General features: G+C 73.4%; 45 protein-coding genes and 1 pseudogene. 14 read left to right on the top strand and 32 right to left on the bottom strand.

The annotated features are described in order from the left end of the window. Window positions 1–140 precede the first annotated feature (140 nt). Window positions 141–341, bottom strand: coding sequence for a hypothetical protein (locus ACZ6EM_RS35670; RefSeq protein WP_465774226.1), 201 nt, complete (start codon window positions 339–341; stop codon window positions 141–143). Between the two features lie 113 nt (window positions 342–454). Here ACZ6EM_RS35670 and ACZ6EM_RS35665 point away from each other — a divergent pair, with 113 nt between their 5' ends. The 3 genes from ACZ6EM_RS35665 (at window position 455) to ACZ6EM_RS35655 (ending at window position 2,516) form a co-directional block, all read left to right on the top strand. After that, entirely contained in the window at window positions 455–1,294 is an 840-nt protein-coding gene (locus ACZ6EM_RS35665; protein WP_452178975.1) for a helix-turn-helix domain-containing protein, read from the top strand. Next, the gene (locus tag ACZ6EM_RS35660; RefSeq protein WP_452178974.1) at window positions 1,284–1,490 is read left to right on the top strand and encodes a DUF397 domain-containing protein; all 207 of its coding nucleotides are present in this window, start codon (window positions 1,284–1,286) and stop codon (window positions 1,488–1,490) included. The genes ACZ6EM_RS35665 and ACZ6EM_RS35660 overlap by 11 nt, the downstream gene beginning before the upstream one ends. Window positions 1,491–1,997: 507 nt before the next feature. After that, window positions 1,998–2,516 carry a hypothetical protein gene (locus ACZ6EM_RS35655; protein WP_401055127.1) on the top strand — a complete coding sequence of 173 codons (519 nt, stop codon included), beginning with the start codon at window positions 1,998–2,000 and terminating at the stop codon, window positions 2,514–2,516. A 57-nt stretch (window positions 2,517–2,573) separates the two neighbouring features. Here the strand turns inward: ACZ6EM_RS35655 and ACZ6EM_RS35650 are convergent, their stop codons facing one another. The 15 genes from ACZ6EM_RS35650 to ACZ6EM_RS35580 all read right to left on the bottom strand — a co-directional run bounded on the left by ACZ6EM_RS35650 (window position 2,574) and on the right by ACZ6EM_RS35580 (window position 16,998). Then, window positions 2,574–4,046, bottom strand: a complete 1,473-nt coding sequence (locus ACZ6EM_RS35650; protein ID WP_401055128.1) for a hypothetical protein — start codon at window positions 4,044–4,046, stop codon at window positions 2,574–2,576. A 355-nt stretch (window positions 4,047–4,401) separates the two neighbouring features. After that, complete coding sequence (locus tag ACZ6EM_RS35645) at window positions 4,402–4,545, bottom strand: hypothetical protein (RefSeq protein WP_465774225.1); 144 nt, start codon at window positions 4,543–4,545, stop codon at window positions 4,402–4,404. 104 nt (window positions 4,546–4,649) lie between these two features. Further along, the gene (locus tag ACZ6EM_RS35640) at window positions 4,650–5,444 is read right to left on the bottom strand and encodes an MBL fold metallo-hydrolase (RefSeq protein ID WP_452178972.1); all 795 of its coding nucleotides are present in this window, start codon (window positions 5,442–5,444) and stop codon (window positions 4,650–4,652) included. 204 nt (window positions 5,445–5,648) lie between these two features. Next, a complete protein-coding gene (locus ACZ6EM_RS35635) occupies window positions 5,649–6,581 on the bottom strand; it encodes an alpha/beta hydrolase (RefSeq protein WP_452178970.1) in 933 nt (310 codons plus the stop codon). Continuing rightward, window positions 6,578–7,279, bottom strand: coding sequence for an indole-3-glycerol-phosphate synthase (locus tag ACZ6EM_RS35630; RefSeq protein WP_359911886.1), 702 nt, complete (start codon window positions 7,277–7,279; stop codon window positions 6,578–6,580). Before ACZ6EM_RS35630 ends, ACZ6EM_RS35635 begins: the two co-directional genes overlap by 4 nt. After that, the gene (locus ACZ6EM_RS35625) at window positions 7,276–7,995 is read right to left on the bottom strand and encodes a phosphoribosylanthranilate isomerase (protein WP_452178969.1); all 720 of its coding nucleotides are present in this window, start codon (window positions 7,993–7,995) and stop codon (window positions 7,276–7,278) included. The genes ACZ6EM_RS35630 and ACZ6EM_RS35625 overlap by 4 nt, the downstream gene beginning before the upstream one ends. Then, window positions 7,992–9,137 carry an acyl-CoA dehydrogenase family protein gene (locus ACZ6EM_RS35620; RefSeq protein ID WP_359911892.1) on the bottom strand — a complete coding sequence of 382 codons (1,146 nt, stop codon included), beginning with the start codon at window positions 9,135–9,137 and terminating at the stop codon, window positions 7,992–7,994. The genes ACZ6EM_RS35625 and ACZ6EM_RS35620 overlap by 4 nt, the downstream gene beginning before the upstream one ends. 173 nt (window positions 9,138–9,310) lie before the next feature. Next, the gene (locus ACZ6EM_RS35615) at window positions 9,311–9,685 is read right to left on the bottom strand and encodes an ectoine synthase (RefSeq protein ID WP_452178968.1); all 375 of its coding nucleotides are present in this window, start codon (window positions 9,683–9,685) and stop codon (window positions 9,311–9,313) included. Further along, window positions 9,679–10,563 (bottom strand): tryptophan synthase subunit alpha, encoded by an 885-nt coding sequence (gene trpA, locus ACZ6EM_RS35610; protein ID WP_401055925.1) that lies wholly within the window; start codon window positions 10,561–10,563, stop codon window positions 9,679–9,681. The genes ACZ6EM_RS35615 and trpA overlap by 7 nt, the downstream gene beginning before the upstream one ends. Beyond that, window positions 10,556–11,677: a hypothetical protein gene (locus tag ACZ6EM_RS35605; protein WP_465774224.1), complete on the bottom strand. Its 1,122-nt coding sequence runs from the start codon at window positions 11,675–11,677 to the stop codon at window positions 10,556–10,558. Before ACZ6EM_RS35605 ends, trpA begins: the two co-directional genes overlap by 8 nt. Before the next feature lie 5 nt (window positions 11,678–11,682). Continuing rightward, window positions 11,683–11,967 carry an acyl carrier protein gene (locus ACZ6EM_RS35600; protein WP_465774223.1) on the bottom strand — a complete coding sequence of 95 codons (285 nt, stop codon included), beginning with the start codon at window positions 11,965–11,967 and terminating at the stop codon, window positions 11,683–11,685. Between the two features lie 60 nt (window positions 11,968–12,027). Continuing rightward, entirely contained in the window at window positions 12,028–13,605 is a 1,578-nt protein-coding gene (locus ACZ6EM_RS35595; RefSeq protein WP_465774222.1) for an AMP-binding protein, read from the bottom strand. A gap of 5 nt (window positions 13,606–13,610) precedes the next feature. Beyond that, a complete protein-coding gene (locus ACZ6EM_RS35590) occupies window positions 13,611–14,477 on the bottom strand; it encodes a MaoC/PaaZ C-terminal domain-containing protein (protein WP_401055107.1) in 867 nt (288 codons plus the stop codon). Next, window positions 14,474–15,709, bottom strand: a complete 1,236-nt coding sequence (locus ACZ6EM_RS35585; protein WP_401055108.1) for a beta-ketoacyl-[acyl-carrier-protein] synthase family protein — start codon at window positions 15,707–15,709, stop codon at window positions 14,474–14,476. The genes ACZ6EM_RS35590 and ACZ6EM_RS35585 overlap by 4 nt, the downstream gene beginning before the upstream one ends. Before the next feature lie 77 nt (window positions 15,710–15,786). Then, window positions 15,787–16,998 (bottom strand): aminotransferase class I/II-fold pyridoxal phosphate-dependent enzyme, encoded by a 1,212-nt coding sequence (locus ACZ6EM_RS35580; RefSeq protein WP_380546389.1) that lies wholly within the window; start codon window positions 16,996–16,998, stop codon window positions 15,787–15,789. A 469-nt stretch (window positions 16,999–17,467) separates the two neighbouring features. Between ACZ6EM_RS35580 and ACZ6EM_RS35575 the strand changes: the two genes are divergently transcribed. From ACZ6EM_RS35575 to ACZ6EM_RS35565, 3 genes are all read left to right on the top strand, one after another. Continuing rightward, window positions 17,468–18,340: an AfsR/SARP family transcriptional regulator gene (locus tag ACZ6EM_RS35575; protein ID WP_359911919.1), complete on the top strand. Its 873-nt coding sequence runs from the start codon at window positions 17,468–17,470 to the stop codon at window positions 18,338–18,340. Window positions 18,341–18,783: 443 nt separating this feature from the next. Next, window positions 18,784–19,155, top strand: coding sequence for an ArsR/SmtB family transcription factor (locus ACZ6EM_RS35570; RefSeq protein WP_359911921.1), 372 nt, complete (start codon window positions 18,784–18,786; stop codon window positions 19,153–19,155). 102 nt (window positions 19,156–19,257) lie between these two features. Beyond that, window positions 19,258–20,226 carry a phosphotransferase family protein gene (locus tag ACZ6EM_RS35565; protein WP_465774221.1) on the top strand — a complete coding sequence of 323 codons (969 nt, stop codon included), beginning with the start codon at window positions 19,258–19,260 and terminating at the stop codon, window positions 20,224–20,226. A 138-nt stretch (window positions 20,227–20,364) separates the two neighbouring features. Here ACZ6EM_RS35565 and ACZ6EM_RS35560 read toward each other — a convergent pair whose 3' ends face one another. Then, the gene (locus ACZ6EM_RS35560; protein ID WP_465774220.1) at window positions 20,365–21,003 is read right to left on the bottom strand and encodes an NADPH-dependent F420 reductase; all 639 of its coding nucleotides are present in this window, start codon (window positions 21,001–21,003) and stop codon (window positions 20,365–20,367) included. A 78-nt stretch (window positions 21,004–21,081) separates the two neighbouring features. On the opposite strand from ACZ6EM_RS35560, the gene ACZ6EM_RS35555 reads away from it, so the two are divergent. Further along, entirely contained in the window at window positions 21,082–21,435 is a 354-nt protein-coding gene (locus ACZ6EM_RS35555) for a winged helix-turn-helix transcriptional regulator (protein ID WP_452178963.1), read from the top strand. Window positions 21,436–22,664: 1,229 nt separating this feature from the next. On the opposite strand, the gene ACZ6EM_RS35550 is transcribed toward ACZ6EM_RS35555, so the two are convergent. Then, the gene (locus ACZ6EM_RS35550) at window positions 22,665–23,912 is read right to left on the bottom strand and encodes an MFS transporter (protein WP_465774219.1); all 1,248 of its coding nucleotides are present in this window, start codon (window positions 23,910–23,912) and stop codon (window positions 22,665–22,667) included. 172 nt (window positions 23,913–24,084) lie between these two features. Next, the gene (locus ACZ6EM_RS35545) at window positions 24,085–24,402 is read right to left on the bottom strand and encodes an ArsR/SmtB family transcription factor (RefSeq protein ID WP_465774218.1); all 318 of its coding nucleotides are present in this window, start codon (window positions 24,400–24,402) and stop codon (window positions 24,085–24,087) included. Window positions 24,403–24,736: 334 nt separating this feature from the next. On the opposite strand from ACZ6EM_RS35545, the gene ACZ6EM_RS35540 reads away from it, so the two are divergent. After that, entirely contained in the window at window positions 24,737–25,099 is a 363-nt protein-coding gene (locus ACZ6EM_RS35540; protein ID WP_401054984.1) for a hypothetical protein, read from the top strand. A 210-nt stretch (window positions 25,100–25,309) separates the two neighbouring features. Here ACZ6EM_RS35540 and ACZ6EM_RS35535 read toward each other — a convergent pair whose 3' ends face one another. Then, entirely contained in the window at window positions 25,310–25,828 is a 519-nt protein-coding gene (locus ACZ6EM_RS35535) for a hypothetical protein (RefSeq protein ID WP_465774217.1), read from the bottom strand. A 116-nt stretch (window positions 25,829–25,944) separates the two neighbouring features. Further along, window positions 25,945–26,652: a TetR family transcriptional regulator gene (locus ACZ6EM_RS35530; RefSeq protein ID WP_452178961.1), complete on the bottom strand. Its 708-nt coding sequence runs from the start codon at window positions 26,650–26,652 to the stop codon at window positions 25,945–25,947. A gap of 82 nt (window positions 26,653–26,734) precedes the next feature. Here ACZ6EM_RS35530 and ACZ6EM_RS35525 point away from each other — a divergent pair, with 82 nt between their 5' ends. Next, window positions 26,735–27,673 (top strand): oxidoreductase, encoded by a 939-nt coding sequence (locus ACZ6EM_RS35525; protein WP_452178960.1) that lies wholly within the window; start codon window positions 26,735–26,737, stop codon window positions 27,671–27,673. 857 nt (window positions 27,674–28,530) lie between these two features. On the opposite strand, the gene ACZ6EM_RS35520 is transcribed toward ACZ6EM_RS35525, so the two are convergent. The 4 genes from ACZ6EM_RS35520 to ACZ6EM_RS35505 all read right to left on the bottom strand — a co-directional run bounded on the left by ACZ6EM_RS35520 (window position 28,531) and on the right by ACZ6EM_RS35505 (window position 37,508). Beyond that, window positions 28,531–28,902 (bottom strand): hypothetical protein, encoded by a 372-nt coding sequence (locus ACZ6EM_RS35520; RefSeq protein ID WP_465774216.1) that lies wholly within the window; start codon window positions 28,900–28,902, stop codon window positions 28,531–28,533. A 429-nt stretch (window positions 28,903–29,331) separates the two neighbouring features. Further along, window positions 29,332–36,588: an RHS repeat domain-containing protein gene (locus tag ACZ6EM_RS35515; RefSeq protein WP_465774215.1), complete on the bottom strand. Its 7,257-nt coding sequence runs from the start codon at window positions 36,586–36,588 to the stop codon at window positions 29,332–29,334. A 385-nt stretch (window positions 36,589–36,973) separates the two neighbouring features. Next, window positions 36,974–37,285: a hypothetical protein gene (locus tag ACZ6EM_RS35510; protein ID WP_465774214.1), complete on the bottom strand. Its 312-nt coding sequence runs from the start codon at window positions 37,283–37,285 to the stop codon at window positions 36,974–36,976. A 7-nt stretch (window positions 37,286–37,292) separates the two neighbouring features. After that, the gene (locus tag ACZ6EM_RS35505) at window positions 37,293–37,508 is read right to left on the bottom strand and encodes a hypothetical protein (RefSeq protein WP_465774213.1); all 216 of its coding nucleotides are present in this window, start codon (window positions 37,506–37,508) and stop codon (window positions 37,293–37,295) included. Between the two features lie 351 nt (window positions 37,509–37,859). Here ACZ6EM_RS35505 and ACZ6EM_RS35500 point away from each other — a divergent pair, with 351 nt between their 5' ends. Then, window positions 37,860–38,831, top strand: a complete 972-nt coding sequence (locus ACZ6EM_RS35500) for a helix-turn-helix transcriptional regulator (RefSeq protein ID WP_465774212.1) — start codon at window positions 37,860–37,862, stop codon at window positions 38,829–38,831. A gap of 241 nt (window positions 38,832–39,072) precedes the next feature. Here the strand turns inward: ACZ6EM_RS35500 and ACZ6EM_RS35495 are convergent, their stop codons facing one another. Next, window positions 39,073–43,203: an FG-GAP-like repeat-containing protein gene (locus tag ACZ6EM_RS35495; protein WP_465774211.1), complete on the bottom strand. Its 4,131-nt coding sequence runs from the start codon at window positions 43,201–43,203 to the stop codon at window positions 39,073–39,075. A 755-nt stretch (window positions 43,204–43,958) separates the two neighbouring features. Continuing rightward, window positions 43,959–44,750 carry an Imm7 family immunity protein gene (locus ACZ6EM_RS35490; protein ID WP_465774210.1) on the bottom strand — a complete coding sequence of 264 codons (792 nt, stop codon included), beginning with the start codon at window positions 44,748–44,750 and terminating at the stop codon, window positions 43,959–43,961. A gap of 30 nt (window positions 44,751–44,780) precedes the next feature. On the opposite strand from ACZ6EM_RS35490, the gene tpx reads away from it, so the two are divergent. Further along, window positions 44,781–45,281: a thiol peroxidase gene (gene tpx, locus ACZ6EM_RS35485; protein ID WP_452178958.1), complete on the top strand. Its 501-nt coding sequence runs from the start codon at window positions 44,781–44,783 to the stop codon at window positions 45,279–45,281. A gap of 574 nt (window positions 45,282–45,855) precedes the next feature. On the opposite strand, the gene ACZ6EM_RS35480 is transcribed toward tpx, so the two are convergent. The 5 genes from ACZ6EM_RS35480 to ACZ6EM_RS35460 all read right to left on the bottom strand — a co-directional run bounded on the left by ACZ6EM_RS35480 (window position 45,856) and on the right by ACZ6EM_RS35460 (window position 49,261). Next, window positions 45,856–46,062 carry a hypothetical protein gene (locus tag ACZ6EM_RS35480; RefSeq protein ID WP_452178957.1) on the bottom strand — a complete coding sequence of 69 codons (207 nt, stop codon included), beginning with the start codon at window positions 46,060–46,062 and terminating at the stop codon, window positions 45,856–45,858. Between the two features lie 365 nt (window positions 46,063–46,427). Further along, on the bottom strand, window positions 46,428–46,751 hold the full coding sequence (locus tag ACZ6EM_RS35475) for a DUF6191 domain-containing protein (protein ID WP_465774209.1): 324 nt from the start codon (window positions 46,749–46,751) through the stop codon (window positions 46,428–46,430). A 466-nt stretch (window positions 46,752–47,217) separates the two neighbouring features. Further along, window positions 47,218–47,949: an SDR family NAD(P)-dependent oxidoreductase gene (locus tag ACZ6EM_RS35470; RefSeq protein ID WP_401055347.1), complete on the bottom strand. Its 732-nt coding sequence runs from the start codon at window positions 47,947–47,949 to the stop codon at window positions 47,218–47,220. A gap of 20 nt (window positions 47,950–47,969) precedes the next feature. Continuing rightward, window positions 47,970–48,956: a 3-oxoacyl-ACP synthase III family protein gene (locus tag ACZ6EM_RS35465; protein ID WP_401055348.1), complete on the bottom strand. Its 987-nt coding sequence runs from the start codon at window positions 48,954–48,956 to the stop codon at window positions 47,970–47,972. 44 nt (window positions 48,957–49,000) lie between these two features. After that, the gene (locus tag ACZ6EM_RS35460) at window positions 49,001–49,261 is read right to left on the bottom strand and encodes a hypothetical protein (RefSeq protein WP_224279085.1); all 261 of its coding nucleotides are present in this window, start codon (window positions 49,259–49,261) and stop codon (window positions 49,001–49,003) included. 1,684 nt (window positions 49,262–50,945) lie between these two features. Between ACZ6EM_RS35460 and ACZ6EM_RS35455 the strand changes: the two genes are divergently transcribed. The 3 genes and pseudogenes from ACZ6EM_RS35455 to ACZ6EM_RS35445 all read left to right on the top strand — a co-directional run. Further along, the gene (locus ACZ6EM_RS35455) at window positions 50,946–51,839 is read left to right on the top strand and encodes a class I SAM-dependent methyltransferase (RefSeq protein ID WP_401055491.1); all 894 of its coding nucleotides are present in this window, start codon (window positions 50,946–50,948) and stop codon (window positions 51,837–51,839) included. Between the two features lie 44 nt (window positions 51,840–51,883). Beyond that, on the top strand, window positions 51,884–53,782 hold the full coding sequence (locus ACZ6EM_RS35450) for a flavin-containing monooxygenase (protein WP_465774208.1): 1,899 nt from the start codon (window positions 51,884–51,886) through the stop codon (window positions 53,780–53,782). 1,341 nt (window positions 53,783–55,123) lie between these two features. Further along, window positions 55,124–55,373, top strand: a pseudogene (locus ACZ6EM_RS35445) (FAD-binding protein); the annotation flags it as partial.

The raw sequence follows: 55,373 nt of genomic DNA, 5'->3' as shown, positions 1-55,373 counted from the left end.
TCAGGCGGCCGTCCGCCCAGTCGACTTCGAGCGTGGGGAGCTCGACGCCGCCGAGGGCGAGGACGGTGGCGAGGTCGTCCAGGACGTCGGCGGCCCGCCGGCGCTGCTCGGCGGTCGCGCGGGAGAGGGTGGAGGACATCTCACTTCTCCCCGGGCCGCTTGTGGACCTCGAAGGCGCGCCAGGCGCTGTACGCGTCCCCGAAGAAGACGAAGGCGGCCGGCTCACCGGTGGCGCCGCGGAGCCACTCCCCCGTCATCTCGTTGCGGACCCGGTAGCGGTCGGCCGTGGTGTCGAACCGGACGCCGTAGCCGTGGAGGCGGGTGGCTTGGTCGTGGGGCATGGGGAACCCTCTGCGATCGGAGTTTCACGTTCTGTGCATATGGTGGCCTGGATTCGCCTAGCATCGGAAGCGCAAACAACTTGACTTCGAGGCCACGTTGAGTCGGAGCCCCCATGGTGAACATCAAGGAAATCGACCCGTCATCCAGCCCCTGGGCCCCCTTCGGCATCCAACTCCGCAACTCACGCAAGGCGAAGGGCCTCCTGCAGCACCAGCTCGCGCGCAAGTGCGGAGTCAGCGCCTCGTACGTCTCGTTCGTTGAACTTGCGCACCGACCGCCGAGTGAAAAGTTTGCTACCAAGGCCGACGAAGTCCTGGAAACGGGCGGGACGTTGATGCTGATGTGGTGGCAGCACAAGCACACCGCGCTCGTGCCGGGCTTCCCGGAGTACGCCAACCACGAGAACCGCGCCGCAGAGGTGCGGCTGTTCTCGATCGACATCGTGTCCGGGCTGCTGCAGACCCATGCTTACGCCGGCGCTTGGGAAGCGGCCAACATCAGGCGCGGCACCGCGACTCCCGAACAGGCCGAGGAACGGGTCGCATTCCTCATGACGCGCCAACAACTCCTGGCCCGCACTCCGACCCCTCTACTTCATGCAGTTCTCGATGAAAGCTGCCTGCGCCGACCTGTCGGCGGAACGAAGGTGATGATCGAGCAGCTACAGCACCTTGAGCAGCTTGCCGCCTCCCCGAGCGTGATCATTCAGGTCGCCCCGTACTCCCTGGGCGAGGAACGGCCTTTCAGCTCCCATGTGACCCTGCTGACCATGCCCGACCGCAAGTTGCTCGGGTACGGCGAGACCGAAGTCCGCGGTTATCTTGATCGCGATATCGACACTGTCCTTCCACTGTTCAGGGGCTACGATCGGCTTCAGATCGAGGCACTGAATCAGGCCGCATCTATGGAGATGATCCGTGCGGTACGGAAGGGCTATGAGGATGGATGTTGACCTGACCCACGCCGGCTGGCGGAAGAGCACCTACAGCGGGGGCCAGAACGGCTGCGTGGAGGTCGCCGACGGCTTCAGCGGTGTCATGCCTGTGCGTGACTCCAAGGACCCCAACGGGCCGGCCCTCCTCTTCCCCTCCCCCGCCTGGCGAGCCTTCGTCGCCGCCGTCCGCACCGGCGAGTTCGACGCCAGCTGATCGCATGTCAGGCGCCGCCACCCCTCTCCCGGGGTGGCGGCGCCGAACCCTCGTTCGCGTCCGACGAGATGGGCGAGGTGCACGCTCGCCCGGACACCCGGCACAGGAAGTCGGCCCCGCCGACTTCCCGCTCCACCGCCCGGCCGTTCTCCGTCACCGCCGTCCGCGCGGGCGAATTCGGCACCCCCTGACGGAACTTGCGCGCCGCCGCCCGCCTCGGGGCGGCGGCCCGCGGACGAACCCCCTTCTCCCGCACCGCCGCACCGCGCGTCCCGTCGCGGGGCCGGCCACCGCGCGTGCCGTCGAGGACGGTCCGCAGCGGGCGGTCCCGAGGGGACGGCCCCGCCGCCGCGCGCGCACGCCTCCCGCGGGAAGCCGGCCCGGCCGACGGCAGGCGAGGATCCGTCAGCGGCGGGCCGGGGGCGGGAGTCGCGCCCCGGCCCGGCACGGTGTCGCAGGCGACTGGCATGCTGGGATCAAGAGTTGCCACCAGGACGAGGGGGTCGGATGCCGGACAAGGTCAGGCCGCTGCGCGCGGCACCACGGCTGGGCACGGTCAACGGATTCGGGCGCACGATGCTGGGCAAGACCCGCGTGGACGCCCGGGGCGCCTGCTTCGCCACCCGCTGGTTCACCGTCCTGATGCTGCCGATCCGGCCGCTGGGCCGCTACTACGTCCAGGAGGGCGAGACGGTCGACGTCCCCGGACGAGGCGGCGCCTCGACGACCACCACCGAGTACGTGTTCCTCGGCGAGGCCGAGCTGCGCGCGAGCGAGGCGATCCGCACCTACCTGTTCTGCTGGCTGGTGGTACCGCTGGTCGTCGCCGGCCCCGTGACGCTCTTCGGGCTCAACGCCGACGCGTTCAGCCACGAACACCCGATCCTCTTCCTCCTGCTGCTGCTCGGGCTCCCGATCGTCGGCATCATCGCGCTGGCGTGGCTACTGGTCCTCAACCAGAAGTTCCTCGCGCCGGTGCGCGTGCCGCAGTGGGTCGAGGGCGGGCCGGCGAACCGAAGGCCCTGAGGACGCGACGGCCCGAGGCCCTGGCGGCGGCATCGGCCCCGGGCGGGTCCGCGACGGCTACAGGCCCGCCCGGGTCAGCAGCCGCTCCATGTGCTCGACGGGGAGCACCGGCGAGGCGGCGGCGGCCCGCGCGACGTGTTCGGAAGGGTCGGCGAGCAGCCGCAGCAGGGACGGGAGCGGGAGGCTGCGGTGGGAGGCGACCGCCCGGCGGACACGCTCCTCAAAATCGTCGGCCAGCTGCTCGGCGACTTGCGGGGGCAGGTCCGGATCGCGGGGCGCCAGCGAGCGCAGCCGGGGCTGGGGGTCGGTGGCGAAGCGGCGCAGGGTCTCCGGCGGCAACGGCAGGACCCGCGCCCTGTCCCACCAGAACGTGAACTTGTCGCGTCCGCGGTAGCGGCGCTCGATGTCCTCGGCGGTCGCCGGGTCGACCAGGTGCGGGGCGGTGTGCGCCATGGTGAGGCGGACCATCTCCTCCTCGTCGCCGAGCAGTCGGGCCACCGCCTCGGCGGGAAGGTCCCTGCCGGCGGCCGCGGAGACCCGGAAGCAGATGTAGGGCGAGTCGAGGTGCGGCAGCGGATCGGCCGTCACCCAGTCCAGGCGCAGGATCCGTAGTTCCGTGGGCGCGAAGGAGTTCTCGTACCACTGCAGGAGGGCTTCGTCGTCGGCGTCGGGGTCCGGCTCGGCCGTCGACTGCGCGAGCTCGTGGACCGAGGTGTGGATCCGTGCCCGCTCGTGCTCCGGTGTGTCGGGCCGGGCGAAGACCTTCACCCGCACGCTCGGGGCCGGATCGACGGCCAGGGCCTCGCGCAGCGACGGCGGCAGGTCGGGATGCCGGGCGAGTTCGGCGCGCACGCCGCTGTCCGGGTCCTCGGCGAGCCGCCGGGCGGTGTCCGCGTCGAGGACGGCGTGGACCACCGCGCCCGCCCGGGTCACCGGGTCCGCCAGCAGTGTCGGCAGCAGATCCGCGGGCGGTACCGGATGCGGCAGGTGCGCGAAGCAGGTGGAGCAGGCGGCGGCGCGGACCTGCGGCTCGGGGTCGGTGAGCAGGATCCGGCGCACCGCTTCCGGGGCCCGCGTCCAGTGCTTCGCCAGCGCGGCGCGGACCGCGGGGTCGGGGTCGGCCGCGAGGCGGGCCCTCAGGTCGGGCGGGGTGCCGTCCTCCTGGGCCAGGTACTCGCGGACCTTCGGCGCCGGATCGTCGACGAGCTGCTCCAGCATCCGCCGCGGTGCGGTCGCGGCGCGGACGGCGAGCGCGGCCCGCACCCCCTCGTCCGGGTGGGCGGCCAGACGCAGGCGGAACCGGTGCGGCAGCCGGTCGTTGAGGGCCAGGCCGTGCAGGAGCCAGTGGTCGTCGGTCGCGATGATCTCGTCGATCATCTCCTCGGTGAGGTCCGCACGACCCGCCACCTTCCCGAGTCCGTGCCGCCGGGCGAACAGCCGCCGGACCATCGCGGCGGGCAGGGCGGGGTTCGTCGCCAACCCGTCCATCACGTGGTCGAGGTGGACCGGATTCGGGTCGTCGGCGTCCATGCGGCCAGGATGTCAGGCGCTCGGCGATGCGCCGCCGCCGGGCCCCGCCCGCACACCGGCCCGGCCTGTCGAGCTCGTTGAACCCGTCGAAGGCGGCCGCGGCCGGCCGCGCCGTCACCGCTTCCCCGTGCGGCCCCGGATGTGTACGGCTGCGCCCGGTGTGCCGCGCGCCGCCCGCATCCGCGGGTCCTCTCGCGGGTGCGGGCGGCGCCCCGGGACCTCCTCGGGGCCCCGGGGGCCCGGCCGGGAGCGGCGCCGGTCCGGGCTGCCCCCTCGGCTTCCCCGGTGGGCTGGGCGCATGCGCCGCTGTGCGGGCCGATGTCCACGACGTGCCGCCGACCGGGCCGCGCCCGGGCTAGAGCCCGCCGCCGCAGCCCCCTCCACAGCCTCCCCCGCAGGACGCGGCGCCGCAGCCCCCGCCCATGCCCACGCCGCCGCTGCCGTGGGTGGTGGTGCGCCGTGCGGCCATGCCGTGGCCGCCCGCGACGACTACCGACATGCGGGCACCTTATGGGCCCGGTGCCCGCCGGCGGGTCCCCGCCGCGCGGGGGCCGGGGCCGTCCGGGCGGTGGCGGGCCCCCGGGGCCCGCGGGGCCGGGGGGCTCAGGCGGCGACGAAGCGGCGGTGGCCGTCGGCGGCGAGGATGCGGCCGAAGCGCATGCCGGGGAAGTGGGCGGCGACGAGGAGGTCGTCGGTGTCGGCGGCCCGGTCGGCGATGCGGTTGCGCGCGGCGGAGGCGGCGGCGGGGTCGATGTCCCAGACGACCTGCCAGTCGCGTTCGGCGAGTTGGACGACGGAGTGGACGACGTCGCCGAGCAGCAGGGCGCGCCGGGTGCCGGAGGAGAGCACGTAGACGGTGGTGCCGGGGGTGTGGCCGGGGGTGTGGAGGGCGTCGATGCCGGGGGCGAGGGTGACGTCGGTGTCGAAGAGTTCGAGTTGTGCCTCGACGGGGGCGAGTTTGGCGACGGCCTCGGGGGTCGCGGCCTGGCCGGTGACGAAGTGCTGCCAGTCGGCGCGGTGGGCGCGGTAGGTGGCGTGGGGGAAGACGGGCCGGTCGTGGACGGAGGCCCAGCCGACGTGGTCGAAGTGGAGGTGGGTGAAGAGGACGTCGGTGATGTCGGCGGGGGTGACGCCGTGGGCGGCGAGGGAGTCGAGGAGCGCTCCGCCGCGGTAGCGGCCGTCGTCGTGGGGGCCGACTCCGGCGTCGACGAGGACGGTGCGCCGCCCGCTGCGTACGAGGAAGCCGCCCAGGGGCAGGGTGAGGGTGCCGTCGGGTTCGAGGTGGTGCCGGTGGCAGGCCCAGGGGTCGTCGGTGCCGGGGCGGGTGAGGATGTCGGCGGCCCTCTCGGTGCCCGTTCCGTCGGTGATCGCCAGGACTTCGATGTCGCCGATCCTCATGTGCGTGCCTTCCTGTGGCCGGCCGTCGGTGTGCCCGCGGCGGGACCGGGGGTCCGTTCGTGGGCTGTCGACGGCAACCTTCCGGGGCGGCGGGGGATTCCCGTGCTCGGCGCGCGCGGGGGGGGCGGGCCCCGCCGTCCCCTTGCCCGGGGGGACGGCGGGGCCTTCCCTGCCACCCTGCGCCAGGTGGTCGGTGGGCCCTCGTCAGACGGTGGCGAGGGCGGGGGCCGGCGCGGCGGCCGCGCCAGGGGCCGGTGCGGCGGGGGCGGTGGGGGCGGTGGCGGGCCGGGTGAGGCAGTCGTCGGTGAAGGCGAGGGCGCGCAGGTGGTAGGGGCGGGCGGCGTGGCCCAGGGAGAGGTTGTGGCCGGCGCCGTGGGCGGTGACCAGGTGGGCCAGGCCGGTGGGGAAGGCGGCGGTCAGGGCGGTGCGGGAGGCCTCGTCCAGGCGCCACCAGTGTTCGTGTTCGGCGAGGGTCAGGCGCACGGGGACGCGTACGCGGGCGGCGAGGGCGCTGTAGCGGGCGGGCCAGGTGGCCAGTTCGCGGGATTCGAGGGCGGGGACGGGGGTGAGCAGGGTGCGGGCGGCGTGGAAGGTGCCGGGCGGGTAGAGGTTGAGGGGGCCCCAGTTGAGGCGGCCGCCGCCGGCGAGGTCGTCGGGGCGGTCCCAGGCGCCGGGGGCGTAGTGCTGGGCGAGGCCGGAGATGTCGCAGCCGAGCAGGGGCAGGCGGGGGTTGTCGGGCCAGTGGGCGGCGAGTTGGAGGGCGATCTTGCCGCCGAAGGAGTGGGCGAGGAGTTGGACGCCGGCGCCGGTGTCGTGGGCGCGGGCGTAGTCGGTGAGGGCGGCGTGGAGGGTGGCGGCCTGGTCGGCGATGAGCTGGCCGGCCGGCAGGCGGTGGGCGGAGGCGCCGTGGCCGGGGCGGTCGACGGCGAGGACGGTGTAGCCGAGGTCGGCGGCGAGGGTGAGCAGGCTGGTGTCGGGGTGGGCGGGGCCGGCGAAGTAGGCGGCGCGCATGCCGCGGCCGTGGACGGCGAGGAGGACGGCTTTGGGGGCGCGGTCCTCGGGTTCGGCGACCAGGGCGGACAGCGGGATGCCGGCGGCGTCCAGGACCAGGGAGCGGGTGCGCAGGTCGTTCCTCACGCGGCGACTCCGGTGCGGGCGTTGTCGAGGTCGGCGAGCCAGCCGGTGAGGTCGGGGTTGCGCATGAGGGAGGTGCCGATGAGCAGTGCGGCGTAGCCGGCGTCCAGGAGGCGGGCGGCGTCGGCGGGGTCGGTGATGGCGGAGGCGGAGACGGGGGCGCGGCAGCCGGCCGCGCGCAGGGCGGGCAGCAGGCGCAGGCTGCGGCCGAGGTCGCCGCGGTCGCGTTCGCGGGTGCGGATGTCCTTGTTGTTGACGGCGACGACGCAGTCGGCGATGCGGGGCAGGGCGTCGAGTTCGCGCTCGTCGGTGATCTCGACGAAGGGGGTCAGGCCGAGGTCGAGGGCGCTGGTGACCAGGCGGGCGAGGGAGGTGGCGGGCAGCAGGGCGGCGGTGAGCAGGACGGCGGAGGCGCCGAGGGCGCGGGCGGCTTCGAGTTGGGCGGGGCGGGTGAGGAAGTCCTTCTGCAGGACGGGCAGTTCGGTGGCGGCGGTGACCTCGCGCAGCAGGCGGGGGGTGCCGCCGAACCAGCGGCCGGTGACGACGGACAGGCAGGGGGCGCCGGCCTGTTCGTAGCGGGTGACGAGGTCGGTGACGGTGCGCGGGCCCAGGAGGTCGGTGCCGTGGGGGTCGCGGAGTTTGACTTCCATGACCAGGGGGCGGGCGGCGGTGAGCAGCGCGTCGATGAAGCTCGGGCTCATGCGGTCGTCTCCTGGAGGCGCGGGTGCCAGGCGCGGGTGAGGGCGGTGACGTTCTCGTGGGTGAAGCGGCCGGTGCGGTCGCGGGCGGCGGAGTCGATGTCGGCGCCGGCGTAGAGGGGGTGGTCGGTGATGGTGCGGTAGGTGTCGCGGTTGGTGGTGTTGAGGCCGCCGGCGAGGAGGAAGGGGATGGTGAGGCGGGGCAGCAGGGCGTGGACGTGGGCGGGGTCCAGGGGTTGGCCGGTGGAGCCGACGCGGCCGTCGTCGGTGACGGTGTCGAGGAGGAACAGGTCGGTGCCGGCGCGGGCGAAGGCGCCGGTGAAGGCGCGTTCGAGGCAGCGTCCTCGGGAGAGGTGGAGGACTTTGACGAGGACGGCGTAGGGCAGGTGTTCGCGCAGTTCGGCGACGAGGGCGGGGCTCTGGTAGGCGTGGAGCTGGATCCAGCGGATGCCGGTGGCGCGGGCGAGGGCGGCGAGGGTGGGGGCGTGGTCGAGGAAGGTGACGAGGACGGGTTCCAGGCCCAGGCGGATGGCGGTGGCGGCGAGGTCGGCGAGGCGGTCGGCCTGGAGGTCGGCGGGGCCGCCGGGGATGCCGTGCCACAGGCCGACCAGGGTGGGGCCGGTGTCGGCGAGGAGGGTGAGGTCGGCGCGGGTGCGGGCGCCGCAGACTTTGAGGTGGCCGCTGCGGGTGGGGGCGTGCGGGGCGGCGGGGGCGGTCATTTGCCGAGTCCGAGCATGGCGGCGATGCGGTTGTACTGGATCTCGTTGCTGCCGGAGTAGATGGTGCCGGCGACGGCGTTGCGCACGTCCTTCTCCAGTCCGTATTCGGACATGTAGCCGTTGCCGCCGAAGACCTGGACGGCGGCCAGGGAGGTGGCGAGGTTGGATTCGCTGGTGAGGAGTTTGGCGATGGCCATGTCGACGGTGACGTTGTCGCCGGCTTCCAGTCGCTGGGCGGTGTCGTACAGCCACTTGCGGGCGGTTTCCAGGCGGATCTTGGTGTCGACGATCTTGTTGGCGACGGACTGGTAGGAGCCGATGGGTTTGCCGAAGGACATGCGGGTCTTGGCGTAGTCGAGGCAGCGGGCGAGGCGGTGCTGCATCTCGCCGGTGTTGACGATGAAGGTGTAGAGGATCTCGCGTTTCATGACGTGGTCGAGGACGAGGAAGCCGCCGCCGACGCGGCCCAGGACGCGGTCGGCGCCGACGCGGACGTCGTCGAGGTAGAGCTCGGAGAGGGGGGAGGTGCGCAGGCCCATCTTCTTGACGGGGTTTCCGGTGGTGAGGCCGGGGGTGTCGGCGTCGACGAGGAAGGCGGTGACGCCGAGGGCTCCGCCCTGGGGGTGGGTGCGGGCGTAGACGACGACGACGTCGGCGACGGGGCCGTTGGAGACGAAGGTCTTGGAGCCGTTGAGGACGAAGTGGTCGCCGTCGCGTACGGCGCGGGTGCGCATCTGCATGGCGTCGGAGCCGGATTCGGACTCGGTGATGGCGTGGGCGCCGATGGCGTCGCCGGAGGCGATGCGGGGCAGGTAGGCGTCCTTGAGGGCGGGTGAGCCGAAGGCCTGGAGGGGGACGCCGGTGGAGGCCATGGAGGTGGTGACGGAGAAGTTGAGGCCGCCGTCGCGGCAGGTCTGGCCGAGGCCTTCGAGGACGTACATGGTGGTGAGCAGGGACTGGCCCAGGCCGCCGTGGCGTTCGTCGAAGGGCAGGGAGAGGATGCCGGTCTTCTGGATCAGGCGCCACTTGTCGTGGGAGAAGGCGGCCTGTTCGTCGCCTTCGATGTGGCCGGCGCTGAGGTCGTCGCCGAAGCGGGCCAGGCCCTCGCGCAGGGCCGTCTGGTCGGCGTTCCAGCGGATCATCGGGGGTGCCGCCTTCCTCCCGGGCCGTTGGGGCCCGGGGTGGCAGGCCGGCGCCCGGTGGCGCCGGCTGACGTCGGTTCCAGGGCCCGTGCGGGGGCCCGGGCCCCCGGGCGGTGGGTGGGGGCGGCGGGCCCCGGTGGGGCGCGGGGTGCCTGGCGGGGGTGCCTTGGTTCTTAGTAGGCGGAGGAGGAGTGGGCGTCGAGCTGGTGGACCTCGTCGCCGCGCAGGGCCGGGGAGAAGACGCAGACCAGGCGCAGGTCCTCCTGGGGGCCGGCGACCAGGTAGTGGGCGTCGTGCTCGTCGAGGGCGTAGAGGCGTCCGGGGGTGATGGGGTGGGAGTTGCCGTCCATGTCGATGACCTCGCCGGAGCCGGCGATGCAGTAGCAGGCCTCCAGGTGGTTGCGGTACTCCAGGCGGGACTTGGTGCCGGCGTTGACGATGGTGTCGGTGAGGCTGTAGCCGAGGTTGTCGCTCTCGACGAGGAAGCGGCGGGACAGGCCGTTGCCCCACTCGACGGTCTTCACGTCGGCCAGGTCGCGGATCAGCATGCGGGTTGTTCCTCTCGGGTGGTGGTGCCGGGGGTGGTGGGGGTGTGCGCGGTGGCGCGGGGTCCGCCTCTTGCGTCCGGGTGAGGGGGGCGGGCGGGGCGGAGGTCGGTGAGGAAGGCGCGCAGTTCGGTGACGGCGTCCAGGCCGTGGGCGGCTGCGTGTTCCAGGCGGGCGACGGCGGCGGAGCCGACGATGGCGGCGTCGGCGCCGGCGGCGGTGACGGCGTCGAGGTCGGCGGCGGTCCTGACGCCGAAGCCGACGGCGACGGGGGTCGCGGGGGCGGTGGTGCGCAGGGTGGCGACGGTGGTGGCCAGGGCGCGGTGGCCGGTGGTGGGGGTGGTGCCGGAGCGGCCGTAGTGGGCGACGAGGTAGACGTAGGCGCCGGTGGCGTCGCGGGCGGCGGCGGCGAGGACGTCGGGGGTGGAGGCGGGGTAGCAGGTGGTGACCTGCGGGAGGCCTTCGTCGCGCAGGGCCTGCTGCCAGGCGGGGCGCAGGCGTGGGGGCAGGGCGTGGACGAGCAGGGCGCGGGCTCCGGCGGCGGTGGCGGCGCGCGCGGTGGCGGCGGGGTCGCGGTGGCGCAGGCTGTGGCTCCAGTCGGCGAGCAGGACGACCTTGAGGTGGCGCAGCCGGGGGGTGAGGTCGGTGAGGTCGGCGAGGACGGTGTCCCAGGTGGTGCCGGTTTGCAGGGCGCGGGCGGCGGAGCGGCGGATGACGGGGCCGTCGGTGGGCGAGTCGGGGAAGGGGACGGCGAGTTCGAGGACGTCGACGCGCTGCTCGTCGAGCATGAGGGCGAGGTCGGTGAGGCGGTCGGCGGGGTCGCCGGCGTTGAGGAACAGGGCGAGGCCGGGGCGGTCCTGGGGGAAGAGGGGTTCAGGCACGGGTGGCCTCCGGTCGGCGGGCCGCGGGGTCCGGGGCGGCGGTCTTGGCGGCCGGTGCCTCCGGTGCCGCCGGTGCCGCCGGTGCCGCGGGGCGGGCGGGGCGGCCGGGTGCGGTGGCGAGGCGTTCGGCCAGGGCGCGGGGGGTGCCGTCGGCGAGGGCGTCCAGGGCGGCGTTGTAGGCGGTGTTCCAGTGGGTGTGGCGGCCGGAGGCCAGGGCGAGGGCGGCGGCGTTGAGGGCGATGGTGCGGGTGGCGGTGGTGCCGGCCTGTCCGGCGAGGGCGCGCAGGAAGTGGCCGGTGAGGTCGCCGGGGTGGGGGGCGAGGTCGGCGAGGGTGCCGCTGTCGGGGGCGACGCAGCCGGCGGGCAGGTGGACGGTGCCGGTGGGGGTGTGCAGGGTGTTGTCGGCGAAGGGCAGGAGTTCGTCGGCGCCGGTGCGGTTGTGGGCCAGCCACACGGTGCGGGCGGGCAGGCGGGCGGCCAGGGGGCGCAGGGCGTCGAGGGCGGCGGGGGTGGAGACGCCGGTGAGCTGGGCGGTGACGGGGACGGTGGCGAGCAGGGGGCCGAGGGTGTTGAGGAAGGCGCCGAAGGGTTTGAGGGTGAGGGGGTAGAGGGTGCGGGCCAGGCGGGTCAGGGGCGGCGGGTAGACGTGGGGGCCGGCGAAGGCGATGTTGTGGCGGGCGAGGTGGTCGGCGGTGGCGGCGTGGCCGGAGGTGAGGGTGATGCCCAGGCGCTCCAGGAGGTCGACGGAGCCGGCGGCGCTGGTGTAGGCGCGGGAGCCGGTCTTGACGACGGGGATGCCGATGGCGGCGGCGGTGAGGGCGGCGGCGGTGGAGAGGTTGAAGGTGGCCGGTCCGCCGCCGGTGCCGACGATGTTGACGCTGTGGGGGTGGGCGGGGCCGGGGTGGGGGGTGCGTTCGGTGAGCGAGGTGACCAGGGCGGCGAGGGTGTCGGGGTCGGGCAGGCGGGTGGTGAGGCCGGCCAGCAGGGCCGCCGCCTGGGCCCGGTCGGTGTCGGCCGGGCCCAGGGTGCGGTGTTCGAGCTGGTCCCACCACGAGTGCCAGGCCTCGGCGTCGACGGGGCGGGCGGCGAGGAGCGCGGTGAGGGCCGGGTGCACGGGTGTCAGCCGCCCACGGTGGCCGTGGCCGCGGTGGCGGTGGCGGCGGTGCGGCGTTCGGTGATGAAGGCGTCGATGGCGGCGACCGAGCGGAAGTTGTTGGGGTCGAGGTCGGTGTCGTCGACGGGCAGGGTGAAGTGGTCCTCGACCCAGGCGATGAGCTTGAGGACGCCGAGGCTGTCGATGACGCCGTCGGAGAGCAGGTCGTGGTCGTCGGCGAGCTGGTCGGGGGTGATGTCGGGCAGGAACTCCTCGATGAGGAACCGCTTGATCCGGTCGATGTTGGTCATGGCGGGCAACTCCCTTGTGTGGGTCGGTGGTTGGTGTTCGGTGGTGCGGGGTGCGGGGTTTCAGGGGGTGGGCAGGACGGCTTTGCGGTCGACCTTGCCGGTGGCGGTCTTCGGCAGGGGGGTGTCGTGGATGGCGAGCTTCTCGGGGACGGCGGCGCGCGGCAGGTTGCGGGCCAGGTGCTCGCGCAGGACGAGGCTGTTGAGGGTGGAGCCGGGGGTGCGCTGGACGGCGGCGTGCAGGCGTTTGCCGGTGAGCGGGTCGCTCGCGGCGGCGACGGCGGCCTCCCGCACGTCGGGGTGGGCGAGCAGGACGCGTTCGATCTCGGCGGTGTTGACGGCGACGCCGCGGACCTTGACCTGGAAGTCGGCGCGGCCGGTGAGGTGGATGCGGCCGCTGTCGTCGCGGGTGACGAGGTCGCCGGTGCGGAACCAGCGCCGTCCCTCGCCGGCGCCCTCGGGGCGGGTGGTGAAGCGTCCGGTGTCGCGGGAGCGGTCGAGGTAGCCGGCGGCCTGGAAGGGGGTGGAGACGTGGAGTTCGCCGCTGCCGGGGCCGGTGAGGGGGGTGCCGTCGTCGGTGGTGATGAGGGTGCGCACGCCGGGCAGGGGCTCGCCGATGGGCACGGGCAGGGCGGCCGCGGCGTCCAGGCGGTCCAGGCGGTGCAGGAAGCTGTCGTTGGTCTCGGTGCAGCCGTAGATGTTGTACAGGTGGGCGTTCGGCAGCAGGGCGGGCAGCGCGGCGAGGGTGCGGGCGTCGATGGCGTCGCCGGTGAACGCGGCGTGCTCGACGCTGTCCAGCACGGCGGCGGTGGGGCCGGCGGCCCGGGCGAGCAGGGCGTAGGCCAGGGGGACGGCCTGCAGCACGTGGGGGCGGTGGCGGGTCAGCAGGGTGAGCAGGTGGCGGGCGTTGAGGGCGTGGGCGGGGTCGATGAGCAGGCAGGTGCCCCCGGCGGCGAGGGTGGCCCACACGTCCAGCAGGGCGAGGTCGAAGTTGAGGGGCGCGTAGTTGGCGACGACGCGTCCGGGCCCGAGGTCGAAGGTGTCGTGGGCCCAGGCGGTGAAGCGGTCCACGGCCGACTGGGCGAGGGGGACGATCTTGGGCAGGTCGGTGGAGCCGGAGGTGGTGAGCATGAAGGAGGTGCCGGCCGCGAGGGTGGGCACCGGTGCGGGGTGGGGCAGGGCGGGCAGGGCGGGGGTGTCCTGGCCGAGGGGGGCGAGCAGGCGCCGGGCGCCGGCCTGGGCGAAGAGGGCGGCCAGCAGGGCGGGGGCGAGCTGCGGGGAGGGCAGCAGGAAGGGCCGGCGTTCCATCAGGCAGGCCAGCACCAGGGCGATCGCGCCGGGCGACTTGACGGCGTACAGGCCCACCGGCTCCCCCGGCGCCAGCCGCAGGGCCTTCAGGCGGGCGCGTTCGGCCTCGGCGGCCTCGGCGAGCTCGCCGTAGGTGACGGTGTGCTCGTGCCACAGCAGGGCCGGGGCGGTGGGGCGGGTGCGGGCGTGGGCGGTGAACGCGTCGGGCAGCGCCAGCGGCGCCGGCGGCGCGCCCGTCGCGTTCGTGCCGGTCGCGGGGTTCGTGCCGGTGACGGCTGCGGGGTTCGTGCCGGTGCCGGCTGCGGGGTTCGTGCCGGTGGGGTTCGTGGTCACGGGGTTCACTCCCCCGCCGGTGCGATGCGCGCCCAGCCGGCCTTGACGGCGGTGCCGGTGTCGGTGGCGATGGTGAAGCGCACCACGGTGCCCCGGTCGTGGGGCCGCAGGGTCAGGCGCAGTTCGGTGCCGGGCACGGTGGGGGCGGCGAAGCGGGCGCCGAGGGCGGTGACGCGGGCGGGGTCGCCGTCGGCGTGCAGGTCGGTGATCCGTTCGGCGGCCAGGGCGACCAGGTGCATGCCGTGGGCGATGGCGGTGGGGAAGCCGGCCGCCCTGGCGGCGTCCTCGTCGAGGTGGATGGGGTTGAGGTCGCCGGAGGCGTGGGCGTAGGCGGTGGTGTCGGCGGCGCTCAGGACGTGGGTGGAGACGTGGCCGGTGCCGTCGGGGGCGGTGCCGGGGTGGGCGGCGGCGGGCAGGGCGCCGTGGGGTTCGGTGCGGGTGGCGCCCAGCAGGAGGGCGGCGGTGGCGAGGTCGGCGACGGGGGCGCCGGTGGCGGCGTCGGTGAGGCGGGTGGTCAGGGCCAGGCGGGTGCCGCGGGCCTCGCGGCGCACCGCGGTGACCTCGACGGCGATGTCGAGGTCGCCCGGGGCGAGGGGGGCGTGGGTGTGGATCTCCTGGGCGAGGTGGACCACGCCGGTGAAGCCCGGGTCGCCGGCGGTCAGGGCGGTGACGGTGTGCTGGGCGAGGGCGTGGGCGGCGACGAAGGGGTGTGCGGGGCTGGCCCCGTCGCGCCGCGGGGCGCCCAGGTGGGCGCGGGCGGCGGCGCGGTAGGCCGTCAGGTCCTGCGCGCGGATGTGCAGGCGGGTGCGCGGGACGGGTCCCGGCGCCGCGGTGGTCGCGGCGGGGGCGGGGGCGGTCGTGGGTGGGGTCATAGCGGGGTCACCACCAGGGTCGTGTTGTGGCCGCCGAAGCCGAACGAGTTGGACAGGGCCGCGCCGGCGCGGATCGGGCGCGGCGCGGTGTGCACGACGTCGAGGTCCAGGCCCTCTTCGGTCTTCTCGTGGTTGGCGGTGGGAGGGACGGTGCGCTCGTTCATGGCCTCGATGGCGGTGATCAGCTCGACGGCGCCGGCGGCGCCGATCAGGTGGCCGATGGCGCCCTTGGTGGAGGTGACCGGCACGCCGTGGGGGCCGAACACGGCGCGCAGGGCGGCGGCCTCGGCCCGGTCGTTGTGCACGGTGGAGGTGCCGTGGGCGTTGACGTGGGCGATGTCGCCGGGGGCCAGGCCCGCGTCGGCGAGGGCGGCGCGCATCGCGGCGACGGCGCCGGCGCCGTCGGGGCGCGGGTTGGACAGGTGGTAGGCGTCCGCGCTGGCCCCGTACCCGGCGAGCAGCGCGTACGGGGTGCGGCGGCGGGCGCGGGCGTCGTCCAGGCGTTCCAGGACGAGGAAGCCGGCGCCCTCGCCCATCACGAAGCCGTCGCGGTCGGCGTCGAAGGGCCGTGAGGCGCGGGCGGGTTCGTCGTTGCGCAGGGAGTGCGCGCCGAGGTTGCCGAACGCGGCCAGGGTCACCGGGGTCAAGGTGGCCTCGCAGCCGCCGGCGATCACCACGTCCGCGCGTCCGCTTTCCAGCAGCAGTGCCGCGTGGCCGATCGCGTCCGCGCTGGAGGCGCAGGTGGTGGCGATGGTCAGTGCCGGGCCGCTCCAGTGCAGGCGCATCGCGATCTGGGCGGCGGCGGCGTTGGGCATGGTGACCAGCGGCATCAGCGGGGAGACCCGCAGCGGGCCGTGCTGGGTGTACAGCGCGGACTCGCGGTCGCTGGTGGTGCGGCCGCCCACGGCGGTGCCGACCACGACGGCGCTGCGGCCGGGTTCGGGCTCGGGGTGGCCGGCGTCGGCGTGGGCGGCCAGGGCGGCGAGGGTGCCGTAGCGGGCGAAGGGGTCCAGGCGGCGGGCGTCCTTGGCGGGCAGTTGCGCGGTGTCGGGCGGGTCGGTGACGCGGCAGCCCAGGCGCACCCGGTGGCGGGCCAGGGCGGGGTCGGTCAGGGCGGTGGCGGTGGAGCGTCCGGAGGCGACGGTGCGCCACAGGTCCTCGACGCCGTGGCCGGCGGGGCTGACCACGCCGAGGCCGGTGACGGCGATCGGCGGCCGGTGGTGGGGGGCCATGGCTTCGTCTCCTTCGCGCTGCACGCGGGCGGCCCGGCGGTGGGAAAAAAAGAGGGGGGTGAGGGGGCGGGGGCCGGTCAGATCAGGCCGGTCTGGGCGGCGGCGGTCAGGAACGCCTCGGCGGCGAAGTCGATGTCGGCGGCGGTGTGGCGGGCGGTGACCGCGATGCGCAGCCGGGCGAGGTCGTTGGGGACGGCGGGGGTGACGACGGGCAGGCCGATGACGCCGGCCTTGCGGCAGGCGGTGGCGTAGTCGTAGGCGGCGTCGTCGCTGCCGGCGATGACGGGCAGGACGGCGGTGGTGGAGTGCATGGTGGAGATGCCGGCGTCGTTGAGGCGCTTGCGCAGGCGCCGGGCCTGGGTCTGGGTGTGGGTGACGCGTTCGGGCTCGCGGCGCAGGATGCGCAGGGATTCCAGGGCGGCGCCGGTCTGGGCGGGGCCGAGGGCGGCGGAGAACAGGAACGGGCGGGCGGCGTAGCGCAGGTGGCCGATGAGGTCGTGGCTGCCGGCGACCCAGCCGCCCATGGAGGGGATGGCCTTGGAGAGGGTGCCGAGTTTGACGTCGACGCGGACCTTGTGGTCGAAGTGTTCCTCGATGCCGCCGCCGGTTGCGCCGATGACGCCCAGGGCGTGGGCCTCGTCGACCATGAGCAGGGCGTCGTAGCGGTCGCAGACCTCGCGCAGTTCGGGCAGCGGGGCGATGTCGCCGTCCATGGAGTAGACGCTGTCGACGATGACCAGGCGGACGCCGGTGGGGGCGGCGGCCTTGAGGCGGCGCTCCAGGTGGTCGACGTCGTTGTGGCGGAAGCGGGTGACGGTGGCGCCGGACAGGCGGCAGCCGTCGACGATGGAGGCGTGGTCGTACTTGTCGATCAGGACGGTGTCGCCGGCGCCGACCAGGGCGCCGACGGTGCCGACGTTGGCGGCGTAGCCGGAGCCGAAGACCAGGGCGCGTTCGCGGCGGGCGAAGCGGGCGACCTCGGCCTCCAGTTCCTCGTGCAGGGGGATGGTGCCGGCCAGGGCCCGTACGCCGTGGTTGCCGGTGCCGTAGACGTCGACGGCGGCCTTGGCGGCGGCCACGACGCGCTCGTCGCCGGCCAGTCCGAGGTAGCTGTAGCCGGACATCATGAGCAGGCGCTCGCCGTCGAGGTCGCAGTAGGCGCTGTCGCGTTCCATGGTGTAGGCGACGAAGCTGTTGCGCCGGGAGGGGTCGGACTCCAGTGCGGCCACGCGGGCGTTGGTTGCGGCGAGCTTCGGCTCCAGGCGGTTCCATGCTCCGGTGGCGTTCACGGGCGTTTCTCCTTCACGGCGTCACGGTTTTCACGGCTTTCGCGGGCATTCGGCTTCCCGTCCGCGGGGGCGGGGGCCCGGGGTGGCTGCGGGGGTGTTTTCTCGAAGCCTTCACGCGGGGTGCTCAAGGATGGCTACATTTCTACGGCAGGATGCGCAAGGCGTCCGCAATAGCCGCTTTCCTGGCCTGCGGGAACGCTCTGACGTGCAGAAACCTTGCGTCCACGACGCATTGACCGGCCGGTGGGTATGTTTTCTCGGCCGGTGTTGACACCGCGCGATGCGGCGAATGTATGGTCGAAATCCGCTGAAACCGAACGGCTGGTCGGCGGTTTATTGTTACGATCCGCGATTTCCCGCGCCGACGGCCGGATACGGGCCGTCACTTCTGCTTTGACTCAAGGGGGTTGGAGCTCGTGTCGAAAGGCTTCAGGGAAGACGGTCCGTCCGGCAGATCGGGGGCGCGCGCATGCTGATCCGCCTCACCGGTCTGGTGGCCGTCGAGCACCAGGACGGCGCCCCGCAGCACCTGTCCAGCGCCCAGGCCCAGGTGGCGTTCGCCCGCCTGGTGCTGGAGCGTTCCAGCGGTACCAGCCGCGACCAGCTGGCCGACACCATCTGGCCCGACGGCCTGCCCGACACCTGGGCCTCCGCGCTGCGCAGCGTGGTCTCCCGGGTGCGGGCCTTCGTCACCGCGCCGGGTCAGGGCCCGGGTGCGACCCCGTTGATCGCCCAGGGCGGGCGGTACGTGCTGCGGCTGCCCGCGGACGCGGCCGTGGACCTGGAGGCGGCGGCCTCGGCGGTGGGCGAGGCCGGCGAGGCGCTGGCGGCGGGCGGCCACGCGGTGGCCCAGCAGCTGGCCGCGGGGGCGCTGTCGAACCTGCGCGGGGCGTTCCTGCCCGACCACGAGGGCGAGTGGGCGCAGGGGGTGCGCGAGCACGTGGAGGAGTTGCGCATCGGTGCGCTGGAGACGGCGAGTCTGGCGGCCTCCGCGCTCGGCGAGGAGCACCACGCGCTGCGCTGGGCCGACGAGGCGGTGCGCCGGGCCCCGTTCCGCGAGAGTGCCTACCGCTGCCGGATGGAGGCGCTGGCCGCCGCCGGCAACCGGGCCGAGGCGCTGCGCTGCTACCAGCAGTTGCGTCAGGTGCTGGCGGAGGAGTTGGGCATCGACCCGGCCGCCGAGACCCAGGAGCTCTACCTCGCGCTGCTGCGCACTCCCGCCCCCGCGGCGCCCGCTCCGGCGGCGGTGCGGGCGGTGGACCCGGTGCTGATGGGCATCTTCGAGCCGCTGGCGCTGGCCCGGCTGGCCCGTCCGGTGCCCGCGCCGGTGCGCGCCGCCTGAGGCCCGCCCGTCCCTCCCCTCCTTTTCCCGCCGCCGCCCGGCGCCGTCCGCCGCCGTCCGGCCCGTGCGGCGCGCCCGGCCCGTGCGCCGTGTCCGCCGTGTTCCGCCGCCCCGCCGGTCCCCCCGTCCGGCGGGGCGCGCGCGTGCCGCCCGGTCGCGGCCGGTCGCACTCCGCCGTGCCCCGCCGGCATCCCGGGGGCGGGGGCCTGCGGCGATGCCCGTCGCCGGTGCCTCTCGTGCCGGCGCCGTGTCCGGGCGGCGCGGCGGCCGTTGTGCGGTCGCGGCGCCCGGTCGCCCGGGCCCGGGGGCGTGTTGCGCGGCTGTTGCGGTGAGCGTGGCGGCCGGGTCGGGCATAGTAGCGTCGTGTACGTGAAGTCGCGCACACGGCGCGGTCTTTGGCCATCGAACGGACGGGGGTCGAGTGTTGGGAAGGGGTGGTGGGTGTGGGACGGGCACGCGTGGCGGCGCGGGTGATCGTGCACCCTGGTGTGGAGGACGTGAGCGTCCAGCAGGTGCTGGAGGCGCTCGCTGATCCGGCCCGCAGGACGGTGGTGCGCACGCTCGCGCACTCGGGAGCCGATCTGAGCTGCGGTTCCTTCGACCTGCCGGTGGGGCGTTCGACCTCCAGCCACCACTTCGGTGTGCTGCGCGAGGCGGGGCTGCTGCGCCAGTACTACGTGGGCACCACCAAGATGAACGCGCTGCGCAGCGAGGAGCTGGAGCGGCGGTTCCCGGGGCTGCTGGCGGCGGTGGTGGCGGCCGCGGACGCGGAGGCCGGGCAGGGGGGCGGGGTGTGCGCGGGGCCGGGGGTGTGAGGGCGGGCCGGTCGGCGACGGTACGGGAGTTGAGCGTCCGTCGGTCGGCTGCGGCCCCCCGTGGGGCGGGGCGGGCGGGGGCGGGGCGTAGGCTTGCCGCCCATGATCGACAGCGACGACCCCGGGCGGGGACGGGACGGCACGCGCCGGTGGGTCCAGGGGCACCTCGGGCCCGGTGAACGCGTCACCGCGGTGACCGCGCTCAAGGGCGGCTGGACCTCGCGGATGCGCCGCCTGGACGTCGAACGCCCCGGCGGCGCGGCCCCGTACGCGCTGGTGCTGCGCTCCTTCGTCAAGCCGTTCTACCGCCGCCACGCCCCGGGGCTGCTGGCCCGCGAGGCCGCCGTGCTGCGCCTGCTGGAGGGCAGCGGCATCCCGGCGGCGCGGCTGGTCGCGGTGGACGCGGCGGGGGCGGTGTGCGAGCACCCGTCGCTGGTGATGACCCACCTGCCCGGCAGCGTGCGCCTGACCCAGGACGGCGACGCGCCCGCCCGCGCCGACCTGCTGGCGGCCCAGCTGGCCGCCGTGCACGCCCTGGCGGTCGGCGAGCGGGAACGGCCGCGCGCCTGGCAGGCGTGGACGGCCCCCGACCGGGTCGCCGTGCCCGTGGGCACCGCCCGTACCGGCCTGTGGGAGCGGGCGGTGGAGGTGATCGGCGGCGAGGCGCCCGCGCACCACGCCTGCTTCCTGCACCGCGACTTCCACCCCGGCAACGTGCTGTTCACCGGCACGGGCACCGGCCTCGCGGTCGCCGGGGTCGTCGACTGGGTGGAGACCTCCTGGGGCCCGGCCGACCTGGACGTCGCCCACTGCGCCACCGCCCTGGCCCTGCTGCACGGCCCCGGGGCGGGCCTGGCCTTCGCCGACCGCTACACCGCCGCCGGCGGCCGCGACCTCGCCGAGGGCCGCGCGCACCTGTACTGGCGGCTGCTGGACGCCCTCGCCTTCGCCCCCGACGCGCAGAAGGTCGCCGAGCCCTGGCGGGAACTGGGCCGCACCGACCTGACACCCGCCGTGCTGACCGGGCGCCTGGAGGACTACCTGCAGGGCCTGTTCGACCGCTACGCCTGAGGGGGCCCGGGCGGTTCGGGCCGCGGCGGGCCCGGGCGGGTGCGGGGGCGGGGCCGCGGCGGGCCCGGGCGGGTGCGTGGGCGGGGCCGCGGCGGGCCCGGGCGGGTGCGTGGGCGGGGCGGCAGGCGTGGGCGGCGGTCAGGCGTGGGGGGCGCCGTGGGGGCCGGCGTGGGCGAGCGGCGGGGCGATGGCCTGGGCGTCGGCGCCCTGGCCCACCCACAGGCCGATCAGCAGCGCCGCCGCCGCCTCCAGCAGGTGGGCGCGCTCCAGCGGCCCGGCCGTCAGCGGCTCGCAGCCCGTGTCCCGGACCAGGGCCGCGACGGTGGCCAGCGCCCGATCGTCGTCCCCGCACAGCGGCACCGCCAGCGCCCGCCCGTCGAAGACCGGCGGGCGCAGGTCCCACACGCTCGCGTGGCAGAGGTTGAACGCCTTGACCACCCGCGCCCCGGGGGCGGCGGCCGCGATCCGCTCGGCCGCCGAGGGCCCCCGTCCGGTGGCCAGGGCGAACCCCTCGGCCACCGGGTTGGAGCAGTCCACCACGGTGCGCCCCGCCAGCGCCCGCGCGTGCGCGCCGGCCACGGCGGGCGCGGCCCGGTGCGGGAGGGCCAGCAGCACCGCGTCCCGCCCGTGCGCCACCGCCTGCCCGACCCCGCCCCACCGGGCACCGGCCGCCCGGCCCGCGTCGCGCCCGCCCACCAGCACCTCGTGCCCGGCCCGCACCCACGCGCCGCCCAGCGCCCGCGCCATCGCCCCGGTACCGACGATCCCGATCCTCATGCCACAACTCCCCTGTCCCCTGCGGCCCGTACGGCCCTCGCCACGACAGTAGGCGCCGGATCGGGCACCATCCGGTACATGACCGACCACCAGGAACTTCTCGCCGACTGCCCCGCCCGCCTCGCCTTCGACCTGCTCGCCCACACCTGGGACCCGGTCGTCCTGTGGGCGCTGCGCCACGGCCCGGTGCGCCCGCACCAACTGGTGCGGCGCATCGGCGGCATCAGCCCCAAGGTCCTCAACCAGTGCCTGCACCGCCTGTGCGACGCCGGCCTCGTCGAACGCCTCCCCCGCCCCGGCACTCCCCCGCACGTCGACTACGCCCTCACACCCCTGGGCCGCACCCTGCTCACCCCCCTCACCGCCCTCGGCGCCTGGGCCGCCGACCACGGCGACGCCGTCACCACCGCCCGGACCCGCGCCACCGGCTGACCACCCCTCGGCCACCCCTCGGCCACCCCTCGGCCGGGCGGCCCGGGGGCCGCGCCCGGGCACGGCGAAGTGCCGCCCCCCGCACGGACGGACGGGGGCGCGGCAGGGAGACCGGGCGGGGCGGCGCGGGGAAGGTGATCCTCCCGTTGGTCCACGACGGCACGCAGGGCCGCCTCCCCCGGGGGCCGGTCCCGAACCGCGCGCCGCCGCAGTCGTCGTGCCCGTGGAAGCGGACGCCGCTGCCGGTGCGTCCGTCACCGACGAGGTGACGCCCCGCGTCCGCGTCCGCAGCGCCCCGCCGCGCCGCGCCGCGGCTTCCCCCCGTGTCGCCGGTGTTCCGGTCGCAGGCGACGCCCCCGTACGTGCGGCCGCTGCCCGCGCCGACGAAGCCGTTCCCGGACCACGGGCGGACCCAGGTGCCGGGGCACGCTCCGGCACCCTGCCCGACGAAGAGCACGGTGGCGCCCGCGGAAGGCGCCACGATCACGATCGGCCCGGCAGCGGCGGCACCCGTCGTGCGACCGCCCTCGGCGCCGGCCCCGCCGGCCCGGTCGACACCCCCGCCGCCGGGGCACACCCGCGGCATCGGTCCTCCCACCGCCCTCGGCGCCGACGACGACGCCGCACGGGGGAATCGTTGTCAAAGGCCGGGCCCGGAACGGGATCGAGGGCAACGGCGACGGCGACGGCGGCCCGGCGGGACTCCCCGGTCCCGTCGAACCCGGCGGCCGAACCCATGCCGCCGCCCGAACCGGGTCGAAGCAGAGCAGCGTTCGGCCACGGCCCACCGCACCGTGCTGGACCGGGTGGCGGGCGCGGCGGCCGGACACGGGCGTCCGGCCGACGCCCGGCCCCCCGGGGCGGGGCCGCCACCGGGCCTCCTCCACGCGCTCGCCAACGGCGCACGCGATACCGCGACCGGACAGAAGGGCGTGGCGTCCCGCAGGACCCGCAGACCCACGCCCCACACCCCACGCCCCACGCCCCACCCTCCCCGAGGGGCCGCACGCCGGGAGCCCGCACGCGCCGCGCCCCGCACGGAATCGGCGGGGCGCAGCGCGTGGCCGGTGGTCTCCGGGGGCCGGACCGGGACCGGGACCGGGGCTGGGGCTGGGGCTGGGGCTGGGGCTGGGGCTGGGGCTGGGGCTGGGGCTGACGGCAGGCCAGGGGGTCGGGCCGAGGGCGCGGCGCGTGCGGCCGGTGGTTTCCGGGGCCGGGGCGGGTGCGGGTCAGGGGGCCGGGGCGGGGTGTGCCCGGTTCGACCGCTCCGACCGGTCCTGGCGGTCCTGGCGGTCCTGGCGGTTCTGGCGGTTCTGGCCGGGGTCGAGGCGGCGGCGCAGGAGGACGGCGGTGAGGGCGGCCGCGGCGAGGGCGGCGCCGGCCAGGGGCAGGTGGCGGGGGCCGGCGGTGGTGACGACGGCTCCGCCGAGGGTGGTGCCCAGGGTGATGCCGAGGTTGGAGAAGGAGATGAAGAGGCTGTTGCCGAACTCGGGGGCGTCGGTGGCGTCGCGGGCGAGCCAGGCCTGGGTCACGGCCAGGCCGCCGGAGTGGACGGCGCCCCAGAGCAGGACGGTGGCGAGCATGGGGGCGGGGTGGGGGCCGACGGCGTCGAGGAGGAGGTAGAGGGCGAGGTAGAGGATCGGGTAGGCGGTGACGGTGCGCAGGGGGGCGCGTTCCAGCAGGCGGCCGAAGGCGAGGTTGCCGGCGGTCATGACGACGCCGAAGGCCATCAGGGCGGGGCCGGTGAGGGAGGTGTCGAGGCCGGTGACGTTCTGGAGGTATTCGGCGATGTAGCCGTAGCCGCTGAACATCGCGGCGAACACCAGGGTGACGGCGGCGACGGCCAGCCACAGCCGGCCCCGGCGCAGGATGCGCAGCTGGCCGGCGTAGGTGGGGCGTTGGGTGTCGGGCAGGTCGGGGAAGAAGGCGAGGACGCCGGCGCAGGCGATCAGGTTGAGGGCGGCGGCGCTCCAGAACGCGGCGGGCAGGGAGAGGTGGTCGGCGAGGTAGGAGGTGAGGGGGACGCCGAACGCGAAGCCGGCGCTGACGCCGGCGAAGACGGTGGTGGCGGCGCGTGCGGCTTTTCCGGGCGCGGCGAGGCGGGTGGCGGCGGTGAGGGCGAGGGCGAAGAAGACGGGGTGGAACAGGGCGGGCAGGATCCGCAGGGCGAGGACGAGGGGGAAGGAGTCGCTGAGCGCGTAGAGCGCGTTGGAGCCGGCGAAGACGGCAAGTGCCGTGGCCAGCACGGTCTTTCGGCGCAGGCGCGAGGCGAGCAGGACGCCGGCGGGGCCGGTGGCGGCGACGGTGAGGGCGAAGGCGCCGACGAGCCATCCGGCGGTGGCGGGGGCCACGTGCAGGCGTTCGGCCAGGGCGGGCAGGACGCCGACGACGCCCATCTCGGTGGTGATGATGCCGAACACGCCCAGGGCCAGGACCGGGACGGCCAGGGCGTTTCGGGCGGGAGCGGTGCGGTGCACGACAGCCTCCAATGGATACACAAATCTAGATAGTTGGATGCGTAAGGGCCGAAGAAAAGGGGGCGCCGGCCGGGCGCCCCCGCACGGAGGGGAGTGCGGTGCGCACGTCCGCGCGCGTGCGCGGGCATGTGCGCGCACGTACGCGTGGGTGCGTGGGTGTTGTGCGTGGGTGTCAGAGTTCGTCGCGCACGTAGGCGGCGAAGGCGGCGATGGCCTCCTCGTTGCGCCGGTAGAAGGTCCACTTGCCGACGCGCTCGGACACCAGCAGTCCGGCCTCGCGCAGGATCTGGAGGTAGCCGGAGACCACCGACTGGGCCAGCCCCGAGCGCTCCTGGATGTCGGTGACGCACACGCCGATGTGGAAGCCGACGCCGCGCTCGCGGTAGTACGGCTCGTCGAAGTAGCGCTCGGGCGTCTTGAGCCAGCGCAGGAAGTCCGCGCGCGCCGGGTTGGCGAGCGCCTTGTGCACGGCCAGCGGATCCAGCTCCACCGCACGCCCTCCTTCCCGTCGCCCGGCCCCTCGCCGGACGCATCTAATATTCTGGATACGACCTTGAGGTGTCAAGGCGGGCCCCCCGGGCCGGACGGCGGGACGGCGGGGCGGGGCGGGCCGGAACGGCGGCAGGGCGGACCGGAGGCCGGGGCCGGCGGGCGGGGCGGGTGCGCGCCGGGTGGCGTGCGACCTCGGGCCGCGGCGGCGCGGGTGGTGCGGCGGCGCGCCGGTGATTCACCCCCACGAGTGATTGTGACGCTGTGTGCGGCAGCGGACACTCTGGGTATCCGGAGGGCTCGTGGGGGGCTCTCCCGGCGCGAGGAGAGCCGCCATGGCCGCAAGCGAACCCACCGCCTCCCAGGTCCCGCAGATCACGGGCGGCCTGCAGTCCGCCGGCGGGGAGCAGCACCTCGCAGACGTCGGCGGCAACGTCGGTGCCGTGTGGCGGGGCTGGGTGATGTGGGGCCCGGGCAACGGGACGTTCAACCTGCAGATCCCGTGGAACGTGATCGGGATCGACTCGACGGTGGTCATCACGGCCTCCGAGACCGATTCCAACGGGAACCGGTTCGTCGGTGCCGCGCCCTTCCAGGTGTCGAGCATCGCCCCCGGCAACGGGGTGGTGACCTTCAAGATCAGTATCGGCTGGAACAGTCCGCTGACGATGCGCACCGACATCCTGGTCCTCAACTGACCCGGCCCGCCGGGCCGTTGGCCGCGCCCTCGCGGTGACGGACCGGCGCCCCTCGCCCCGTCGCGCCCGCGGATCCCCTGCGGACGCCGCGGGGCGAGCGCCTTTCCGGGCGCCGGGCGCCGGGCGCCGGGGGCGCCGGACGACGCGCGCCGGGCGCCGGGGGCCGGGGGCGGGGGGCCGGGCGCGGGGCGCGGGGGCCGTCCGGGGCGGTCAGTCGTCGGCGGCGACCAGGAGGGTGACGGTGTCCGTGGCGCGGTCGACGAGGACGAGCTCGTGGAAGTCGGTGTGGACGGGGCCGTAGTCGTGGCGGGCGTCCTCGGGAGGGTGCACGAGCAGGTAGCGGGCGTGGGCCCGGCGGGCGGGGGCGTGGACCTCCCGCTCCAGCCGCGCGAGCAGCGCCGGCGGCACCGGGCCGTGCTGCAGCGTCCAGGCCTCGACGAGGTCGACCGCCGCCTGCGCCGGCACGGGCGCGTAGTTGTCGGGCGTGATCCGCTCCACCCACCACTGCCCGTGCCGCGGCCAGTCCCGGGCCCCGGCCCCGTCGTAGGTGTCCCGGAACTGCGGGTGCGCGATCAGCGCGGCCAGCACGTCCCGGTCGTGCGCCCCGGCGACCGGCCCGAAGCGCTTGATGTCGACCCACCGGAAGGCGTGCCGGTTCCCCTCGAAGCCGAAGTCCCCGAAGTCGACCAGCGTCCGCTCCAGGTGGACGAGTTCCGCCGTGGTCTCCATGCCCCGCATCGTAGGGGGTTCCCGCGCCGCCGCGCCTCCCTTCCCACCCGGTCCGTCCCCCCGGGCCCCGCCCGGTCCCTCCCCCGGGCCCTGCCCGGGCCCGGGGCGTGGCGGGCTCAGGCCGTGGCGGGGGCCCCGCCGGGGGCGGGGGTGCGCACGACGGCGTCCAGGGCCGGGGCGATGACGGCGAAACAGTTCTCCGTCAGCACCGCGACGTCCACCCCGCCGCCGTCCCCGCCCGCGCCCTCACCGTTGCCGGCGCCCTCACCGTTGCCGGCGGCGTCGCCGTCGTCGGCGGTGCTCCAGCGCTGCAGGACGGTGTGGAAGGCCGCCAGTGCCATGTCCGCGGCCAGCCGCGGGTACAGCTCGCGCGCGGCGTCCAGGCCCAGGCGCCCGGCGAGCTGCGCGGCGAGCTCGTCGCGCCACTGCGCCTGGCGTTCCAGGAAGCGGGCGAGCAGGGCGGGGGTGGTGAGGATCAGTCGCACCACCCTGCGGGCGCGTTCCTCGTGCCCGGCGCAGTCCTCCACGCAGCGCCACACCGCGTGCCGCAGCGCGACCGAGGGCGTCTCCTCGGCCGGGCGGGCGGCCAGTTCCTCGCGCATGGCGGTGCCGAGCGCGGCCAGGAACTGGACGACCACGTCCTCCTTGGACGCGAAGTAGCGGAAGAAGGTGCGCTTGGACACCCCCGCGGCGGTGGCGATCTCGTCCACCGTGACGGCGTCGAACCCGCCGCCGGCCAGCAGGTCCAGGGCCGCGCGGGTCAGCTCGTCGGCGACGAGCTGGCGCTTGCGCTGGGCCAGGGTGGCGGCGGGTCGGGAGGTCACCGCCCCATCCTAGCCCCCACGCCACTCACGTCATCGAACGTCAGTCTTGACACTTGGTGACATGCAGGGCAGCGTGAGCCGTATGACACCGAGCAACCGGACCCCCGACCCCGCCCCGGACCTCAGCGGGCGGGTGTTCGTCGTCACCGGCGCCGCCGGCGGCCTGGGCCTGGCCACCACCACCGCCCTCGCCCGCCGCGGCGCCCACGTCGTCCTCGCCGTACGCGACGAGGCCAAAGGCCACCGCGCCACCGCCCACCTGCGCGCCGAACAGAGCGGCGCCCGCCTGGACGTACGCCGCCTGGACCTCGCCGACCCCGACAGCGTGCACGCCTTCGCCCAGCGCCTGCGCGAGGACGGCGTGCACCCCGACGTCCTGGTCAACAACGCCGGCGTCATGGCACCCCCGCGCACCCTCACCCCCCACGGCCACGAACTCCAGCTCGCCGTCAACCACCTCGGCCACTTCGCCCTCACCGCCCACCTCATCGACCTGCTCGCCCGCGGCCGCGACCCCCGCGTGGTCACCGTCACCTCCGCCAACCACCGCCGCGCCCGCATCGACTTCGACGACCTGAACGGCGAACACGCCTACTCCCCCATGGGCCACTACAACCAGTCCAAACTCGCCAACGCCGTCTTCGCCCTCGAACTGCACCGCCGCCTGAACGCCGCCCGCAGCCCCGTGCGCAGCGTGCTCGCCCACCCCGGCTACGCCGCCACCGCCCTGCCCCGCGCCGGCACCGTCACCGGGGTGCGGCTGCTGTTCGGACACCTGCTGCGCCCGCTCGCGCAGTCCCCCGCCCGCGGGGCGCTGGCCCAGCTGCACGCGGCGACCGCGCCGCAGGTGCGCGGCGGGGAACTGTACGGGCCGAGCGGCCTCGGCGAACTGCGCGGAACGCCCGCGCTCACCTCGCCGGCGCCCCGCGCGCAGGACGAGGCGGTGGGACGGCGACTGTGGGAGGTGTCGCAGGAACTGACCGGGGTGCCCTTCACCGTCCCCGGGACCGGGGACGCCTGACCCCCGCGCCCGCGCCCGGGACGGGGCAGGGGTGGGGCCGGGACGGGGCAGGGGTGGGGGTGGGGACGGGGCAAGGGTGGGGGTGGGGACGGGGCAGGGGTGGGGGCGGGGGCGGGGGTGACGGGGCGTCACCGGTCGCCCCGGCCCCGCGCGGGCGACCGGGCTGCCGGACGGGGCGGGGCCGGACCGGGGAAAGCCGGGTACGCGGCGGCGGAACGCCCTGCCACGACGGCGGACCCGGTCGACGACACCGCCGGGCCCGCACCCCCGGGCACGCGAGCCCCCGGTGACGGCACGGCCGGTCCCGCGCCCGGTCGCCGCGGCACCGGCCCGGCACACCACCGCCGCATCCGACCCCGCCGGCCCGGGGCCAGCCGGCGCCCGCCGCTTCCTCGACCTGTGCGCGCAGCCCGGAGGCCCGGGCCCGTACGGCGCCTACGAGATCCGCCCGCGCGAGACCGCACTCGCCATCGGCGGCGCCGGCTTCCACGGACCCGCCGACGCCGGGAACAACGTCACCGTCGGCCATGACCCGGTCCCCGCCGCCCGCAGAATGCATCAGGTCACCGACGACGGACAACAGGCCCACCACGAGACCACCTGGCACTGCACCCCCGCCCCTGACCCCGGCCGCCGTTATCGCCGGCCGCAGGCCTCGGCGCCCCACCCGCTCCGCCGCGGCCGGCAACCGGCTCCAACTCCGCGCGGGCGGGACCATGATGTGCAGCAGGGTGTCTCTCGGACTGGCCAGGTGGTGGACCGTCACAGGTCCGTCCGGTGCCCCCCGGAACAAGGTCTCGAGCTTGGCTGCACCGCCCTGGAGGGGCGGGCTCGGGTCCGGGTTGCGTCAGCGCCGCTCATTGGGTTTTCGTGGAGTCCTTGCGGAGCAGTCGCTCGGCTGTGCATGTCTCGTCCGGGTCCAGGACGAGACAGATGTTGAGGCCTCGGTCGTCGCGCTGGACCCGAGCTTCGAAGTCGCACCGGTTCTCGCTGGTGTTCGCCGCCACCGTGAACGACTCGCCCTCGGTTGCCGAGTCCGAAGCCGTCAGGCTGTGCGATCCGTATCGCACCCAGAACTGCCACTTACCGGCCGACACACTTGTCGAGCATTTGTAGCCCGCCACCGCATGGCTGATGCCGCTTGCCGTCAGACCGTGGTCGCCCGAGACGTGCATCTTGGCGCCGGCCGCGTTACTCCAGTCCCCGACCAGCTCCGCCTGCTTGATCACGGCCGCTTCACCGCCCGCGTCGGCGCAGGACGTACACGCGAGAACCAGGCACCCCAGTAGCACCGCCATCCGCCCGAAGGACTTGGTGGGACGGTGCACCGACCGGCGCTCCCCGTTGCCTTCCAGCGGCGACGGTTGCCCTCCGCAAGTTACTCCGACCGGGCCCTCGTACGCTGTATCCATGTTCTTCCCCACTGCATCGGCTTGACAGTGCCACCTCATGAGCCGATCAAACTGCGGTCCGCAGCGACAGCCCAGTACAAGCTCGAGGCCAGCCTGCCATGATATTTGAACGCGTTCAATATATTCTCGGCGGGATCCGTTCACACGTGCCCGGAGTGGCTGTGCGGTCTCCCTTTGAACCGCGCTGCATGCGACCGGCCCCAGCTGCCGAGGAGCCTCGACAACCGAGACCGGTCCGGTGAAAGGTCAGCCCCCGCTCGGGCCGACGAAGCTCCGAAATCCCCACTCGAAGTGCCCGTCTATCGGCTTACCGGGCGTCCACCCCACGCCGGATGGGGTCGGGATCGTCGGGTACCAGTCGGCCGGCCGCATCTTGGTCGCCGAGTTCCAGTTCCAGTTGTTGTCGACCGTGAAGTGCATGTTCACCACCTGATATCCGTCCCTCGCCGATTGAACGCTGTCAATCGTGCCGTGCACGACGAACGATCCGATGACTGCTTTGGCTTCGTCGGCGCCGATCGCCCCGTTGGTCAGAGAGCCGAGGACGTCGGCGGGGACGCCGAACCAGGCAGTGCCCAGGGGGCCATTGTCCTCATACTGGTTCCTGAGAGGCTCGCCGATCGCCTTGACCCCCTTCTCCTTGTAGTTCGTGAGCAGCATCTCCATAAGAACCTGAACCTCGTCCGTCTTGGCAAGGTCCATCAGCAGCGGGTCACCCGCACCGAAGTTCACCACGTCGGGGTTGTCCCAGGCGTTGAGCAGCCACGCACGGAGGACGTCGTGCGAGCTGTCGTTGTTACGGGGGTAGTTCGTCACGCTGTAGACCCCGCAACCGATCTCGGCACAAAGCCGCATGGCATCGTCGACCTTGTCCGCCATGGCGCAGACCGCCTTCGACCCGCAGGCGTCGTCCGGCTGGGCCGGTTGCGGCGCCGGCTTCTTGAGGCCGGGGATGCCGGAGCTCGTGTTCTGCGCCGGGGGCTGGTAGGGCGGACGGGTCTTGGTGATGGTGTCGGTCCACACACCGTGGTCCGAGGTCCAGACCTCCTGGACCTTCTCGCCGGTCGGGGTCTGGCAGGCGCCGAAGCCGCCGCAGGTGCCCTCGGGGCGCAGTCCGCTGGGGTCGGTGAGGTTGACGGGGTTGTTGTTGCTGTAGGTGTAGCCGTTGATCTGTTGCGGGTCGGTGGGGTCGAGGACCGGGTCCACCGAGATGAAGCGGCCGTTGTCCGCGTCGTACTCGCGGGCTCCGAGGTGGGTGAGGCCGGTGGTGGCGTCGTTGGTGCCGCCGACGAAGCCTCGTTCGGTGGGCCAGGAGGCGGGTTTCTTGCCTCGGGGGGTGCCGAAGGGGGTGGTGTCGCCCCGGGTGTAGTCGAGGTTGTCGGCGCTGATGGTGAGTTGGGCGGTTCCCTGCTGGTCGTTGATGAGGTAGTTGAGGCTGCCGTCGGAGGCCTTGACGAGGGTGACGGGGCCTGCAGTGATGTAGCGGGTGCCGGTGACCTTGTTGGTGGCCCTGTCGAGCTTGAGCTCCTGGCCGTCCAGATAGAGGGTCACCGCGTCGGGTTCGCGGCGCAGGAGGCGATTGCCGTGGGCGTCGTAGAGGAAGGTCGTGCTCTTGCCCGCGGTGGTGGACTTGGCGAGGTGGCCCTCGGTGTCCCAGTCGAGGGTCTGGTCGCCGTCGGAGGTGACGCGGCGGACGGTGTTGCCGGCCTCGTCGTAGGTGAAGGTGTCGGTCCGGGCGCCGGTGCCGGTGATGTCGACGCGGGAGAGGGCGTGGGGTCGGGGGCTGCCGGTGGCGGGGTAGGTGGAGGTGCGCTGGGCCTGGTCGGTCTGCGGGTTCTCGGGGATCTGGGTGAGCTGCGCCCAGGGCAGCCAGCTGCCGGTGGCGTAGGCCCGCTTGGTGTAGTTGAGGGATCCTGCGGCGGTCGTGATGAGCTTCAGGTCTCCGCCGGAGCTGACGACCGCGGCGGACGTGGGCTGGTCGAGCCGGCCGAGGACCTGGCTGACGTTGCCCCAGTTCGCCCAGGTGGCGTCGGGCTTGCGGACGGTGTGCCAGATGTTTCCGCCGGCGATGGCGGCGACTTCGAGGCCGGCGCCGGTGGCGGTGGCGGTGATGCCGGTGGGCGAGGCGAGCGCTCCGGTGGCGCTGTAGACGTCGCCCCACTTCTGCCAGGTGCCGCCCGGGAAGCGGACGGTGTGCCAGAGCTTGTCGCCCGCGATCACGATGACTTCGAGGCCGGTGCCGGTGGCCGCGCTGGTGACGCGGGTGGCACCGGTGAGGCTGCCGGTCTCGCCGTAGACGTTGCCCCAGGTCGACCAGTTGCCGTCGGGCTTGCGCAGGGTGTGCTTGAGCACGCCGTCGGAGAGCGCGAGGACCTCCAGGCCGGAGGCGGTGGCGGACAGGGAGAGCTGGCTGGGGTTGGCGACGGGGCCGACGACGCTGGTGACGTCACCCCAAGCTCCCCATCTGCCGTCGGCGCCACGCAGGGTGTGCCAGATCCTGCCGCCGGCGACGGCCATGATCTGCAAGGTGTTGTCGGCCCAGGCCGCCGCGACGTAGTCGACGGGCGCGGGCAGTGGACCTGCCTGGGTCCTGTGCAGGTTCTCGAAGTTGGCCCAGGTGCCGTTGGGGCGCTGCTGGGCGATGTGGACCTGGCCGTCGGCGATCGCGACGGCGGTGGTCTGGCCGTCACCGGCGATGGCGACGGAGGTCACCTTGCCGGTGTCCATCAGCGGACCGGGGGCGGCACCGAAGGTGCGGTCGGTCGCCTGGGTCCGGTTGCCGGCCGCGTCGTAGGTGTAGTTGCTCCAGTACGGGTCCACTCCGCCGACGAACGGGGCGCCGGTCGGGGTCGGCCTGGCCACGCAGTCGTCGGTCGCCGACCAGGCGTTGGTCAGGCGCTGGGCGAAGTCGTACGTGTAGCACTGGGTGTCCGTGACAGCCGCGTTGTCGCGGGCGTCGCGGACCCGGGTGATGCTCCCGGCCGGGTTGTAGGTGTAGGTCTTCTTGTCGAGGGTCTGCGGTGCGCTGCGCTCCCGGTCGGTCTGGACGAGCGCGAGGCGCTGGGTGGCGTTCTCGTAGTCGTAGGTCTGGACCGCCCTGGACCCGATGTCACCGGTGACGCTCTGCTGGAGCTGGCCCAGCGGCGAGTAGGAGTTGCCCAGCGAGTACACCCGGCCACCGCCACTGACCGTGGTGGGCAGGCCCAGCGGGGTGTAGTTGCGGCGGACGGTCTCCTGCGGGAGTCCGCCACCGGCCGGGTAGGTGGTGTTGTCCACCAGGCCGGTGTTGGGGGTGTAGGTCTGGACGGCGGTGTAGGTACCGGCGAGGAGTCCCTCGCTGTCCGGGATGGTAACGGTGGTTCCGGTGGGCCGGGCCGCACCGTCGAACCCGGTGATGCCGGTGGTGTACGCCTTGCCGTTCTCGAAGCGGGTGCTGCCGGTGGCCAGGCCGTTGCTGCCGGGCAGGCTGTCAAAAGCCCACTCGGCCAGCTTGGTTCCGCTCGTGGAGCCGTCGAACATCCCCGTCCTGCGGCCGAGGACGTCATAGGCATACGCGAGCGTCTTGCCCCGGGCGTCGGTGACGGTGGCCAGGGTGCCGTCGGCGTTGTAGGCGCTGGTGGTGGTGCCCTTGTCCGGGTCGACGGTCTTGGTCTGACGGCCGAGCAGGTCGTACTCCCAGGTCCAGGCGTTGCCGGCAGGATCGACGAGCTTCGCGAGCTTGCCGGCGGAGTCGTACGTGTACTTCAGCGTCTCGTAGGCGGAGGCGGGAGCGTCGTAGTCGGGGCTCCCGGTCTTGTAGTGCCGCACCTCGGAAGGACGCCCGTGGGCGTCGGCGACGGTGAGCGTGGAAGTGCCGCCGTCGGGCGGGGTCGTCGCCACCCAGTTCAGGCCGTAGCGCGTGACGGTGCGCCACTTCTCCACGTTCAGGGACTTGAAGATGCTGGCGGTCGGACGGTCGAGGCCGTCGAACTCGGTCTCCGTCTGGGACGGGACCTTGTTGTCCAGGCCGATCCACAGCGCCGCTTCCGGGGCACCGTCGGCATGGTACGCCGCGTTGGACCGGTAGGCGCGGCCGTGGCTGTCGTAGAAGTTGTCGGTGATGTTGCGGCCGCCGTTGTGGGCGGTGCTGCCGCCGTGGGCCTCGTCCTGGACCTGGCGCGGGCGCAGGAGGCCGTCGTACAGGGCGATGCTGGTGCGGTAGTCGCCGCCTTCCAGCAGGGTCCTGGTCGTGACGGCGGGCTGCTTGCCCGGCTCGATGGTGTACGTGTAGGCCGCGCTGGGTGAGGCGCTCTTGTCCCGGCCGGCGTTCCACACGGCCGTGGTGCGCCCCATCGCGTCGTAGTCGATGTGGATGGTGCGGTTGTTGGCGTCGACGACCTTCACCGGGAGGGCTCGCAGGCCGTCGTAGGCGGTGGTGGTCGTGAACTTCTTGGCGTTGGTCGACTGGACGAGCGTCGGCTGGGAGCCGCCCGCGGGGGTGTAGGAGGTCGTGGTCTCGGCGTTGTTGGCGCCCTTGACGGATGTCACCCGCCCGTACTGGTCGTACGCGGTGGTGGTGGCCGTCAGGTAGTGCGGGGTGGCGCCGTCGTAGCGGTCCAGGGCCTGCACCGTGGTGGCGTAGCCCTTGCCCGGTTCCGGAGCGGTCCCCACGGGCCGGCCGTCGTAGGCCGTCCTGGTCTCGCTCGTGACGGTCGCCGCTGTGGCGTTCGTCGAGCAGAGTGTGCTGGTGATCTGGACGGACTGCGGGTAGGCGATGAGCCAGTTGGCGGTGTCCGGGGTGACGTAGGCGGTGCGGGTGCACTGCTCGTCGCCGGAGATGTTCGTGTCGCCCTCGTCGGAAACGGTTCTGATCTGACCGTAGTCGTCGAAGGTGCGGCTCAGGCGGGTGGTTCGGGCGGTGCCGCCGTCCGGCTGGAACGCCTTGGTGGTCTCGCTCTCGGTACGGACCATCGCGGCGGTCAGCGGCGGCAGGACCGCGGCCTGGGGCCTGCCGGACTCACCCGGCGGGGTCGCGGTGGGCTTGCCGTCCTGGCTGGGCAGGGCCTTCGCCGCCCGGCTCGCGGTGCCTCGGACCCACGGGGTGCTCGCCGTGCTGGTGAGGGGCTTGCCGCCGTCCTTGTCGTAGACGGTGCTCTCACGGACGTAGCCGGCGAGTTCGTTGCTGTCCTTGACGCCTTGGAGCGGGCTGACGGGGCGGGGTTGGCCGTTGGCGAGGGTGTCGCCGTCCATGCCGCGGAAGTAGACGGTCTCGGTCAGGCTCTTGCCGGAGGCGCCGACGCGGGTGCGGACCCGCTGGTAGCCGCGGAAGTCGTTCCAGGTGCGCTCCTTGTCCGGGGTGAACTCGGAGTTGTCGCGCCGCCAGGCGGCCCCGTCGAGGTACTCGTAGCCGGTGACCTTGTCGGGGGATCCCGAACCGGCGACCATGTCGTGCTCGGTGACCGTGTCCACGAGGTACTTGTGGAACCAGTCGAGGACCGGGTCGACCGCGCCCTCGGGTGTCCACCAGGACGGGTAGCAGCGTCTGGTGTTGCTGTCCGGGGCGGGCAGTGCACCGGCGACGCAGTCGATGTCGGTGTACTTGACGTCGGTGTTGGAGCCGGTCTCGGAGGTGATCCGGTTGACCCGGTACCGGTTCATCGGCGGGCGGCCCTCGGCCGAGTCGACCCGGTTGGGGCGCAGGTCCCCGCCGAAGGTCACGGGCTGGAGCGTCTGCGCGGCGCCGGCCTTGGCGGTGCGGGTGATGGTCTTCAGCCACAGCGCCCGGCCACCACTGTCACCGGTGGCGGGGAAGTCCTGGTCCAGGCTCCAGGCGTCGATGTCCCGGTAGCTGCCGTTGCTCTGCAGGGCCTGCGTGCTGATACCTGTCACGCGCTTCTTGGACCAGAAGGTCGGGGCGCCGTTGCGGCAGTCCTGGTCCTTGTCGCAGGACTGGTCGACCGGGGTGTCGTACCAGTTGGCGGCGTTGGCCTTGGTGAAGGAGCAGTCGGTCGCCACGCACCGGTCCGCGGTGGAGAAGGTGACCTTGCCCGCGGGAGGAGCGTTGTAGATCTGGCCGGCGCGGTGCCCGTACTCGATGTGGTTCAGTGTGACGGCACGGGTGTAGAGCGCGTCGGCCTTGGGGGTGCCGGTGGCGGCGCCGATGTTCTTGGCGTAGGCGTTCTTCTCCTGGTCGTAGAAGTACGCGACCGCGTTGCCGTGCGGGTCGACGACGTAGTCGAGCTGCCAGCGCCAGGCACGGTCGCGCGAGGAGTCCTTGAACGCCGGGGCGTAGCCGGGCTCGCCGGGCTGGTTGCCGAAGACGGGCACGGTCAGGGCCGAGCCGGTCTCGGGCTTGCCCGTCGTCCATCCGGGCAGGCGGTTCTTGCCGAAGAGGTACTGGGTGCCGTCGGTCGTGGTGACCTTCCAGTACTCGTTGTCGGTGTCGCCGTTGGCGGTGTCCGTCGTGTTGCCGTTGAGCTTCTCGACGCGCGAGCCGTCGTCGTTGGACAGCTTCCACGTGCCGCTGGCGTCGTCGCGCACCAGCGCGGAGGCGTTGCCGTTGAGCGAGATCGTGGCGTTGTCGGACTTCCAGCACAGGTCACCGCTGGTGGCCGGGGCGTTGCTGCCCGGGCCGGTGTCTCCCACGCACGGGGTGTAGTTGCGTTCGATGAAGCCGGGGTTGTAGTCCCAGCCGTCGCCGATCCAGGAGGACTGGTTGTTGGTGGAGGCGGTGCGCCCGTCGATGGCCGCCGAGGTGTAGCCGAGGGCGATCTTGGGGGCCATGCCGCCGGGCACCGGGGGTACCTGGATGGGGTAGGACCAGGCGAAGGATCCGGTGTTGCCGCTCACCGACCAGGTGCTGGACGGGGAGAGCGAGGTCGCCTTGTAGTCGCCTTCCGGGCCCGAGGCCTCGGCCGTGGCGGCCAGCACTGTCGCTGCGGCGGCCGACGCCTCGGAGGCCTGGGTGAAGGACGCCTTGACCGTAGCGCCGGAGGAAGCCTGACCGTCCGCGGAGACCTGGCCGGCGGGTGCGGACACCGCGACCTCCGCCGTCAGGGTCCCCGCCTTGGTGTCGTTCGACGCCGCCAGCGGCGTGGCCGTGCGGCACTGCGGCTGGTCCGGCGTCGTCAGCGCACACGCCGGCAGCTGCACGAAGGTCAGACGCGAACCCCAGTCGGCCCCGAAGGACTCGCGGAAGGCCTTGTAGTCCAGCTGGACACGCGCCTTGTCCGGTGTGGCGCTGCCCGCCACCGGCTCCAGGTTGACCAGGAGCCCGTCGAGGCCCACGGTGGCCGCGGCGGCGCGGTCGGACAGGCCCACCCGGACCTTGGACGGCTCACCCGCCGCCGGGGTCGGCCCGACGGACGAGACGGTCAGCGGCAGACCGGGGGCCTGCGCCGGGGACGACGGCTGCTGCGCCGAGACCGCCGGAAGGTCGATCTCGGTCCTGCCCGGCTTGGGCCATGCCGAGGCCGGCGGTGCCGTCGGGGGCTGGGCGGCCCCCGTGTCCGGGCGGTCTGCCATGACGCGGGACAACGGGACCGACTCGATGTGCTGGACGGACGGGAGCTTGAACTCGCCGTCGGCCGCTGCCGCGATGACCGGGACCTGTACGACGGCGGCGATCAGCGCCGTCGCGGCGATGGGCGCGGCTCTACGGAGCAGAGGGCGTGTTATCGCCTCGGAGCGACGCTTTTTCGCTCCGGGCGGGGCGCCCGTGTCGGAGGGATACATCCGTTCCTTTTCTCTTGGTCGGCTTGTGCGAGGGCACGGCCGAACCCGGCGGGACCGCACGAATCCGGAGACGGGCTGGTCGCCAGTCGCCGGTGTCGGGGGTCCAACCGGGTTGCGGGTCGGCCTGGCCCTGGCAGGGACGGTTGTCTGTGTCGTCGGGCGCCGGGCGCCGAGGTCACCCGGCGGTGTGTTCCGCGACCCGTGGTGGCTCCGGCGGTAAGTAGGTTCGACGAAGCAGGGGCGAGGTCCGTTGGCAACGGCACAGCAGGCCGTGGGCGCGCAGAACGGCGCCGGGCTGGTGGCACGGGTCTCGGCTGGTGAAGTAGAGCAGGAGGTCGAGCCGGTCGGAGGCGGGCTTCGCGCTGGCGTGTTGGAGTCCGTCAGCGGGTTCGGCGTGCGCCCACAGGGCGTCCAGGACCTCGGCCGCTTCGTTCGCCTCCGCCGCGCCCGGATGACGGCGTTTCAGGCTGGCGTAGACGATCTCCATTGCGTGCTCAGCCGCCCCAGCCGAGGCTCTCCTGGGAGACTCCGCCCCAACCGAGGCTGTCATCGGCGGCGACACCGCCCCAGCCGAGGCTGTCGGACGGGCCGGCAGTCGCGACGGGCGTGGCCCCGGCGGTGTCGGCGGAAGCGGTGGCGGGGACGATCAGGAGCGTGGTGAGGGAGACGAGAGCGACCGCGGCAGCCTGGGCGATACGGGTGCGGAGCATGGCAGAGGTCCTTCTTGCATGGGTGGGAGAGGTGGGTGGCCGATCCGGGCGTCCCGCGGTTGACGCTCTGTTCGGTTGCCGGTCCGAGCTGTTCCTCGGTGGCGATCAGTAGCTTCGCCGCCCGCCGCCGTCACCGGAAGGCGTTCCGGATGTCGTCAATCGGTCTGACGGGATCCGGACTCAATGTCGCGTGCGCGTCAATTCGTGTGCTGTGGCATGGCCGTCGACCCACCCCGCATACAGCCCGTACCGCCATGACCATCGCGGATTGGATCTTGAATTGACCTCGCACAGCTGTTTGGATACGACCGGCCGCCCCATCGGGAGGCGGCCTGTGACATGAGGGATGCAATGCTGGAAGTACTGGGCCTGACGGCCGGAGCCGCTGCGGTGTACCAGACGATGCTTGATCACCCCGCGTACGGTGTGGAGCAGATCGCCGCGCACTGCGGCTCGACCGCCGTCCAGGTGCACGACCACCTCGACGAGCTGGGCGAGCTCACCCTCGTCCGGGTCTCCGCCGAACGGCCCGGACAGATGCGCGCAGTGAGCCCCGACATCGGCCTGGCCGACATTCTCGCCGCTCAAGAGGCCGAACTCGCCGCCCGCCAGTCCAAGCTGGCCGCCTCCCGGGCTGCCGTCACGCGCATGGTCGCCCAGCGCGCCGAACACCGCACGACCCACGGCGAGCGTCTCCTGGGCCTCGACGCCATCCACACCAGGCTCGAGCGGATGGGCCGAAGCGCCACCACCGAGGTACTCGGCAGCCAGCCCGGCGACCAGCGCCGCGAGGACCTCCTCGCCAGCCGTCCCGCCGATGCCGAGGCACTCTCCCGCGGCGTCGCCATGCGGACCCTCTACCAGGACTCCACCCGCCATCAGCCCCACGTGGCCACCTACGCCCACTGGCTGCTCAGCCACGGCGGTGAGGTCCGCACCTCGCCCGCGGTCCCACCCCGGATGGTCGTGGTCGACCGCACCCAGGCGCTCGTCCCCATCGACCCGGCGGACAACCGCAAGGGCGCGCTCTACGTGACCGAGCCCGGCATCCTCGCAGCCTTGCTCGACCTCTTCGAACAGGCCTGGAACACGGCTGTCCCCCTCGGTGCCGCGCACCCCGAGGACCCTCGCACCGGCCTCACCGCCACCGAACGGGAACTGCTGAGGCTGCTCGGCTCCGGGCTCACCGACGAGGCGGCCGGCCAGCGCCTGGGTATCTCCTCGCGCACCGTCGGCCGCCACATGGCCTCGATCATGGAACGCCTCAGTGCGAGCAGTCGTTTCGAAGCCGGTATCAAAGCCGCTCATCGCGGCTGGCTCTGAACCTGCCGCCCTCCCCCGCCGCGGTCGCCCGCCCGTCCCGCCGGCCCCGGCCGGCGGGGATGCGGATGGCGTTCGTCCATGTGCCGCTGTGACGCGGGTTCCCCCGCGGACAGCGGACGCGAGCCGGCGGCACCGATGCCCGTACCCACGTCGACGCCCCCGTGACATCTGCGGCAACAGGTCGGCCGGCCCGGCGTGTTCCGCCAGGCCGGCCGACCTCTTGATCTTCCTGTCCTCGTGATTACACCTGGTACCAGGAGCGGAAATCGGCTCCTGGTGCGGGCTGGTCGATGGCCCAGGTGGCGCCCGCGGCGTCAGTGGTGGTGACGATCATCGCTCCGTTGTCGGAGAGGGTGACCCGGGGATCACCCGCGAAGATCATGTTCGGGTGGCCGAGGTAGGAGCCGGGGCTGAATCCGGTGGTCGGGCCGCTCTGACCGAACAGGGCGATGTGTCCGTCCTTCGTACGGGCGACGATGTTGACCGTTCCGCCGGCCCCGGCGGACAGGACGATGCTGGTGGCACCGGCGGTGCCACCGCCCGGGGTGATCCGGTACCAGCTGCGGAAATCGGTGCCGGGACCGGCTTGGTCGATGGCCCAGACGTCGCCGTTGACGTCGATGGCGGCCACGACCATGCTGCCGTTCGAGGCGGTGGTGACGCTGGGGTCCCCGGCGAAGACGGGCGAGGTGGCACCGAGGTAGGCGCCCGGGCTGTATCCGCTGATGGGGCTGCTCTGGCCGAAGTAGCCGATGTGTCCGTTCATCGTGCGGGCGAACAGGTTGAGCGTGCCACCTCCCGCGGGGGACATCACCGCTGCGGCACGGCCCGTGAGGCCGCCACTGGCGCTGACCTTGAACCAGGCACCGAACGCGGCACCGGGTGCGGGCTGGTTGGTCGCCCACAGGTCACCGGCCGTGTCGACGGCGGTGACGATCATGCTGCCGTTCGCGGTGAGGGTGACGGCGGGGTCCTGGGCGAAGACCGGTGCGGAGCTTGCGACCGCCATCGCGGGGCCGAAGGACGAGGTGGGCCCGGTCTGGGCGTAGTCGACGATCCGGCCGGAGCGGGTCCGGGCGAAGACGTGGACGGTGCCGCCGGCGGCCGGCGACAGGATCGACGCCGGGTCACCGGCGTGGACACCCTGTCCGCTGAGCGGGTACCAGCTGCGGAAGCCACCCGTGGTGCCGGTCTGGTTGGTCGCCCACAGGCTGCCGTCGGCGGCGGTCTTGACCGCGACGAGCGTGCCGTTGGCGGCACGTGTCATCGCGGTGGCCGGGCTGCGCAGGCTCTGACCGCCGTCGAGTGCGGTGACGGTGTGCAGGTTGCCCTGGGCGGCCAGGCGCGGCAGCCCGAGCCCGGTGGGCGTGCCCGGGTACATCAGCAGGCACCCGGTGGGGCAGGTGGTGCTCTGCGCGCTGCCGTCGGCCGCGTAGTAGGTCACGGACGCGGCCGGGTCGGCCGGCGTGGTCGCCAGGACGTCACCGGTGCTCTGGCCCGGGGTCGGGGTGAACAGCGGGTAGCCCCTGCCACTGTCGGCGACGCCGCCGTGCAGGTTGCCCGGCGTCGTGACCAGGGGGCGGTGCTGGGGGTCGAAGCCGGTGGCATAGACGGTTCCGGCGGCGGGGCTGCCGGCCTGGTACCCGAGGCCGTCGGCGTTGCGGGCGCCGAGCACGAGGCGCACGCGCCCGTACTCGCCGTCGTTCGGGTCGGTGGTGCTGCGCCGGGCGAGCAGGTCGGGGATGCCGTCGCCGTTGACGTCACCGGGGGCGAGCACGTCGTAGTCGGCCCACCCGGAAGCGGAGACGACGGTGCCCGGCTTCAGCCTGCTGGTGTCGGGCTGGGTGGCCAGAGGCCCCGCGGCCGTGCCGCTGTAGAGGACGAGGCTGTCGCCGTCCTTGGCGATCAGGTCACTGCCGGGATCGGTGTCGAGCTTGCCTGCGGCGACGATCTGGCCGGTGCCGGACCAGTCGCCCCCGCCGGGGTGGAGCAGTTCGGTGCGCCTGGACTCGTCGGGGGCGCCCATGCCGTTGCCGGGGTAGAGGTAGAGCCGGGTGCCCTGCTTGACGAGGAAGTCCTCGTACCCCTCCTTGCTCTGGCCCGGGCTCTGGCCGGCGAAGTCGCCCCGGTGGGTGACCTGGGCGCCGGACCAGCCCGGATTGGCGACGGTCCGGGGCTGCTCGAAGGTCCCGTCGCCGCGACCGGCGTACAGGACGAGTTCACCGGTGCTGGTGGCAGCCACCAGGTCGGCGTGCCCGTCACCGGTCAGGTCTCCGGGCCGGTCGCCGGTCAGGGCCGGGTCGGTGGCGTCGTGGACGAAGTTGCTGCGGGCGGTGGTGATCAACGTGGTGCTGGAGTTCGGGCCACCGTCCGCGCCGTCGTAGGGGGAGAGGTTGCCGGCCTTGTCCATGGCCTGGACGGTGAGCCGGTTGGCCGGCCACAGGGTGGGCGTGAGCGAGACGGTCGCGGTCCCGTCCGGGCCGGCATCCACCCAGGTTCCGCCGCAGCCCTGGTTGACCACGGGCAGAGGCTTGTTGAGGGAGTAGCAGAAGCCCTTCAGGCCGAACTGGTCGCCGGCGGCGAACTTGACGGTGCGCGGGGTGCGGGCGGGCACGTCCTCGATGTCGATGCTGTGGCCGTCCGCGGAGGTGACGGTCGGCTTGGAGGGCGGTGTGCGGTCGACGTTGAAGCCGCAGTCACGGCCGAAGCCGGAGGCGGCGATGCCGTCCTCGGCCTGGGCGTGCCACTTGTAGCGGCCGCCGTCGCGCAGACTGTCGGCGCCCAGTCTCGTGACGGCCCAGGAACCACTGGGGGCACCCGCCCAGACCGGCGGGAAGAACTGCCCGCTGTCGTGGTCCCAGGCCTCGAACTTGGCGTTCACGTAGCCGTCGGGGTCGGAGATCCTCGCGGCCAGGACGACGTCGTTGCGCCCGACGGTGGGCCAGGCCGCCGGGTCGCCGACACAGGGCACGTTGACGTTGCTGCTGCTGCCCGGCGTCCACTGGCCCTCCCACGCCGCGTAGTCGTTGAGGACGGGGGGCCGGTTGTAGGTGACCTCGAGCCACGGGTTGTTCCTGAACCGCTTGTAGCTGTTCTTGTTGCCGAGGTAGTTGTCCGGGGTGCGCAGACCGAGCGGGAGGCTGTCGTCGCCCCGGTCGGCGACGCCCTGGACGACGGCGCGCAGGTTCTCGGTGCTGAAGTCCACGCCCTGTACCCCGGGGCAGTAGCTGGCGTTGCCGTGGGCGAACGCCTTGGTGTCCAGTTGCCAGATCCAGGGGGCCTGGCTGTTCCAGGTCGGTGTCGTGGCGTTGACGGGTCCGGTCGCCCAGAGCTCGGTGTTGCCCGCCACGGCCGCATCGCAGCCCCACGAGTGGGTCTCCTCGATGTGGAAGGTCGCCGACAGGATCGTGGACCCTGCCAGGCCACGGGTGTTCATCTCGAAGTAGGACCGGGTGTTGCCGCTGCCGTTGTAGCCCACGCGCGGCTCGTCCGCCGGGTTGTCCGAGTGCCAGCCGTTCCCGTCCGGGTAGGCCTCGCTGGGAGTGGCGGAATAGACGACCGCCCAGCGGTTGCGCCAGCCGTCGGTGAACGTCGGATCGATGACGACCGGAAAGACGGTGTCCGCTCCGTGCAGCAGGTCGGCGTCCGGGGTCAACCGCAGCATGTCCGAACCGATCTCGGTGGCCATCGCCCTCGGAGCGTGCTCGGCGGAACCGGGCGTGACCGGGTTCGACGGCGGGGCACTGTCGGCCGAGATCGGGGCCGCCGCCGGCGCGTTCTTGGCCAACGCCGAGGGAGCGGCGGTGGGCTGCTGCTGGGCAGCGGCGGCCGGGGCGTGGGAGTCCCACATCCGCGGGGCCTGTGCCGTGAAGACCGTGCCGCCGGAGGCGTCGGTCGCAGTGATCCGCCCGTCCTTGCCGGAGCTGAGGGCGATGCCCGCGGTCTTCAGGCCGTAGGTGACCTGGGCCAGGCGCGGATCGTCCGCGGCCTGGCGGGTTTTGACGACCAGCTGGTGGGAGAAGCCGTCGGCCTCGGCAAGGATCTTCAGGTCCACCCCGGGCAGCACCTCGCGGTACAGGGCCGTACTGCCGTCCAGCTCGGGCTGCGGCAGCGGCGTCGGCCAGGTGAGGGCGAGGGACTTGCCGTCCTTCTGCATCGAGGCCAGCGCAACGCTGCCACCCGCGGAGAACGTCATCGGGAAGACGGCGGCCTTCGGGCCGACGGTCCCGTCGGGACGGCGCTCCAGCGTGGCGTCAGCTGTTCGCCACTGGCCGTCGACCTTCGCCCGCACCGGCCTCGCGTGTCGGCGCATGGTGAAGCTGCCGTCCGGGTTCGCCACGAGATCGGTCGACTCGTCCTGCCGCGCCGTCACTTCGACAGATACACCTCTCTGACGTGCCTTCAGAACAGCGTCCCGCTCGGGAGAGTTCGCCGGAACAGAACCGGAAGGGCTTCCCGCATCGGCATAAGCGGGAACCTGCCCCAGCGCGGCAACGCTCACAGCAGCCGCGGCAATCAGGGCCGCCACTGCTCTTCGACCGGTTTGCCCTGACAGGTGGGCGTTATGACGACGCATCCCCTTCACTTCCTGTGAATTTCGCAGGCGCCCCCGTCCTGCAGAATTGGTCGGGTGACGGGCCGGCGAAGCATATGGATATTCGCGCCCGGCAGAGCGGACGAAGCAGATGCCCACGGCGGCGATCAACAGCTTCACTGCTCCTCGACGCCACAGGAAGGCATTCCCCATGTCACCAATCGGCCTGACGGGATCCAGACACGATGTCAAGGTCACGTCAAGCGCGATGTTGCCGGTCTCCCCCCGCCGTAAGAAAACTAGGGACGCCCGCATGCCGATCACAGCTGGCGAATACACCATTCCCGACACGGCATCAATCCGATGATCTGCCGGACTGCGGCTGAATACGCTGTGCAAGGGACAAGGCCGGACAGGGATCGTCGAGGAGTCCTACCAGGGGATCTCACGGAGGTTTTCGGGGTTCCGGGCTCGACCGGTCCACCAACGGACCGGGCCTGCGAGTGCCTCGATCGGGCCCGGGTCCCATGGACCGGGTCCGCGGGTGAGGCCCGCCAGGTCCTCGGGTGGTTCGATGCCGTCACCGACGACCGTCACGAAGGCCCTGGCGTGCTGCAGGCCCGTCCGCGGGGCCGCCCTGCCCGGGTACTGCATGGCGGCGGACGTCCGCAACGAGGCGGTCGGACGCCCTGACGCCTTTGCCCCGCCGACGGCAGTCCTCCTCCCGACCGTCGTCCCGCTCGGTGCCGGGGACGACATGGATGCTCCCGTCCTGCCGGTCGACCAGGCAGGGGCCGCCACGGAAACGCGCGTGCTCGGACGTGGAACGGGTCCTCCAGGACCGGGACGCGGGGCGGCAGCAGCGGCGAGGGGCCCTCGGTCGCCCGTCCGCGGACCGTCCCGGTCAGGCGCATCCCGTTCTCGTGCCCGAGGTCCTCGTCGTCGCGCACGTGCGGCAGGCCGTACGAGCGCGGTGCCCGTGTCCCGGCCTCCCGGAAGAAGGACGGGATCCGCTCGTCACGGTGGTCGGTGAAGCCCGCGAGGTGGACGAACGGCTCGCCGTTCATCCACCCCGGGTCCAGGAGGTGGGGGCCGGAGATCTCCCGGATCCGCCGTGCGAGGTCCCCGGTGATCTCCCGCAGCCGCTCCTCGTCGGCGTCGGCGTCGGCGTCGTCGGCGGCGGCGGCGCTGTGCGCGGCCTCGATCCAGCCGCGGTACCCGAACACGGCCCGCACCCCTACCGGCGGGCCCCACCACGCCCCGGGGCCGGGCCGGGCCGGGGCCGGGGCGTGGTGGGGTCGGGGTCGGGGTCGGGGTCGGGTGTCCGGTCGGTGGCCGCCCCCTGGCGGGGTCCGGGGCGGGCAGTAGGATCGGCGGCGTTGCATCCCGTACACACCGCTGGTAGGAGGCTTTTCATGGCTCAGGTCACGATGAAGGGGAACCCGGTGCAGGTCGGTGGCGCGCTGCCCGCCGCCGGCAGCCAGGCACCCGGGTTCACGCTGGTCGGCGAGGGGCTCGCGGACGTGTCCCTGAAGGACTTCGCGGGCAAGCGCAAGGTCCTGAACATCTTCCCCAGCATCGACACCCCCACCTGCGCGACCTCGGTGCGCACGTTCAACGCCAAGGCCGGTTCGCTGGACAACACCGTGGTGCTGTGCGTGTCGGCCGACCTGCCGTTCGCGCAGGCCCGGTTCTGCGGCGCCGAGGGCCTGGAGAACGTCAAGACCCTCTCCACCCTGCGCGGGCGGGACTTCCACGACGTGTACGGCGTGGCGATCGCCGACGGCCCGCTGGCCGGCCTGACCGCCCGCGCCGTCGTCGTCCTGGACGAGAACGACACCGTCCTGCACACCGAGCTGGTCGCGGAGATCGCCGACGAGCCGAACTACGAGGCCGCGCTCGCCGCCCTCAACTGACCCGCCCGGCACCGCACATCCCCGGTGCCGCCCCGCAGTCCGCGTCCGCGGTCCGTGCCCGCGGTCCGTGTCCGTGACGGCCCGCCCCGCCCCTTCCCCGCCCGCCCCGAAGGCGGCGGGCAGGGACGGCGGCGGGCCGCCGCACACCCACCCCCGGCCCGCACACCCCGGCCCGCCCGGCCGCCCCGCCCGGCCCCCACCCTCCGGGACGCGCCGCGGCGGACCTCCCCGCCCGCGACCGCGCCGAGGCCAGGGGCCCGGTGGCGCCGACGCCACGGCCGCCCGCACCGCGACACGACCGGCACAGGACGGTCGAAGGAGCAGCACGCACGGATCTCGCCGGGAAGCACGTGGTGGTCACCGGGGCCGGACGCGGGTTCGGCAGGGCTTCGCGCTGCACGCCGGCCGCACCGGCGCACGCCTACGGCACGGGAGCGCAGGGCTCCCCCGGCTGCCGCGGATCGACGGCCGTGGCGGTAACACCGCCGGGTGGTCGACGGCGTGAGGTTCCGACTCACCGTCCGCGGCCGGTCACGCCGAATGACCGATCCGGTGGCGCAATCGGCGCGCCGGGTCACCGGATCCGGATCCGGATCCGTACTCCGCCACCGACCTGCGACGCCCGCCGGGCGGCATCGAGGATGTCCTCCGAACGATCGGCCAACTCCCTGACGCGTCGGGCTACGGGCTCGGGCGAGCCCGTCCGGGCCGCTGCGGACTCGACGTCGTCCTTCGGCAGCAGAACCCCCTCGACGAACTCCGCGACGTCGGCCGGCGCCACGCGAAGCCCTCCCCGACCGGCCGGCCGGCCCGGGGGGAGGGGGAGAACCGCGCGCCGAGCGGGCGGACGCTCTGCCACCCCCGGGAGCGTGGAACGCCGGCTCTCCAAGCCGGCACGATCCGACGGGCCTTCGCGGACGTCGGGGAAACGGGACCCGCCACCGTCGTCAGTGGTGAACACACCGACCGGCAACACTCATGCGCGCAGTGGATCACGCGCTCGCCCTGGCGGTCCACGCCCCTTTCCGGCCGCTGCGGCCGGAGCGGCCCGCCGGTGCCCGCGAGGCGAGGAGGACCTGCCTCCACCCCCGGGAACCGTCTCAGAAGCGGATCTTGCAGTGAGGGGATCGCGCACGGTAGGCGCGGCTACCTCCGCCGTCGAACGACAGCGGTGCCGCCGGCCAGGTCGACACCGGTGCGGGGCGGGGCGCCGGCGTGGTCGTCGTCCCGCACGACCAGTCGAGTGCGCCGCTGCTCGATCTGCACGCGCTTGTTGGCATGGAAGACGGCGTGCAACTCCTCGGTCGCGGTCGCGCCGAGGCCGAGCCCGCCGCTTCGCGGTCGCGTGGTCAAACGGCGGCACAACCATCCCGGACGGCCGGATCGCACCACGAGATGCCGGATCGAGGCCAGCGTGAAGGGCACGATCACCAGCACCGCCATGAAGAACAGACCCGCCGTCATCACCATGCCGGCCCAACCCGCGAAGGTGACACAGCCGTTCCTGACCGTATGCCGCCGATCACGGCGGCACCGGCCGGAGCCGTTCGCCGATCACGGCGACCGGCACCGCCGCTTCGCAGCGGACAGCGGGCCCGTCACACCGCGCGCGGACGGGCCCGGACCCTGACACGCGGCCCCGCGGACGGACCGGGGCCCGAACCCGCCGCCCCGAACACCGGTGGACAGGCCCCGCGGACGGACCGGGCCCGGCCCCGACACGAGCAGACGGGCCCGGACAAGGGCGCGCCACCCCGGCTCCGGGGTGGCCCGGCTCCGGGGTGGCCGACTGCCGTGTCCGGGCCCGGGGGCGGGCCGGCCGACTTCCGGCCCCCCGAGGGGCGGGTCGGCCGGCCGACAGGCCGACCGCCCGGGGGCGGGCCGGCCCCCGGGGCCCCGGGCGGGTGGACGGTCCGTCCGGGGCCCCCGGTGGCGTTCAGGTGATGGAGGCCCCGGAGTCGATGCTGATGACCTGGCCGGTCATGCAGTCCTGGTCGAGGAACAGGGTGATCGAGCGGGCGACCTCGCGCGGGGTGACGAACCGCGGCACCGGGACCTTCTCGCGCATGCCCGCCACGACGTGCTCGGGCAGGGTGTCCGTCATGCCGGTGATCATGAAGCCGGGTGACAGGGCGTTGACGGTCACCCCCCTGCGGCCGCACTCCGCCGCGAGGGTACGGGTCAGCCCGATCAGACCGGCCTTGGACGCCGAGTAGGCGGTCTGCCCGGCGGTGGCGATCAGCGCCGACGGGGAGACGATGTTGACCACCCGCCCCCAGCGCGCCCGCAGCATCGCCGGCACGCACGCACGCGCGGTGTGGAAGGAGCCGACGAGGTTGGTGTCGATCACCTGCCGCCACTGCGCCGGGTCCTGCATCGCCATCAGCGCGTCCTTGCGGATCGCCCCGTTGTTGACGAGCACGTCCACCGGCCCGAGCGCCGCCTTGATCCGCTCGTACATCGCGCCGACCGCGTCCCAGTCCGCGACCGAGCCGGTGACCAGCACGTGCTCGTTGACGAGCTGCGCGGCGACCTTCTCCGCGCCCTCGCGCGAGCTGTTGTAGTGCACCGCGACCCGGCAGCCCGCCGCGTCCAGGGCCAGCGCCAGCTCACTGCCCAGCCCCCCGGAGGCACCGGTGACCAGCGCCACCGGCGACGGCGGCCGCACACCGAAAGCGTCCCGGCCGCTCACCGCGCCACCCCTCCCCACGTCAGCAGGACCGAACCCCACGTCATGCCCGCGCCGAACCCGGCCAGCAGCACCGTGTCACCGTCCTTGATCCGCCCCGCGTCCAGCGCCTCCGCCAACGCGATCGGGATCGACCCCGACGCGGTGTTGCCGTAGCGCTCCAGGTTCGTCACCAGCCGGTCGGCCGGGATACCGGTATGGGAGAGCACCGAGTTGATGATCCGGATGTTCGCCTGGTGCGGCACCACGTGGTCGACCTGCTCCGGCGTGATCTTCGCCTGCTCCAGCGTCTCGCGGATCGTACGCACCGTGTAGCGCACCGCGTTCAGATAGATCTCGTTGCCGTTGATCTGCGCGTAGTGCAGACCCCGGGCGACGGTGTCCGCGGTGGTCGGCATCCGCGAACCCCCCGCCAGGACCTTCAGACTGTTCTTGCACGAGCCGTCCGCGCCCAGGTTCCACGCCCGGATCCGGTCCACCGCCCCCGGCCGCAGCACCACCGCCCCCGCACCGTCACCCACCAGGATCGACAGGTCCCGGTCGGCGGGGTTCGCGGTCAGCGTGTGCGTGTCCGAGCCGATCACCAGGATCGGACGCGGATCCATCCGCAACAGACCCGCCGCCGTCACCAGCGCGTACACGAACCCGGCACACTCGGAGTTCACGTCGTGCGCGCTGCCCGCGATCGCGAGCTCGTCGTGGACGAACGCCGACGTCGCCGGCGAGGGCTGCTCCGGCGTCGCCGTCGCCACGATCAGATGCGCGATGTCCGCACCCGTCAGCCCCGCGCGCTCCAGCGCCCGGCGCCCGGCCTCCGCGGCCATCGACGCCGTGGTCTGCCCCTCGCCCACCGCCCTGCGTTCACGGATCCCGCACCGCGAGACGATCCAGTGCTCGTCCACACCGAAACGCTGCGCGAGTTCGGCACTGGTCACCACCCGTTCGGGAACCGACATCCCCCAGCCGGTGACGTCGAAACCGCTCACCACGCGACCCCTCTCCCTCTCCCGCTCCGCCGCCGCGCCCGGACTCAGTTACCGGCGGCCGGCACGAGCGCCAGGATCCGCTCGTGGACCACACGCAGCGTCGTGGTGTCGTCGATGTCCGCGAACAGCGACTCGTCCGCCGGAATGTGCGGGTACTGGTTCTGGAAGCCGTACAGCCACTCCATCAGGTCCAGCGAATCGACGTCCGCGATGTGCTGCAACGCCGCGTCCGCGTCGATCTCCTGGGCACCGGAGACCGCCTGGAGCTGCTGGGCCAGGTCCTCGATCGTGGGGATCTGAGACATCAGTGATCGTTCCTCTCCACGCCCACCACACGGTGGACGCCGTCAACGCATCGAAAGAAGCAGGACAGAAAACACAACCGACACACCACCACCCCCGCCCCCGCACCCGCCCGCACCTCCACCCGCCACCGCCGCCCGCCACGGACCCCGCCACGGGCCCCGCACCCCCGGCCCCGGCCCGGCCCCGGCACTCCTCGCACCCCCGGCCCCCGGGAACACACCACACACAACCGACAACCAAAAACGGGGGGCAGGGCGAACAGGAACACCGACAACAGGCCGGCCGACAGACACGGACACAACACACGGACAAACGGACGAACAGGCGGGACGGACGAGCGGACGAACAGGCGAGCGGACGAACAGGCGGGACGGACGGACAGGCAGGACGGACAGGCAGGACGGACAGGCGGACGGGCAGGCGGAACAGCCGGCACCGACAACACCCGGAACACAACGGCGACAGCGCCCACAACCCCCGCACCGGCGCACAACACGCCGTCCGGGAACCGAAGCACCCCCCGGGGACGGACCCCGAAAGCCGTGCGTCTTGCCGAAACCGCATGAAACCCGCTCCCACGCAACCGGCCCGCAACCCACCCCGCCCCCACTGCCTTGCGCACCGCTTGCGAGACACGCGCTTACCTGACCCACAACACACCGCACCCGCACGCAACCACCCGCCCCCGGGCAGCACCCGGCCACCCGGCCACCCGGCCACCCGGAACCACAAACACCAGGGACGGCAGCCAGACCCGGGCCACCGCCCGAACGGCACCAACCACCCGCCACCACCACCCGGCCCGGCCCGGCACACCCCACCACGGACGCCACCGCGCCACCCACACCAACGGCCGACCAAACACCGCACCCGGTCCGGACAACCGACCCACCGCACCCACCGCACCGGGCAGCACCCAGCCACCCGGCACGACGGGCGCCGAACACACCGAACACAACAGAGCCGCCTACCCCGGGAACCAACCACCCAGGACAGCAGCCCAGTTCGACCGGAAACACCCCACGACGGGCGGCACCCGGCCGCCCGAAACGGCACAGCACAGCACGGCACGGCACGGCACGGCACGGCACCGGGGCGGCTGCCCGGCACGGCCGTCCACCCCGGGACAGCGTCAAACCCCGGGCACCTCGGCCCGGCTCCGCCGGCACACCGCCCACCGGTCAGCACCCAACCACCCGCCCGCGCCAGAAGCCGGGTCCGACCGGCACACCGCACCACGGACGGCACCCGGCCACCCGAAACGACAGGCGCCGAGAGCAGCCGCCCGGCCGACCCGGCCCGGCCCGATCACGGCCGCACCGCGCTCCACGCGCGGCACCGAGGACCACGCACCAGGCACCACGCACCAGGCACCGCACGCCGGGCCACCCGCGGCCCGGTCCCGGCACAGAACACCGCCCGAGACCGCCCGACCGGCCGCACCACGACCGCAACAACCGGCCCCACCGCCGCCACGGCCGCCACGGCGGCCCGAGCGGCACCGAAGACCCGGCACCACGCACCACGCACCACGCGCGGCACCGAGGACCACGCACCACGCACCACGCACCGGCCATCGGGCACCGCAGGCCGGGCCACCCGCCACCGCGCGCCGGGCGCCGGCCCCGCCGCCGCCCACCCGTCCGATACCCACCACCACCGTCAACCGAGGGGCCCCATCCCATGACCACCGTCGAAGCCCGCTCCATCAACCCCGACGTCGAGGCCATCCGCCACCACTACGAGGTCCCCAACGAGCTCTACCGGCTCATCCTGGGCCCCACCATGATGTACTCCGGCGGCTACTGGGAGGACGGCGAGGACCTCGTCGCCGTCCTCGACGAGGCCCAGGAACGCAAGCTCGACGCCTTCACCGACCTCGCCCGCGCCGCCCACACCGACACCGTCCTGGACATCGGCTGCGGCTGGGGCACCATGCTCAACCGCCTCACCACCGTCCACGGCGTCAAGAAGGCCGTCGGCGTCACCCTCTCCCGCACCCAGGCCGACTTCGTCGACGCCCTCGCCAACCCCGCCATCGAAGCCCGCGTCGAAAGCTGGGAGGACCACCGCCTCGCCGACGGCCAGGCCCCCTACGACGCCGCGTTCTGCATCAACGCACTCGAACACTTCGTACTCTCCTCCCTCACCCCCAAGGAGCGCACCCAGCGCTACCGCGTCTTCTTCAAGCAGGTCCACTCCCTCCTCAAGCCCGGCGCCCGCTTCGTCCTGCACACCATGACCGTCGAGAACCCCCCGCTGCGCCGCCAGCTCCTGGACGACCTGAAGTTCCTCCAGCGCGAGGAGTTCGAGGGCTGCCACATCCCGCGCCTGCCCGAACTCGCCGCCGGCCTCGACGGCCTCTTCGAGGTCACCGAGATCCGCAACGAACCCGAGTCCTTCGCCCGCGCCTGCCGCGCCTGGCTCCAACTCCTCGCCGCCCGCCGCGACGAAGCCGTCACCATGACCGACGAGACCACCGTCGCCCGCTTCGAGCGCTACCTCGACATCTTCGCCTACACCCTCGAAGACCACATCTTCAACAACTTCCGCGTCACCCTCACCCGCCGCGCCTGACCCCCGGGCCCACCGAGGACACCCGAGAAGAGGACACCGACGCCATGACCACCACCCCCGCCCCCGACCGCACCACCACCAACACCCCCACCGCCACCCCGGCGGCACCCCCCACAACCCCGGCGGCGGGGGTGACCCCCACCCCCGACACCACCACCGGCGGCACGACCCACGACACCGGCACGACCACCACCACCACCGACACCACCGGCACCACCGGCACCGGCACCGGCAGCACCACGGCCACCACCGCGGACACCGACACCACCACCATCGCCGGCACCACCACCACGGACACCACCGCGGGCACCACCACGGGCACCATCACCCTCGGTGCCACGGCCGTCGGCGCCGGCCCGGCCACCACGGGCACGGACACCCGCTCGGGCACCACCACCGCGGGAACCGGCCCGGACACATCCCCCGCCACCGCCACCGCCGCCGGCACCGCCGGCGCCGGCGCCGGTGACCTCGCCGTCCGCCACCTCGAAGTCGCGATCATCGGCGCCGGCATCTCCGGCCTCGGCACCGCCATCGGCCTCCTCAAAGCCGGCATCGACGACTTCCTCGTCTTCGAACGCGCCCACGACCTCGGCGGCACCTGGCGCGACAACACCTACCCCGGCTGCGCCTGCGACGTCCAGGCCCACCTCTACTCCTTCTCCTTCGCCCGCAACCCCGAATGGAAATCCACCTTCGCCACCCGGGCCGAGGTCCACGCCTACCTCAAGAACTGCGCCACCCGCCACGGCGTCGACCCCCACCTGCGCTACGACCACGAACTCCTGGACGCCACCTGGAACGACACCCACCACCACTGGGACATCCGCACACAGCACGGCCGCTACACCGCCCAGGTCCTCGTCACCGGCACCGGCTACCTCTCCGACCCCGCCGTCCCCGACCTGCCCGGCCTCGACACCTTCACCGGCACCGTCTTCCACTCCTCCCGCTGGCGCCACGACCACGACCTCACCGGCCGCAACATCGCCGTCATCGGCACCGGCGCCTCCGCCATCCAGTTCGTCCCCGCCATCCAGCCCCACGCCGCACGCATCGACCTCTACCAGCGCACACCCCCCTGGGTCGCCGCCAAACCCGACAAACCCAACACCCCCCGCCACACCTGGATGCTCCGCCACCTCCCCGGCTACCAACGCTTCCGCCGCGCCTTCAACAAACACGGCCGCGAAATCGTCGCGTTCTTCATGTCCCGCCCCTCCCGCACCACCGGCATGAAGAACATGGCCGCCGGCCACCTCAAAAAATCCGTCCCCGACCCCGCCCTGCGCGCCCGCCTCACCCCCGACTACACCGTCGGCTGCAAACGCCTCCTCTTCTCCAACACCTGGTACCCCGCCATCCAACAACCCAACGTCGACATCGTCTCCGACACCATCACCCACATCGGCCCCACCCACATCACCACCACCGACGGCACCCGACGCCACATCGACACCATCATCCTCGCCACCGGCTTCACCGCCACCGACCGCCCCGTCGCCCACCTCATCCACGGCCGCCACGGACACACCCTCGCCGACACCTGGAACACCCACGGCATGACCGCCCACCGCGGCACCACCATCCACGGCTTCCCCAACCTCTTCATGCTCCTGGGCCCCAACACCACCCTCGGCCACTCCTCGCAAACCGTCATGATCGAAGCCCAGATCACCTACATCCTCGCCGCCCTCAAAACCCTCCGCACCCACCACCTCACCACCCTCGACGTCCACCCCCACGCCCAGACCACCTACAACACCACCCTCCAGAACCGCCTCAAGAACACCGTCTGGAACACCGGCGGCTGCACCAGCTGGTACACCGACACCCACGGCAACAACCCCAACATCTGGCCCACCTACACCTGGCGCTTCCGCCAACAAACCCGCACCTTCGACCTCACCAACTACCAAACCACCACCCACACCACCCCCTGACACCACCCGCCACCCCGCACCACCCGGCACCCGGCACCACACCCAGCCACCAGCCGCACCGGCACCACCCGGCACCCGGCTACCGCACCCCCGACCACCAGCGGCACCCCCACCAGCACCCGCCACCCCGCACCACCGGGACAGACCGGCCCACACCACAGACCGGCCCACCCGAACAACACCCAGAACACAACACACCGGACGCAGCACCAGCACGACGAGCAAGACCCGAACGACCCGAGGGACCCGCACAACACACAGAACCAGCACGGCAGTCACCAACGACAAAGGCACCGCCCCACGCAGGACCGGCCACACCACGACCCGCAGAACCGGCACACACGACACACACGGCACCACCAGCAATGCAGGCCGGCGGGACCGGCCCGACCGACCCGACCCGCACCAGCACCATCAGGGCCAGCAGGTCAGTTACAGGCGACAGGAACCGCTTCGGCACACACGACCCGAACACCCCGCGCAACACACAGGACCGGCAGACGGAGCCGGCAGGCAAAAGAACCGGCCCCCGCACCCACACAACCCCCACGACGGCCACCACCCGCAGAACCCGCAGAACCGACGGGCCGGGGCAGGACCGACGGGCCGGGGCAGGACCGACGGGCCGGGGCAGGACCGACGGGCCGGGGCAGGACCGGCACCACCGGCACAACCCGCACCGCCGGTACGGCCAGGAGGAACGGTACGGCGAGAACGCCAACCCCCCACGCCACCCAACCAGCTGGGACCGGCACAGCCGCCGGGAACGGCAGGCAGAGGAACCGGCCCCCGGCACCAGCACAACAAGCACGACCAGCACCACGGTCACACAAGGCAGCAGCACCCCTGCACGCACGACCGCAACGACCGACAGGACCAGCAGGACCGAAACCACCGGCACCACCCGCACCGCCGGTACGGCCAACAGAACCAGTACGGCCGACGGGACCCACTCGGCCACGGCCCGACCAGCAGGACCGGCACGCGCGGCACCACCGGCAGGGCAGGCCGATCGAACCGCCCGGCACAGGACCGGCACCACCCGCAAGGACACCGCAGCCGGCAACGCAGGCACAGCCGACACAGCCGGAAGAGCCACCGGGAACGGCAGGCAGAGGAACCGGCCCCCGGCACCAGCACAACAAGCACGACCAGCACCACGGTTGCACAAGGCGGCAGCACCCCTGCACGCACGACCGCAACGACCAGCAGGACCAGCAGGACCGAAACCACCCACCGGTCGAGCCACCGCCGACAGCACCCGCAAAGCCGGCACCCCCCGCACACCACCGGCACCGGCACCCGCCGGGGCCGCCCACCACCCCGAGGAGACCACCGCGCATGAACCGACCCGCCCTCTCCAGGCGCACCCTGCTCACCGGCGCCGCCGCCACCGTCATCGGCTACAACACCACCACCCGCACCTGGGCCACCACCGACACCCCCACCCGCGGCCGCATCACCCCCCTACCCCCCATCCAGGGCACCCTCACCACCAGCCCCACCACCCGCAACGCCCACGCCCACGACTTCGGCCGCCTCACCACCAACACCCCCTACGCCGTCCTCCACCCCACCGGCGCCCCCGACA

This window comes from Kitasatospora sp. NPDC041917 (assembly GCF_055589745.1).
This window is presented reverse-complemented; position numbering and strand designations above follow the sequence as displayed.

What these genes read in the sequence shown, in the direction of transcription:
- ACZ6EM_RS35670 (WP_465774226.1), bottom strand. Translation starts at nt 341, where the DNA reads ATGCCCCACGACCAAGCCACCCGCCTCCACGGCTACGGCGTCCGGTTC.
- ACZ6EM_RS35665 (WP_452178975.1), top strand. Translation starts at nt 455, where the DNA reads ATGGTGAACATCAAGGAAATCGACCCGTCATCCAGCCCCTGGGCCCCC.
- ACZ6EM_RS35660 (WP_452178974.1), top strand. Translation starts at nt 1,284, where the DNA reads ATGGATGTTGACCTGACCCACGCCGGCTGGCGGAAGAGCACCTACAGC.
- ACZ6EM_RS35655 (WP_401055127.1), top strand. Translation starts at nt 1,998, where the DNA reads ATGCCGGACAAGGTCAGGCCGCTGCGCGCGGCACCACGGCTGGGCACG.
- ACZ6EM_RS35650 (WP_401055128.1), bottom strand. Translation starts at nt 4,046, where the DNA reads ATGGACGCCGACGACCCGAATCCGGTCCACCTCGACCACGTGATGGAC.
- ACZ6EM_RS35645 (WP_465774225.1), bottom strand. Translation starts at nt 4,545, where the DNA reads ATGTCGGTAGTCGTCGCGGGCGGCCACGGCATGGCCGCACGGCGCACC.
- ACZ6EM_RS35640 (WP_452178972.1), bottom strand. Translation starts at nt 5,444, where the DNA reads ATGAGGATCGGCGACATCGAAGTCCTGGCGATCACCGACGGAACGGGC.
- ACZ6EM_RS35630 (WP_359911886.1), bottom strand. Translation starts at nt 7,279, where the DNA reads ATGAGCCCGAGCTTCATCGACGCGCTGCTCACCGCCGCCCGCCCCCTG.
- ACZ6EM_RS35625 (WP_452178969.1), bottom strand. Translation starts at nt 7,995, where the DNA reads ATGACCGCCCCCGCCGCCCCGCACGCCCCCACCCGCAGCGGCCACCTC.
- ACZ6EM_RS35620 (WP_359911892.1), bottom strand. Translation starts at nt 9,137, where the DNA reads ATGATCCGCTGGAACGCCGACCAGACGGCCCTGCGCGAGGGCCTGGCC.
- ACZ6EM_RS35615 (WP_452178968.1), bottom strand. Translation starts at nt 9,685, where the DNA reads ATGCTGATCCGCGACCTGGCCGACGTGAAGACCGTCGAGTGGGGCAAC.
- ACZ6EM_RS35600 (WP_465774223.1), bottom strand. Translation starts at nt 11,967, where the DNA reads ATGACCAACATCGACCGGATCAAGCGGTTCCTCATCGAGGAGTTCCTG.
- ACZ6EM_RS35590 (WP_401055107.1), bottom strand. Translation starts at nt 14,477, where the DNA reads ATGACCCCACCCACGACCGCCCCCGCCCCCGCCGCGACCACCGCGGCG.
- ACZ6EM_RS35585 (WP_401055108.1), bottom strand. Translation starts at nt 15,709, where the DNA reads ATGGCCCCCCACCACCGGCCGCCGATCGCCGTCACCGGCCTCGGCGTG.
- ACZ6EM_RS35575 (WP_359911919.1), top strand. Translation starts at nt 17,468, where the DNA reads ATGCTGATCCGCCTCACCGGTCTGGTGGCCGTCGAGCACCAGGACGGC.
- ACZ6EM_RS35565 (WP_465774221.1), top strand. Translation starts at nt 19,258, where the DNA reads ATGATCGACAGCGACGACCCCGGGCGGGGACGGGACGGCACGCGCCGG.
- ACZ6EM_RS35560 (WP_465774220.1), bottom strand. Translation starts at nt 21,003, where the DNA reads ATGAGGATCGGGATCGTCGGTACCGGGGCGATGGCGCGGGCGCTGGGC.
- ACZ6EM_RS35555 (WP_452178963.1), top strand. Translation starts at nt 21,082, where the DNA reads ATGACCGACCACCAGGAACTTCTCGCCGACTGCCCCGCCCGCCTCGCC.
- ACZ6EM_RS35540 (WP_401054984.1), top strand. Translation starts at nt 24,737, where the DNA reads ATGGCCGCAAGCGAACCCACCGCCTCCCAGGTCCCGCAGATCACGGGC.
- ACZ6EM_RS35535 (WP_465774217.1), bottom strand. Translation starts at nt 25,828, where the DNA reads ATGGAGACCACGGCGGAACTCGTCCACCTGGAGCGGACGCTGGTCGAC.
- ACZ6EM_RS35525 (WP_452178960.1), top strand. Translation starts at nt 26,735, where the DNA reads ATGACACCGAGCAACCGGACCCCCGACCCCGCCCCGGACCTCAGCGGG.
- ACZ6EM_RS35515 (WP_465774215.1), bottom strand. Translation starts at nt 36,588, where the DNA reads ATGGCAGACCGCCCGGACACGGGGGCCGCCCAGCCCCCGACGGCACCG.
- ACZ6EM_RS35510 (WP_465774214.1), bottom strand. Translation starts at nt 37,285, where the DNA reads ATGGAGATCGTCTACGCCAGCCTGAAACGCCGTCATCCGGGCGCGGCG.
- ACZ6EM_RS35505 (WP_465774213.1), bottom strand. Translation starts at nt 37,508, where the DNA reads ATGCTCCGCACCCGTATCGCCCAGGCTGCCGCGGTCGCTCTCGTCTCC.
- ACZ6EM_RS35500 (WP_465774212.1), top strand. Translation starts at nt 37,860, where the DNA reads ATGCTGGAAGTACTGGGCCTGACGGCCGGAGCCGCTGCGGTGTACCAG.
- ACZ6EM_RS35490 (WP_465774210.1), bottom strand. Translation starts at nt 44,750, where the DNA reads ATGCAACGCCGCCGATCCTACTGCCCGCCCCGGACCCCGCCAGGGGGC.
- tpx (WP_452178958.1), top strand. Translation starts at nt 44,781, where the DNA reads ATGGCTCAGGTCACGATGAAGGGGAACCCGGTGCAGGTCGGTGGCGCG.
- ACZ6EM_RS35475 (WP_465774209.1), bottom strand. Translation starts at nt 46,751, where the DNA reads ATGGTGATGACGGCGGGTCTGTTCTTCATGGCGGTGCTGGTGATCGTG.
- ACZ6EM_RS35460 (WP_224279085.1), bottom strand. Translation starts at nt 49,261, where the DNA reads ATGTCTCAGATCCCCACGATCGAGGACCTGGCCCAGCAGCTCCAGGCG.
- ACZ6EM_RS35455 (WP_401055491.1), top strand. Translation starts at nt 50,946, where the DNA reads ATGACCACCGTCGAAGCCCGCTCCATCAACCCCGACGTCGAGGCCATC.
- ACZ6EM_RS35450 (WP_465774208.1), top strand. Translation starts at nt 51,884, where the DNA reads ATGACCACCACCCCCGCCCCCGACCGCACCACCACCAACACCCCCACC.